This window comes from Nocardioides sp. NPDC006303 (assembly GCF_040613175.1).
Classification (GTDB): domain Bacteria; phylum Actinomycetota; class Actinomycetes; order Propionibacteriales; family Nocardioidaceae; genus Nocardioides.
Map to the genome: position 1 here is coordinate 1 of NZ_JBEXRR010000037.1, position 56655 is coordinate 56655.

General features: G+C 69.3%; 52 protein-coding genes (1 of these 52 only partly in view). 27 read left to right on the forward strand and 25 right to left on the reverse strand.

Features of this window, described 5'->3' with window-relative positions; genetic code table 11:
• Window positions 1-472 precede the first annotated feature (472 nt).
• The 3 genes from ABZY89_RS22715 to ABZY89_RS22725 all read right to left on the reverse strand — a co-directional run bounded on the left by ABZY89_RS22715 (window position 473) and on the right by ABZY89_RS22725 (window position 6803).
• On the reverse strand, window positions 473-760 hold the full coding sequence (locus tag ABZY89_RS22715) for a WXG100 family type VII secretion target (RefSeq protein ID WP_008356172.1): 288 nt from the start codon (window positions 758-760) through the stop codon (window positions 473-475).
• A 114-nt stretch (window positions 761-874) separates the two neighbouring features.
• Entirely contained in the window at window positions 875-5380 is a 4506-nt protein-coding gene (locus ABZY89_RS22720) for an FtsK/SpoIIIE domain-containing protein (RefSeq protein WP_355230858.1), read from the reverse strand.
• 61 nt (window positions 5381-5441) lie between these two features.
• Window positions 5442-6803, reverse strand: a complete 1362-nt coding sequence (locus ABZY89_RS22725; protein WP_355230860.1) for an RDD family protein — start codon at window positions 6801-6803, stop codon at window positions 5442-5444.
• Window positions 6804-6916: 113 nt separating this feature from the next.
• On the opposite strand from ABZY89_RS22725, the gene ABZY89_RS22730 reads away from it, so the two are divergent.
• Both ABZY89_RS22730 and ABZY89_RS22735 read left to right on the forward strand, forming a co-directional pair.
• A complete protein-coding gene (locus ABZY89_RS22730) occupies window positions 6917-7804 on the forward strand; it encodes a fused MFS/spermidine synthase (protein WP_355230862.1) in 888 nt (295 codons plus the stop codon).
• A 193-nt stretch (window positions 7805-7997) separates the two neighbouring features.
• On the forward strand, window positions 7998-8168 hold the full coding sequence (locus ABZY89_RS22735; protein ID WP_168381080.1) for a hypothetical protein: 171 nt from the start codon (window positions 7998-8000) through the stop codon (window positions 8166-8168).
• A gap of 68 nt (window positions 8169-8236) precedes the next feature.
• On the opposite strand, the gene ABZY89_RS22740 is transcribed toward ABZY89_RS22735, so the two are convergent.
• Window positions 8237-9727, reverse strand: coding sequence for an amidohydrolase (locus ABZY89_RS22740; protein ID WP_355230864.1), 1491 nt, complete (start codon window positions 9725-9727; stop codon window positions 8237-8239).
• 68 nt (window positions 9728-9795) lie between these two features.
• Complete coding sequence (locus tag ABZY89_RS22745) at window positions 9796-11346, reverse strand: helicase HerA-like domain-containing protein (RefSeq protein WP_355230866.1); 1551 nt, start codon at window positions 11344-11346, stop codon at window positions 9796-9798.
• 49 nt (window positions 11347-11395) lie between these two features.
• Between ABZY89_RS22745 and ABZY89_RS22750 the strand changes: the two genes are divergently transcribed.
• Together ABZY89_RS22750 and ABZY89_RS22755 are read left to right on the forward strand one after the other, a co-directional pair.
• Window positions 11396-11689, forward strand: a complete 294-nt coding sequence (locus tag ABZY89_RS22750) for a type II toxin-antitoxin system VapB family antitoxin (RefSeq protein WP_045551249.1) — start codon at window positions 11396-11398, stop codon at window positions 11687-11689.
• A gap of 26 nt (window positions 11690-11715) precedes the next feature.
• Window positions 11716-12231, forward strand: coding sequence for a LytR C-terminal domain-containing protein (locus ABZY89_RS22755; protein ID WP_355230868.1), 516 nt, complete (start codon window positions 11716-11718; stop codon window positions 12229-12231).
• Window positions 12232-12355: 124 nt separating this feature from the next.
• Here the strand turns inward: ABZY89_RS22755 and ABZY89_RS22760 are convergent, their stop codons facing one another.
• A complete protein-coding gene (locus tag ABZY89_RS22760) occupies window positions 12356-13846 on the reverse strand; it encodes a potassium/proton antiporter (RefSeq protein ID WP_355020572.1) in 1491 nt (496 codons plus the stop codon).
• Window positions 13847-13898: 52 nt separating this feature from the next.
• Between ABZY89_RS22760 and ABZY89_RS22765 the strand changes: the two genes are divergently transcribed.
• From ABZY89_RS22765 to ABZY89_RS22785, 5 genes are all read left to right on the forward strand, one after another.
• Window positions 13899-15074, forward strand: coding sequence for a pyridoxal phosphate-dependent aminotransferase (locus tag ABZY89_RS22765; RefSeq protein WP_355230869.1), 1176 nt, complete (start codon window positions 13899-13901; stop codon window positions 15072-15074).
• A 199-nt stretch (window positions 15075-15273) separates the two neighbouring features.
• Complete coding sequence (locus ABZY89_RS22770; RefSeq protein WP_355230871.1) at window positions 15274-15636, forward strand: hypothetical protein; 363 nt, start codon at window positions 15274-15276, stop codon at window positions 15634-15636.
• On the forward strand, window positions 15633-16514 hold the full coding sequence (locus ABZY89_RS22775) for a hypothetical protein (protein WP_355230872.1): 882 nt from the start codon (window positions 15633-15635) through the stop codon (window positions 16512-16514). Before ABZY89_RS22770 ends, ABZY89_RS22775 begins: the two co-directional genes overlap by 4 nt.
• Entirely contained in the window at window positions 16511-17839 is a 1329-nt protein-coding gene (locus ABZY89_RS22780; protein ID WP_355230874.1) for a hypothetical protein, read from the forward strand. Before ABZY89_RS22775 ends, ABZY89_RS22780 begins: the two co-directional genes overlap by 4 nt.
• Before the next feature lie 131 nt (window positions 17840-17970).
• Complete coding sequence (locus ABZY89_RS22785; RefSeq protein WP_355230876.1) at window positions 17971-19059, forward strand: hypothetical protein; 1089 nt, start codon at window positions 17971-17973, stop codon at window positions 19057-19059.
• Window positions 19060-19147: 88 nt separating this feature from the next.
• Here ABZY89_RS22785 and ABZY89_RS22790 read toward each other — a convergent pair whose 3' ends face one another.
• Complete coding sequence (locus ABZY89_RS22790) at window positions 19148-20143, reverse strand: MerR family transcriptional regulator (RefSeq protein ID WP_355230878.1); 996 nt, start codon at window positions 20141-20143, stop codon at window positions 19148-19150.
• A gap of 65 nt (window positions 20144-20208) precedes the next feature.
• Window positions 20209-20697 (reverse strand): MarR family transcriptional regulator, encoded by a 489-nt coding sequence (locus ABZY89_RS22795; RefSeq protein ID WP_355230880.1) that lies wholly within the window; start codon window positions 20695-20697, stop codon window positions 20209-20211.
• A gap of 41 nt (window positions 20698-20738) precedes the next feature.
• Here ABZY89_RS22795 and ABZY89_RS22800 point away from each other — a divergent pair, with 41 nt between their 5' ends.
• The 3 genes from ABZY89_RS22800 (at window position 20739) to ABZY89_RS22810 (ending at window position 24406) form a co-directional block, all read left to right on the forward strand.
• Window positions 20739-21650 carry an EamA family transporter gene (locus tag ABZY89_RS22800; RefSeq protein ID WP_355230881.1) on the forward strand — a complete coding sequence of 304 codons (912 nt, stop codon included), beginning with the start codon at window positions 20739-20741 and terminating at the stop codon, window positions 21648-21650.
• Window positions 21651-21659: 9 nt separating this feature from the next.
• Complete coding sequence (locus ABZY89_RS22805) at window positions 21660-23168, forward strand: fused MFS/spermidine synthase (protein ID WP_355230883.1); 1509 nt, start codon at window positions 21660-21662, stop codon at window positions 23166-23168.
• Between the two features lie 461 nt (window positions 23169-23629).
• Window positions 23630-24406, forward strand: a complete 777-nt coding sequence (locus tag ABZY89_RS22810) for a GntR family transcriptional regulator (RefSeq protein WP_355230885.1) — start codon at window positions 23630-23632, stop codon at window positions 24404-24406.
• Window positions 24407-24430: 24 nt separating this feature from the next.
• Here ABZY89_RS22810 and ABZY89_RS22815 read toward each other — a convergent pair whose 3' ends face one another.
• Window positions 24431-25792: a VWA domain-containing protein gene (locus ABZY89_RS22815; RefSeq protein WP_355230886.1), complete on the reverse strand. Its 1362-nt coding sequence runs from the start codon at window positions 25790-25792 to the stop codon at window positions 24431-24433.
• Entirely contained in the window at window positions 25789-26667 is an 879-nt protein-coding gene (locus ABZY89_RS22820) for a MoxR family ATPase (RefSeq protein WP_355230888.1), read from the reverse strand. The genes ABZY89_RS22815 and ABZY89_RS22820 overlap by 4 nt, the downstream gene beginning before the upstream one ends.
• A 112-nt stretch (window positions 26668-26779) precedes the next feature.
• Between ABZY89_RS22820 and ABZY89_RS22825 the strand changes: the two genes are divergently transcribed.
• The gene (locus ABZY89_RS22825) at window positions 26780-27112 is read left to right on the forward strand and encodes a hypothetical protein (protein ID WP_355230890.1); all 333 of its coding nucleotides are present in this window, start codon (window positions 26780-26782) and stop codon (window positions 27110-27112) included.
• Between the two features lie 22 nt (window positions 27113-27134).
• On the opposite strand, the gene ABZY89_RS22830 is transcribed toward ABZY89_RS22825, so the two are convergent.
• Together ABZY89_RS22830 and ABZY89_RS22835 are read right to left on the reverse strand one after the other, a co-directional pair.
• Entirely contained in the window at window positions 27135-27836 is a 702-nt protein-coding gene (locus tag ABZY89_RS22830; protein ID WP_160025836.1) for a transcriptional regulator, read from the reverse strand.
• 115 nt (window positions 27837-27951) lie between these two features.
• Complete coding sequence (locus tag ABZY89_RS22835; protein ID WP_355230891.1) at window positions 27952-28626, reverse strand: helix-turn-helix domain-containing protein; 675 nt, start codon at window positions 28624-28626, stop codon at window positions 27952-27954.
• Window positions 28627-28679: 53 nt separating this feature from the next.
• On the opposite strand from ABZY89_RS22835, the gene ABZY89_RS22840 reads away from it, so the two are divergent.
• The 8 genes from ABZY89_RS22840 to ABZY89_RS22875 all read left to right on the forward strand — a co-directional run bounded on the left by ABZY89_RS22840 (window position 28680) and on the right by ABZY89_RS22875 (window position 35339).
• Window positions 28680-29471, forward strand: a complete 792-nt coding sequence (locus ABZY89_RS22840) for a DUF899 family protein (RefSeq protein ID WP_355230893.1) — start codon at window positions 28680-28682, stop codon at window positions 29469-29471.
• A 10-nt stretch (window positions 29472-29481) separates the two neighbouring features.
• Window positions 29482-29898 carry a VOC family protein gene (locus ABZY89_RS22845; protein WP_355230895.1) on the forward strand — a complete coding sequence of 139 codons (417 nt, stop codon included), beginning with the start codon at window positions 29482-29484 and terminating at the stop codon, window positions 29896-29898.
• Between the two features lie 31 nt (window positions 29899-29929).
• On the forward strand, window positions 29930-30571 hold the full coding sequence (locus tag ABZY89_RS22850; RefSeq protein ID WP_355230897.1) for a PadR family transcriptional regulator: 642 nt from the start codon (window positions 29930-29932) through the stop codon (window positions 30569-30571).
• A gap of 148 nt (window positions 30572-30719) precedes the next feature.
• A complete protein-coding gene (locus ABZY89_RS22855; protein ID WP_355230899.1) occupies window positions 30720-31730 on the forward strand; it encodes an ATP-binding cassette domain-containing protein in 1011 nt (336 codons plus the stop codon).
• Window positions 31730-32512, forward strand: coding sequence for an ABC transporter permease (locus ABZY89_RS22860; RefSeq protein WP_355230901.1), 783 nt, complete (start codon window positions 31730-31732; stop codon window positions 32510-32512). The genes ABZY89_RS22855 and ABZY89_RS22860 overlap by 1 nt, the downstream gene beginning before the upstream one ends.
• A gap of 201 nt (window positions 32513-32713) precedes the next feature.
• Window positions 32714-33388 (forward strand): response regulator transcription factor, encoded by a 675-nt coding sequence (locus tag ABZY89_RS22865; RefSeq protein WP_355230943.1) that lies wholly within the window; start codon window positions 32714-32716, stop codon window positions 33386-33388.
• Window positions 33385-34806 carry a HAMP domain-containing sensor histidine kinase gene (locus ABZY89_RS22870; protein WP_355230902.1) on the forward strand — a complete coding sequence of 474 codons (1422 nt, stop codon included), beginning with the start codon at window positions 33385-33387 and terminating at the stop codon, window positions 34804-34806. Before ABZY89_RS22865 ends, ABZY89_RS22870 begins: the two co-directional genes overlap by 4 nt.
• Window positions 34803-35339 carry a hypothetical protein gene (locus ABZY89_RS22875; protein WP_355230904.1) on the forward strand — a complete coding sequence of 179 codons (537 nt, stop codon included), beginning with the start codon at window positions 34803-34805 and terminating at the stop codon, window positions 35337-35339. Before ABZY89_RS22870 ends, ABZY89_RS22875 begins: the two co-directional genes overlap by 4 nt.
• A gap of 4 nt (window positions 35340-35343) precedes the next feature.
• On the opposite strand, the gene zwf is transcribed toward ABZY89_RS22875, so the two are convergent.
• The 4 genes from zwf to ABZY89_RS22895 all read right to left on the reverse strand — a co-directional run bounded on the left by zwf (window position 35344) and on the right by ABZY89_RS22895 (window position 40664).
• Window positions 35344-36801 (reverse strand): glucose-6-phosphate dehydrogenase, encoded by a 1458-nt coding sequence (gene zwf, locus ABZY89_RS22880; protein ID WP_355230906.1) that lies wholly within the window; start codon window positions 36799-36801, stop codon window positions 35344-35346.
• 88 nt (window positions 36802-36889) lie between these two features.
• Entirely contained in the window at window positions 36890-38158 is a 1269-nt protein-coding gene (locus ABZY89_RS22885) for an anthranilate synthase component I family protein (protein ID WP_355230908.1), read from the reverse strand.
• Window positions 38155-38727, reverse strand: coding sequence for an aminodeoxychorismate/anthranilate synthase component II (locus ABZY89_RS22890; RefSeq protein WP_355230910.1), 573 nt, complete (start codon window positions 38725-38727; stop codon window positions 38155-38157). The genes ABZY89_RS22885 and ABZY89_RS22890 overlap by 4 nt, the downstream gene beginning before the upstream one ends.
• Window positions 38724-40664 (reverse strand): anthranilate synthase family protein, encoded by a 1941-nt coding sequence (locus ABZY89_RS22895; protein ID WP_355230912.1) that lies wholly within the window; start codon window positions 40662-40664, stop codon window positions 38724-38726. Before ABZY89_RS22895 ends, ABZY89_RS22890 begins: the two co-directional genes overlap by 4 nt.
• Window positions 40665-40758: 94 nt before the next feature.
• Between ABZY89_RS22895 and ABZY89_RS22900 the strand changes: the two genes are divergently transcribed.
• Genes ABZY89_RS22900 through ABZY89_RS22910 form a run of 3 tightly spaced genes read left to right on the forward strand, consistent with a single transcriptional unit; the run spans window position 40759 to window position 42561 of the window.
• Window positions 40759-41259: a SigE family RNA polymerase sigma factor gene (locus tag ABZY89_RS22900; RefSeq protein ID WP_355230913.1), complete on the forward strand. Its 501-nt coding sequence runs from the start codon at window positions 40759-40761 to the stop codon at window positions 41257-41259.
• Window positions 41256-41876 carry a hypothetical protein gene (locus ABZY89_RS22905; protein ID WP_355230915.1) on the forward strand — a complete coding sequence of 207 codons (621 nt, stop codon included), beginning with the start codon at window positions 41256-41258 and terminating at the stop codon, window positions 41874-41876. The genes ABZY89_RS22900 and ABZY89_RS22905 overlap by 4 nt, the downstream gene beginning before the upstream one ends.
• A 40-nt stretch (window positions 41877-41916) precedes the next feature.
• Window positions 41917-42561, forward strand: coding sequence for a hypothetical protein (locus ABZY89_RS22910; RefSeq protein ID WP_355230917.1), 645 nt, complete (start codon window positions 41917-41919; stop codon window positions 42559-42561).
• On the opposite strand, the gene ABZY89_RS22915 is transcribed toward ABZY89_RS22910, so the two are convergent.
• Together ABZY89_RS22915 and ABZY89_RS22920 are read right to left on the reverse strand one after the other, a co-directional pair.
• Window positions 42558-44747 (reverse strand): UvrD-helicase domain-containing protein, encoded by a 2190-nt coding sequence (locus ABZY89_RS22915; protein ID WP_355230918.1) that lies wholly within the window; start codon window positions 44745-44747, stop codon window positions 42558-42560. The genes ABZY89_RS22910 and ABZY89_RS22915 overlap by 4 nt on opposite strands.
• A 116-nt stretch (window positions 44748-44863) precedes the next feature.
• Window positions 44864-45631 carry an enoyl-CoA hydratase family protein gene (locus tag ABZY89_RS22920; RefSeq protein WP_355230920.1) on the reverse strand — a complete coding sequence of 256 codons (768 nt, stop codon included), beginning with the start codon at window positions 45629-45631 and terminating at the stop codon, window positions 44864-44866.
• Between the two features lie 19 nt (window positions 45632-45650).
• On the opposite strand from ABZY89_RS22920, the gene ABZY89_RS22925 reads away from it, so the two are divergent.
• The gene (locus ABZY89_RS22925; RefSeq protein ID WP_355230921.1) at window positions 45651-46232 is read left to right on the forward strand and encodes a protein-L-isoaspartate O-methyltransferase; all 582 of its coding nucleotides are present in this window, start codon (window positions 45651-45653) and stop codon (window positions 46230-46232) included.
• Here ABZY89_RS22925 and ABZY89_RS22930 read toward each other — a convergent pair.
• A complete protein-coding gene (locus tag ABZY89_RS22930) occupies window positions 46229-47386 on the reverse strand; it encodes a YihY/virulence factor BrkB family protein (protein ID WP_355230923.1) in 1158 nt (385 codons plus the stop codon). The genes ABZY89_RS22925 and ABZY89_RS22930 overlap by 4 nt on opposite strands.
• A gap of 75 nt (window positions 47387-47461) precedes the next feature.
• On the opposite strand from ABZY89_RS22930, the gene ABZY89_RS22935 reads away from it, so the two are divergent.
• On the forward strand, window positions 47462-48028 hold the full coding sequence (locus tag ABZY89_RS22935) for an RDD family protein (RefSeq protein ID WP_355230925.1): 567 nt from the start codon (window positions 47462-47464) through the stop codon (window positions 48026-48028).
• 54 nt (window positions 48029-48082) lie between these two features.
• On the forward strand, window positions 48083-48775 hold the full coding sequence (locus ABZY89_RS22940; protein ID WP_355230927.1) for an RDD family protein: 693 nt from the start codon (window positions 48083-48085) through the stop codon (window positions 48773-48775).
• 63 nt (window positions 48776-48838) lie between these two features.
• On the opposite strand, the gene ABZY89_RS22945 is transcribed toward ABZY89_RS22940, so the two are convergent.
• The 6 genes in view from ABZY89_RS22945 to ABZY89_RS22970 are tightly spaced (at most 10 nt apart) and all read right to left on the reverse strand, a layout consistent with a single transcriptional unit that may run on beyond the window.
• Window positions 48839-50017, reverse strand: a complete 1179-nt coding sequence (locus ABZY89_RS22945; RefSeq protein ID WP_355230929.1) for an acyl-CoA dehydrogenase — start codon at window positions 50015-50017, stop codon at window positions 48839-48841.
• Window positions 50014-51915, reverse strand: a complete 1902-nt coding sequence (locus ABZY89_RS22950) for a biotin carboxylase N-terminal domain-containing protein (RefSeq protein ID WP_355230930.1) — start codon at window positions 51913-51915, stop codon at window positions 50014-50016. The genes ABZY89_RS22945 and ABZY89_RS22950 overlap by 4 nt, the downstream gene beginning before the upstream one ends.
• A gap of 5 nt (window positions 51916-51920) precedes the next feature.
• Complete coding sequence (locus ABZY89_RS22955; protein ID WP_355230932.1) at window positions 51921-53507, reverse strand: acyl-CoA carboxylase subunit beta; 1587 nt, start codon at window positions 53505-53507, stop codon at window positions 51921-51923.
• Window positions 53508-53517: 10 nt separating this feature from the next.
• A complete protein-coding gene (locus ABZY89_RS22960; protein ID WP_355230934.1) occupies window positions 53518-54651 on the reverse strand; it encodes an acyl-CoA dehydrogenase family protein in 1134 nt (377 codons plus the stop codon).
• On the reverse strand, window positions 54648-56366 hold the full coding sequence (locus tag ABZY89_RS22965) for an acyclic terpene utilization AtuA family protein (protein ID WP_355230936.1): 1719 nt from the start codon (window positions 56364-56366) through the stop codon (window positions 54648-54650). The genes ABZY89_RS22960 and ABZY89_RS22965 overlap by 4 nt, the downstream gene beginning before the upstream one ends.
• On the reverse strand, window positions 56363-56655 hold the end of the coding sequence (locus ABZY89_RS22970; protein WP_355230938.1) for a TIGR03084 family metal-binding protein. The gene runs 514 nt beyond the window's last position; 293 of the gene's 807 nt are visible here — the last part of the coding sequence; its start codon lies off the right edge, out of view; its stop codon occupies window positions 56363-56365. Before ABZY89_RS22970 ends, ABZY89_RS22965 begins: the two co-directional genes overlap by 4 nt.

Sequence of the window (56655 nt, forward strand, 5' to 3'; positions counted from 1 at the left end):
GTCTTGAACCCGTCCTGAACCAGCTCGTCCACGTAGCCCTGGCACTCGTCCAGCGCCGACTCGATCGTGTCCTTGCCCTGGTCGAGCTTGTCGGCGGTGCCGGTCATCTCGTCGTAGGTTGCCCCGAAGTCACTCATCGATCATTGCCTTTCCGCAATTTTCATTACACGACACCGCGTTGCGGCGCCGTTCGTCACCATCACTCACGCATCACATGGTCGAGAAGCGTGAACCCGACGAGCCGACACCGTTATCCCGGGCGTGGTCCGAGATCCAGGCGATCAACGTCGTCGCGGTAGTTCTACCCGCTACGTCCGGTTCTAAACATCTCCGAAGGTAAAGGTTTCTGCTCACCTCGGTTAGGAGGTCGCAACAGCGCGCCAGCGGGAGTCGACACCGCGGCAGCATCTGGCCGAGACGGGTGATGGTGGGCCCGATGAAGCAAGCCCACCATCGTGACCAACGTTGTCGCTCAGCCGCCGGCGAGCTGCGAGTCCAGGTCCTGGATGGCGGTGGCCATGTCGCGCAGAGCCTGAGCCATGTCCTCGACACCAGCGATGGCGTCCTTGAGGCCGGTGGTCATCTCGGTGTAGCCGTCCTGGAACTTGCCGGACGCCTTCTCCGTCTTGAACCCGTCCTGAACGAGCTCATCGACGTAGCCCTGGCACTCGTCCAGCGCCGACTCGATCGTGTCCTTGCCCTGGTCGAGCTTGTCGGCAGTGCCGGTCATCTCGTCGTATGTTGCGCCGAAGTCACTCATCGATCATTGCCTTTCCCGGGATTTTCATGAGGTGACGCCTCTGAGAACGCCGCTGGCCACCGTAGGCCACCCGTCACAAGGATGTGAAGGGTAAAAACGACCTCGTTGTCAGATTCATGCAGAGTTCTCGGAGTCGCTCGCCAGTGGCATCTGCATGGTCACCGTGCGCCCGGCCTGGACGAAGATTCCGCGGCCTGTGGGGAAGTCGGTGCGCTTGAGCTTGCCGAACGGAACCTTGAACAGCGTGTCGCCGTCGTAGGTGTCCGGCTTGAGCACGATTCCCTGGCGGGCGGCCTTCCATTCACCCATGACGCCCGAGCCGCCGCCGGCTCGAGTGACGTCGGCGTCGCCGACGAAGAGGTGGTCGGAGTTGTTGATCGCCTGCAGCAGGGCGCGCATCGGGCGGTCGGCGGGACCGTCGGCCAGGTGGGTCATGTCCTCGGCCACGATCATGATGCGGCCGGGGAAGGACTCGTCGGCGACGATCTCGGCGAGCTCGGTGACGAGCGCCTTCTCGTCGTCGGGGCGGGTGGCGCTGCGTACCCAGGGCCGGAAGTCGCCGAGCATGGCGCGACGGCTGCCGAGGTGGAACAGCTTCACCTCGGGGTCGAAGCGTTCCATGGACTCGACGAGCGCCTTGAGGGCGTTCGTCTTACCGGACTGCGGCGGGCCGGTGATGATGAACGAGCCGATCGGGTCGAAGCCACGCGCGGACAGCGTGTCGTCGGCGATACCGAAGACGGGCTGCCCGTTCGCCTGCGCCGGCATGGCCCTGCTGGAGATCTTCGTCGGCAGGGCACCGATCTCGCCTACCTCGGGGACACCCAGGGCACGCAGCTGCGAGACCAGCTCGTCGAGCGCCTTGGTCTGCTCGGCCACGTTGGTCGTGCCGCCCAGAACGGCGAGCTGCACCTCGGCCTTGTCGACGACGGCGCGGCCGGGCACCGACTGCTCGTTGAGTACGTCCTTGGGTGCTCCGACCAGCACGTACTGGCTCGGGTCGGAGAGCCGCATGACGACGCGGCGCGGGATGTTCGCGAAGACCGCGGTCGGCACCGAGCCGCTGCGGTCGGCGGTGATCACCGCGTGGATGCCGAGCGGGCGGCCCTCACCGAGGACCCGCATGAAGGACTGGTAGAACGGCGCGCGACCGGCGGCGATCTCCCACTCCTTCTTGAACTCCGGGTAGTTGTCGATGAGGAGCAGGATGCGCGGCATCGACTGGTCGGCGATCTCACGGTATTCGGTGAGGTTCGCGGCCGCGGCCTTGGAGAACAGCTCGGAGCGGCGGTCCATCTCCCGCTCGAGGGTGCGCATCAGTCGCTGCAGACGCTCGGCGTCGTCGCCGTCGATGATCGAGCCGACGTGCGGGAGACGCTCGATCGCGCCCAGCGCACCGGAGGCGAAGTCGAGGCCGTAGACCTGGACCCGGCCGAGCTCCGGCCGCGCACCGGCGGCGGTCGCGATCGTCTTCAACAGGGTCGACTTGCCCGAACCGGAGGACCCGAAGATGAGCAGGGAGCCGTCGCGGTCGGGAGCGAAGTAGATCGCGTTCTGCTGCTGACGCTCCGGGATGTCGGCAAGACCCAGCAGGATCTGACCGTCACCCTCCAGCGGCAGGTCGCGCATGTCGACCACGGACGCCAGATCATCCAGCCACGGTCGCCGCGGGGTCATCAGACCAGCGGTCGCGGAGGCCTTGATCAGGTTGGACACGATCCGCTTCTGGTCGTTGGGGCCGAGGTCCTCGTCGTGCGAGTCGCTCTCCGGCGGACGCTCCGGCTCCCACTCCGTGATCGAACCGAACTTCAGCTCGGCCACCTTCACGTCAGCGGTGACGACCTCGTCATCACGCGTCCAGCCACCGGCGTACGCGGACTGGAACGGGGTCAGGCGACCCGGTCCGGTCTTCGCGATGCCGCGGCCAGGCAGGGACGGCGGGAAGGTCCCGGCGATCGGGTCGTCGACGACGTCCTTGGAGTCGGTCTCGTCGGCCATCCGCAGCGCGACGCGGAGGTTGGTGTTGGCGCGCAGGTTGTCCTTGATGACACCGGCCGGGCGCTGGGTCGCCATGATCAGGTGGATGCCGAGCGAACGACCTCGCTGGGCGATGTCGACGACGCCGTCGACGAACTCCGGCACCTCGCCGGCCAATGCCGCGAACTCGTCGATGACGAGCACCAGCGCGGGCGGACACTCCGGGTCCTGTCGCTTCTCCAGCTCGAGAAGGTCCTTGGCCTTCTTCCGGTTGAACAGGTGCTCGCGGTAGTGCAGCTCGGCCTTGAGGCTGGTCAGCGCACGGCGTACGAGGTGAGGGCTCAGGTCTGTCACCAGACCGACGCAGTGCGGCAGCTCGATGCAGTCGGCGAAGGCCGAGCCGCCCTTGTAGTCGACGAAGAGGAACGTCACCCGGTCGGGCGAGTGGGCCGAGGCGATGCCGAGCACCCACGCCTGCAGGAACTCGGACTTACCGGCACCGGTGGTGCCGCCGACGAGGGCGTGCGGGCCCTGCGTACGCAGGTCCAGCGTCATCGCGTCCGAGGCTCCCTGACCGATGATGGCGCGCAGGTTGCCCGCCTTCTTCAGTCGCGGCCGCGGCCGGTCGGAACGGTCGATGATCGAGTTGTTCTGCCGCCAGCGCTCCACGACGGAGTGCGGGTCCTCGGCCACCTCGTTGCCGACCAGCGACAGGAAGCCGACCGAGTTGGGGAGGTCGGAGGAGTCGTGGACGACGGTGCTGGCGTCCACCACCGGCGCGAGCCGCTTGGCGAACATGTCCATGTAGGCGTTGGAGACGCCCTCGACGATGACGCCCTCGTAGAGGTCGCCGTTGCGGACGAGCCCGACGGTGGCACGCTCCAGGCCGTCGCTCACGTCCAGGAAGCTGCGGCACACCGCCGGCAACGCCTCGACCGTGGAGGACATGAAGACCGCGTGTACGCCGACATCGGCGCCGCGCTCGAGGACCTGGACCAGCCGGGCGCGGTCCACCGGAGCGTCGTTGGTGACGAAGACGACGATCGAGACCTGCACTCGTGCGTTGGTCTCCTCCCCTGCCCGGGCGACGTCGGTCCCGTACTGCATCGGGTTCCACTTCTCGGCGAACGGGCCGCGGTGCTCAGCGGTCCGGCCGGCGCGCATGATGTATTCCTCCAGCGCGCTGAGCAGGGCGTTGGCCGTCGGTGCGGAGTCGGCCAGCGGCATGTCCTTGAACCGGTTGGTCTCCGAGGTGGTGTGCGGCAACCACTTGAGCCACTCGAACTCCTCGACCCAGTCCGGATCGGCGAAGGCGACGGTGACGACCTCGTTGGGCGCGTGCAGGCCGAAGAGCTGCACCGCGAGCCCACGCATCGCGTCGGCGGCGGGGCCGGCCGGGCCGGCGACACCCACGGAACCCACCGCAGGGAGCGACTCCAGCAGCGGTACGTCGTCGACGTACTTGTAGCGCTCCTTCAGGCGGTCGATCCGCTCGATGAACTCGGGCAGGCCGTTCTGGGTGTCACGCTCCGCGATCGAGTTGCGCGACAGTGCGCGGGTGGTGCCGAGGCGTACGGCCAGGAAGTTCCAGTGCTCGGGACGCCGGGTCCACAGCCGCGGACCGAGCTGCATCGCCTGCTCGAAGACCTCGGCGACCGCCGGGACCTCCTCGTTGCGAGCGAGCTCCTCCTCGGGCTTGCTGCGGTAGAAGACCTCTTCCAGCTTCTCGAACTGCCGCTCGAAGAGCTCGATCTCGTGGTCCTGCTTCGCGCCGGCCTGGCGGTGCTGGTTGATGTAGTTGCCGACCGCCATCATCGGGGTCATCACGACCAGCAGCAGCGCGCGGGCGCGGCCGGTCATCGCGTAGATCGAGAGCGCCATGATGATCGGCGCGATCAGCACGAACCACGGGAACAGCTTCTTCTGCATCTCCGTGGGCATCCACGGCGGCGGGTGCTCGGTGCCGGGATAGCGGACGTCGACCCGCGGGCTGCGGTTGAACAGCAGGCCGCCACCGCGCTCGAGCACCGGGTCCTCGACAGCGGAGAGGAAGTCGGCCGAGAGCTGCATGACCAGCGTGGTGCCGCCGATGACGACCGGCGTGTCCGGCGCCAGACGTACGCGGGAGACCTGGGTGCCGTCGACGACGACGCCGTTGGCCGAGTTGAGGTCGACCAGTTCGACCGAGCGGTCCACCTCGATGCGGGCGTGACGCTTGGAGACCATCGGGTCGGCGAGCACGATCTCGTTCTCGGGCCCGCGGCCGATCGAGGCGTGGCCGGTGGTCAGCGGGAACGCCTGTCCCCGCACCGGACCGTCGATCGCCCGCAGCACACCGACGCTCTTGCGCCGCGAGCCTGTCGTCTCGTTGTCCGGGCCCATGTTGACGACCGCGGTCGCGAAGCCGGACCCGATCGGCGCGTCGCCGATGGGTACGTCGGGTTCGAGCGGCTCCATCCGGTCGGCGGTCGGCGGGGCGACGGCCAGGGTCAGGATGTCGTGCTCATTGGCGATCACGGAGCGTGCCGGGTCGGCGTCGGCGATGTGCCGAGCGACGTCACCAGCGGTGGCCGTGGAGTCGGCGGTGACGATCACATCCGCAGGCGCGACACCCGGCCGGTGCAGAGTGAGCTTGACCTTCATCCTTCGTTCCCCTCGTCAACGTGCCAGTCGATGCAGCCAGATGCGGCGGATGGAGCGGCGGTCACCCGCGACGCACCAGGGCCGAGCGGTCACCGAAGCGGATCATCGCGCCGACCGGTGCCAGCACCGGCTCCCACGCGTTCAGCCGTCGGGTGGCACCCTCGTGGATCACCACGGTGCCGTTGGTCGAGCCGCGGTCGGTGACCTCGACGCCGTCACCGCTGGGGCGCAGCGACAGGTGGGTCTTCGAGACCGACACGTCGATGATCGAGACCGTACGCGCCCCCAGCGTGTTCTCCGTCAGAGCCGGGTCGCGGCCGACCAGCACCAGGCCGGTGACCGGGATCCGCTCGCCCGAGTCGACCTTGAGCATGATGCCCCGCTCGCGCGGCTGCGCCGGGGGCTGCTGGCCGCCGGACGTGGGCAGCGGCGTGGGAGCCGGCGTGGGAGCGGGGGTGGGAGCCGGCGTCGGCGTCGGCGTGGGGGCCGGGTGCGGGGTCGGTGTCGGGTAAGGCGTGGGCGTCGGGGTCGGAGGCGGCGGGGGAACCGACTGACCGTGGCTGGGAGTCACCGCGCGCGAGGGTGGGATCGCGGGGGTCACCGGCTTCGGGGCCACCGGGCCCGACGGCGGGGTCGCGAGCGCGCCACCAGGAGCGGCGCCCGGCTCGTCGTGCCTCGCCTTCGGACGGGAGACGCCGAGCACGCCGGCGCTGACCCGCCCCGAGGGCCGGTAGCTGCCGGCGTCGTGATCGTTGGGGGTGGTGAGAGAGGGCAGCGACTTCCGCTGCGCGACGGGCGCGGCCGCGACCGTCTTCCGGGCGATGCGCATCCGCTTCTCGTCGTAGGGATCGAGGCCCTCGCGGACGTCGACCATCCACATCTCGGCCACCTTGTCGTGCCAGCCACGGTTCCGCTGTTCCTTGTCGAACAACGGCGAGGCGAGGAACACGATCGGAGCGATCGGGATGATCCCGGAGCCCCAGAGCACCAGGGCGCGGAGGAAGGCGCGGCCGACGCCCGGTCGCTCGAGCGTCTTGACGTTGATCGAGCGGATTCCGGCGACGGACTTGCCCAGCGTGACTCCACGGCGGCCGTGGAAGACGATCTGGACGATGACGTAGATCAGGCTCAGCAGTACGGTCGCGCCGCCCGCGATCGCCGCCAGCATGAAGTCGGGGTGGCTCAGGAACCGGGCGAAGCCGAACTTGCCCTGGGCAAGCTTCAGCAGCAGCGGGAGCGTGAAGACCAGGTAGGGGACCTGCAGGAGCAGGTAGCAGACGATGTCGACGGCGGCCGCGGCGGCACGACGGCCCAGGGGCGCGTCCTTCAGACCGAGCGAGGCGGCGTAGGCCGGATCCGGCTTTCCGTCGGCGGTGAGACCCTCGATCCGGTCGTCATTTTCGGCGACCTCCCATATCTCCACCGCAAGAACTCCCTCACGCCCGATGTCCGAGTATTTTCGGCGCTGACCAACAACGCCAGAAGGCTACCGGAATGTCCCGGCTCGGGCGCGATGGTGTCTGGCAGGATCGACGTATGTCAACACCCTCCGGGCCATCAGGGAGCCTCGAGCGCATCGTCTTCTCGGACGACAGCACCGCCGATCTCGTACGCAAGGATGACGGCTGGGCGATCCAGATCGACGGCGTCGCGCAGTCCCACCTCGGAGAGGACCCGGCGCAGCCGCCGAAGCTCGCCTCGATCCGGTGGATGTTGGCTGCGCTCGGGGACCAGGCACCCCGCAGCGCCGCCCACCTGGGTGGCGCGCTGCTCGCCCTCCCCCGCGCGGTCGCCCACCGGTGGCCCGCGACCACGCAGACGGTCGTGGAGATCGAGCCCGCGCTGGTCGAGCTGACCAGGTCACGGTTCCCGCTCCCCCCGGGGATCACGATGGAGACCGCCGAGGCACGCTCCTGGCTCGAGGCTCACCCGGGTTCGGAGCACGATGCCATCGTCATCGACATCTTCGTCGGTAACCGGATCCCACCGGCGTTCACCTCGCTGGAGTGCATGACCGCGGCACGCAGCGCGTTGCGCGAGGAGGGCCGTCTCATCCTGAACTCCGTCGCCGGCCCCGAGCTGCTCTTCACCCGCCGTGAGCTCGCGACATTGCGTACGATCTTCGGGCATGTCGCGATGATCGTGCAGGGTTCGGCGCTCGCGGGAGCGAGGTTCGGCAACGCCACCCTGATCGCCTCGGCGTCCCCGATCGACGGCGACGTGATCCGCTCGTCGCTCGCCGGCGACCCCTCGAAGGGCGCGCTGGTGACCGACCTCGACCCGATCATCGACGGCGCCGATCCGATCAGCGATGCCGACCAGCTCTGGTCTCCGGAGCCGAACCTTCCCGACGCGAGCGCCGCGCTGCGGCTCCTCGAGCAGGCCCGCCAGGCCGTCGACACGCTCAGATCCGCCGCGGACTGAGGCTCCGTCGCCTTTGTCTAGCGAGATTCGGCCCTATCGCTCGGCAGATAACGCAACAGGCATCGACAGCCATTTCTTTTACCGAAACCGGCTTGTAACGTTCAAACAACCTGCTTGCGACTTGCGGGCGGGATGCTTGATGCGCAGGACAAACCACGATGCACACCATCTATCCGTTGTAGGGGGGACCTCGATGGAAACACTCACCGCCACCCAGCCTGAGGCCAACAGTGCCGCGAAGCAGCACAGCCTCAAGTTCCGTCACGCCAGTGCCCTGACGAAGCTCATGGACGAGCGCCAGGACCTGCGCGGTGTTCACGTGTTCGCCGACTTCGTCGACGACTCGGTGCGCTGGTCCGCCTGACCAGCAGCTACATGGGGGGATCCACGATCCCAGGGCGCAAGGCCCGGCCGGTGAAGGCCGGGCCTTCGCTACGCCCGGTGGACGATCCGGCCGCCGACGACGGTCAGCACGACCCCGCCATGGGCGATCGCGGCGAGATCCCCGACCGAGGCCCGGAGCGGATCGATGTCGAGCACGGCCAGGTCACCGCGAGACCCGGGAGCGACCGTCGGCTGACCGTCGACCGACGCCGCCAACGCCTCCTGGACGGTGAGTGCCTGCTCCGGATGCCACGGCTCCTTGCCGTCACGCGAGCGACCCACGGCGGCGGCGATGGCCAGCCACGGGTCGAGCGGCGCGACGGGAGCATCCGACCCGAGCGCAACCCGCACTCCCTCGTCGAGCATCCAGCGGGTCGCGAAGCAGCGGTCCTCCCGCCCCGGCCAGACGTCCTCGGTCATCTCGCGGTCGTCGAGGATGTGCGCCGGCTGCACGGATGCGGTGATCCCGAGCCGAGCCATCAGCGGCAGATCCTCGCGACGTACGAGCTGGGCGTGCTCGATGCTTCCGCGCGCCCCCGTCATCGCGTACGCCGCCAGTGCCTCCGACACCGCCCGGTCGCCGATCGCGTGTGTGGCCACCTGGAGGCCGGCCGAGTGCGCCTTCCCCAGGAGCCCGTGCAGCTCGTCGGGTGACTGGTTCGGCGCGCCGCAGCTGTCCGGATCGTCGGCGTACGGGTCGCAGCACCACGCCGTCCGCGTGCCCAGCGAGCCGTCGCTGATGATCTTGAGCGGTCCCATCGTCAGCCCGTCCTCGCCCGGGAGCAGCCGGTCCCCCGTACGCAGCCCCTCGGCAATCGCTTCGTCGAGCTGGTCGGCGTACGTCGCGACCCGGATGCGGACCAGGTCGCAGCCGGCCGCCCACCGCGAACGCCAGTCGTCGAGCCGGACGCCGACCTCGAAGTCGGTCACCCCGACCACCCCGAGCGCTGCGGTCCGGGCCAGCATCCGCCGGTAGGCCGCCGGAGTGCTCCCGTTGGACTCGAAGAGCTCCGCGACCCGCGGATAGGTCTCGTACCACTCGGTCTCCTGCACCATGTCCTCCCGGCGCGGCAGGTCCACGGCGTCGAGCGCGGCGGTGTTCAGCCAGGCGTGGTGGAAGTCGTGGTTGACCAGGATCGCGGGGATGCCACCGGTGACCGAGTCGAGCTCGGAGACCGTGCCCCAGCGGTCCCAGGTGCCGGCCGAGTGACCCATCCCCACGATCGCCTCACCCGGTCCGACCTCGCGTGCGGCCGCGGCGACCCGCGCCAGCGCCTCGGCAGGCGAACGCGTGCCGTGCAGGTCCAGCCTGCTGGCCCGCAGCGTCCACTGACCGAGGTGGGTGTGGGCATCCCACAGACCCGGCACGAGCCAGCGCCCACCGGCGTCGTACGCCTCGACACCATCCGGTCGGGACAGGCCTTCTCCGACCGCCGACACGACACCGTCGGCGACGAGCACGTCAACCACCCCGGCAGGCACGGTCGCCCGGGGTGAGAGCGGAACGATGCGTACGTTCCGGAGGAGAAGGTCGGGCATGAGCAGACGATAAGGATACTGCCCATGCCCGAGCCAATCAGGCTGATTTGATCAGAAGGGGAGGAGCCTCAGCGGCGCTTGAAGATTCCCCTGACGAGCTCCCTTGCGGCAGTGCGCGCGGCCTGCTTGAAGGCGGTCGACTTCACCACCGTCTCGATCATCGAGTCGTCGTCGTCACGCGACCGCGATCGCGACCCGGAGGACTTCTTCGGGACGGTCTTCTTGGCGGCCTTCTCCTCCGCCTCGGCCGCGCGGGCGGCCCCCGCGGCGTCCGTCTTCGCCTTGAGCTGGTCGACGGCGGACTCGACCTCGACGGACGCGGTGTACTTCGCCGCCAACGGCGATGCCGCCACGGCTGCTTCCATCGCGGCGGCGTCCGCAGGACCCATCATCGACTCGGGGGCGCGCAGGCGCGTCCAGGCGACCGGCGTCGGTGCGCCACGCTCGTTCATGACGGTCACGATCGCCTCGCCGATCCCGAGCGTCTGGATGACCGCACCGAGGTCGTCGTAGGAGGAGGTCGGGTAAGTGTTGACGCTGGCCTTGAGGGCCTTGGCGTCGTTGGGAGTGGCGACCCGCAGCTGGTGCTGGATGCGCGAGCCGAGCTGGCCGAGCACATCGTCGGGGACGTCGGTCGGCTTCTGGGTGACGAAGAAGACCCCGACGCCCTTGGAGCGGATCAGCCGGACCGTGTTGGTGATCTGGTCGAGGAACGCGTCGGAGGCGTCGTTGAAGAGCAGGTGCGCCTCGTCGAAGAAGAAGACCAGCTTGGGCTTGTCGACGTCACCGACCTCGGGCAGCGCCCGGAAGAGCTCGGCGAGCAGCCACATCAGGAAGGTGGAGAAGATCGCCGGCCGGTCCTGCAGGTTGGGCAGCTCGAGCAGCGAGATGATCCCGGCGTCCCCGTCGTTGCGTACGAAATCCGTGACGGCGAAGGCCGGCTCGCCGAAGAACTCATCTGCACCCTGGTCGGCGAAGGCGATGAGCGTACGCAGGATCACCCCCGTCGTCGCGGACGAGAGGCCGCCCAGGCCCTTCAGGTCGGCCTTGCCCTCGTCGGAGACCAGCCACTGCAGCACCGCCCGCAGGTCGTCGAGGCCGACCAGCTTCAGGCCGGCCTTCTCGGCGTAGTGGAAGACGAGACCGAGCGAGGACTCCTGGGTCTCGTTGAGACCGAGGACCTTGGAGAGGAGCGTCGGGCCGAAGGCGTCGACCGTGACCCGCACCGGGATGCCCGTGCCCTCGCCACCGAGCGCGAAGAACGCGACCGGGAACCCGCGCGCCTGCCAGGCCTGCCCGACGGAGGCGGCCCGTGCGGTCAGCTTCTCGCTGGACTCGCCCGGCGCGGACAGACCGGAGAGGTCGCCCTTGATGTCGGCTGCGAACACCGGGACCCCGGCTGCGGAGAGCTGCTCGGCGAGCAGCTGCAGGGTCTTCGTCTTTCCCGTGCCGGTCGCGCCGGCGACCAGCCCATGCCGGTTCAACATCCCCAAGGGAATGCGAATCGGCGTCTCCAACAACGTCTCAGCGTCCGCCATCAGGCCCCCGAGCTCGAGGGCGGAACCCTCGAATTGGTAGCCGGGCCCGACCGCTTCTGAGAGAGCAGCAGCATCCGTCATGGGCCGACTCTATGTTGGGTTTTGTCTTGAGGGCGATACAGTCACGAGGGTGATCTTCAAGCGTGTCGGCGATTCTCGCCCCTACCCTGACCATGGTCTGACGACCAAGGGGTGGGCCGCGCTGCCTCCTCGGACGGTCCGCCTCGACGAGCTGGTGACCACGAAGGACACTCTCCAGCTGGTGGCTCTGCTCAACGAGGACTCGACGTTCTTCGGCGACCTCTTCGCCCATGTCGTGGAGTGGAACGGCGAGCTCTATCTCGAGGACGGGCTCCACCGGGCGCTCCGTGCAGCGCTCCAGCAGCGCAACGTGCTGCACGCCCGCGTGCACAGCCTCGGCTGAGCGTTTCAGCGGTTAGGCTCGGCGTCATGCTCGACTCGGCCCTCACGGGACTTCGTACGTTCATCATCCTCGCCGTGCTCGCGGCCGCGGTCGCTCTGGCCGGTGCCTGGGGATGGAACGCGATGACCGCACCCTTCCCGCAGAAGGTCGAAGTCGGGCCGTGCGTGGACGCGCCGGTCAAGAAGGGCTCCGAGGTCTACCCGTCGCAGGTGGTCGTGACCGTGCTCAACGCGAGCACGCGCGCCGGGCTCGCCACCCGGGCGATGACGGACCTCGTCGACGCGGGCTTCGTCAAGGGGTCCACCGGCAACGCGCCCAGCGGCACCAAGCTGAAGACCGTCGAGGTGTGGACCCCCGACAAGAACGCTCCCTCAGCCGCGCTCGTCGCGAGCTGGCTCGGTGACGCGAAGATCGTGGAGACCAAGTCCGACATCCCAGGCATCGTGGTCGTCACCGGCGAGAACTTCCCCGAGGTCACCGGCGGCGACAAGACCGTCACCGCCAAGGCGGACGCCACGATCTGCAGCCCTCCGGTCGAGTAGGCGCGTTCGCACGGATCTGCGAGGTAGGAATACCCGGTTAACCGGGTATTCCTGCACTTCTCTGGCAATGCAACACCTGAGAAGTGCAGGTTTCACCGGTTAACCGGGTATTCCAACCCACCCCTCAGCGCAGCCAACCGGCCAGGCGTCCCTTCCGGCTGACCATCTCGAGGCGCCGTTCCGCGAGCTCACGCTGGTGGCGGGGTACGACGACCAGGACGACGTCGCGGGCGCGGAGGACCGTGGTGTCGTCCGGAACCATGGTCCGCCCGTCGCGGATCAGCAGCGACACCGACGACCCCATGGGCAGCCGGAGCTCGCTGACCTCGACGCCGTGCAGGCGCGACTCGGGCGGGATCCGGAGCTGGATCAGGTCTGCCGCGATCTGCTCCAACGGCGCGACGTCGAGGTCGAGCGAGCGCGGGTCGTTGGGGCGGGCGACGTCGAGCACCCGGGCGACCCACGGCAGCGTCGGGCCGGTCAGCAGCGTGTAGACGACGACCATCACGAAGACCAGGTCGAAGAGCTCCTCGGCGCCGTCGACGCCCGCGGCCAGGGGGATGGTGGTGAGCACGACCGGCACTGCGCCGCGCAATCCGGCCCAGGAGACGAACGCAGTCTCGCGCCACGTCATCCGGGATACCACGGTGCTGACCAGCACGGAGGCGGGCCGGGCGACAAAGGTCAGGATCAGCCCGGCGGCGAGCGCGAAACCGATCGTCTGAAGGTCGATACGCCCGGGGGACAACAGCAGCCCGAGCATCACGAAGAGCCCGATCTGGGCCAGCCAGGCGACGCCCTCGGCGAAGGACCTGGTGGCGCCGCGGTGGGGCAGCTCGGAGTTGCCGAGCACGAGCGCGGCCACATAGATCGCGGCGAAGCCGGACCCGTGCAGCCACGCCGCTCCGCCGTACGCCAGGAAGGCCAGCGTCATCACCGCCAGCGGATAGAGACCGGCGGAGGGCAGCGCGGCCCTCCGCATCAGCCACGCCCCACCGAACCCGACGAGCAGGCCGACCACGATGCCCAGCAGCAGCTCGCCGACCACGATCCCAGCCACGACGACCGGATGGTGCTCAGCGATCGCACCGCTGGCAATCAGCGTCACGATCACCACGGTCGGGGCGTCGTTGAGCCCCGACTCCGCCTCGAGGACACCGGTCAGTCTCTTGGGCAGCGGCACCACCCGCAGCACCGAGAACACCGCGGCCGCGTCGGTCGGCGAGGTCACCGCCCCCAGCAGGAACGCCAGCTGCCACGGAAGGCCCAGCAGGTAGTGCGCACCCACCGCGACGATCCCGATCGAGACGACGACCCCGACCGTGGCCAGCATCAGCCCGAGACCGAAGGCGGGACGTACGTCCTTCCACGACGTCGTCAGACCACCTTCGGCCAAGATCAGCGCCAGCGCCCCGAAACCGACCGCATGCGCGAGCGCGGCGTCGTCGAACCGGATCCCGAGCACCGACTCACCGAGCAGCACGCCCATCAGCAGGTAGATCAGCAGCGACGGGAGCCCGGCCTTCGTCGACATCCGCACCGCGAGGATCGCCAGGAGCGTGACCAGGGAGCCGATCAGCACGAACAGGTCGAACTGATGGACATCGAAGCTCATGTGCGCCGGGCCCCCCTCCGACCTATGGATCTGCATCCTAGTGTTTGCTCCCATGGACCGTCTGACTGTCGCCCAACGCGCGAACGTGCCTCCTTTTCACGTGATGGACATGCTCGAGCGGGCGGCGCAGCGGCAGCGGACGTACGGCGATCTCATCTCGCTCACCTCGGGGCAGCCGTCCACGGGGGCGCCGCAGGCGGTCAGCGCGGAGGCGGTGCGGCTGCTGCAGAGTGGCGACCCGCTGGGCTATACGCCGGCGACCGGGATCCTGGAGCTGCGCCAGGCGATCGCGGGGCACCATCGGGCGTGGCACGGAATCGATGTCTCCCCCGAGGACGTCGTCGTGACCACGGGTGCGAGCGGCGGCTTCCTGGCGACGTTCCTGGCGGCGTTCGACACCGGAGACCGGGTGGCGATGGCCCGGCCGTCCTATCCCTGTTACCGCAACGTGCTCGCGGCCCTCGGGTGCGAGGTCGTGGAGATCCCGACCGGTGCGGCCGAGCGCTTCCAGCCGACCGTGGAGCAGGTGCGGGAGCTGCACGAGCGCGTCGGCCTGAAGGGGCTCGTGGTAGCGAGTCCGGCCAACCCGACCGGCACGATGCTGCTGCCCGAGGAGCTGGCCGCGCTGGCTCGCTACTGCGAGGAGGCCGGGATCCAGCTGATCTCGGACGAGATCTACCACGGGCTGACCTACGGCGGGGATGGCAGCCGTGGCCGCAGCGCCTGGGAGACCTCGCGCGACGCGGTCGTGTTCGGCTCGTTCTCGAAGTACTTCTCGATGACCGGCTGGCGTATCGGCTGGCTGCTCGCGCCCGCCCACCTGCGGCGCGCGATCGACGTCCTGGTCGGCAACTTCACCATCTGCCCGCCGACCCTCGCCCAGCATGCCGCGGTGGCGGCGTTCACCCCCGATGCGTACGCCGAGCTCGACGGTCATGTGACCCGCTACGCGACCAACCGCGGGGTGCTCCTCGACGGCCTCCGCTCCCTCGGGGTCACAGAGATGGCCCCGGCCGACGGCGCCTTCTACGTCTATGCCGACGTCAGCCGCTGGACCGACGACACCATGGCCTGGTGCCACCAGATCCTCGACCGCACGGGCGTCGCGATGGCCCCCGGAGTCGACTTCGACCCGGTCGACGGACACCGCTTCGTACGTCTCTCCTTCGCCGGATCGTCGACCGAGATCGAGCAGGCCCTCGACCGCCTCTCGACGATCCTGACCTGACTCACGCCGCCGAGGCGTCGATTTCTGACCGCGAAGAGTCGATTCTTGACGTCGAGTGGGCCAACTCGACGTCAAAAATCGACTTCTCGGCGCCAGAAACTGACGCCTCGGCGGACGGAGTTTGAGAAAGTTCGGGATTTTACGTTTAGGAACTCGCCAGCGGGGTAGGACCATCACAGAGACCTGTCCGAGGAGGGATATGTACGGCGACAGCGACGTGATCCGTCGTCGGGTGAGCCGTCTGCGAGAGCAGGCTGGCGACATCCGCGCGAGTGCCGACAAGCTGGTGGTGCAGGCCGAGGCCGTGCCTTGGCGCGGTCGGGCTGCCGAGTCCCTCCGCGGGCGGATGAAGGAGCGTGCCACCGCGCTGCGGAGCTCGGCCGAGAAGCATGACCGGGCGGCCGACGCACTGGCCAAGCACCTCCATCAGGTCGACCTGTTCAAGGAGCAGATCGCCGAAGCCGAGGCACGCGCCGAGGCGCTGATCGCCGAGGACAAGCTCGACGGATTCGAGGCCCCTGAGCCGGGCCACAAGGACTGGCTGGAGGTCACCTTCCGATGACCACGATCGACCTGGGCCCCGCTCCGGCGGCGCCGACAGAGCCGTGGGCGGGTGTGCCTCGCCGCATCGGCCTGACCCTGCCCGAGCTGACCCATGCCTGCGAGACCATCGGGGCGCCGCTCCCGTTCGAGGTCGCGACACACCGTGATGACGGGCTCGACGCCCGGTTGGGGCAGACCCGCTCGGCAGCCGAGGCCGAGGCCCTGGCCCGCGCCGTCGCCGGGTTCGGCGACGGCAGCACCTCGCTGCAGCGCCGCGACCTCCTCGACGCCGACGGGAGCCTCGACGCCGGGATCGCCGGCGCGCTGGGGCTGCTGGCGACCCCGGAGGTGGTCATCGACCTCGATGTCGTCGTCGACGGCCTCCGTGGCCGCGCCTGGCACCGGCAGAAGGGTGAGGCGGCCGCCTCACTGGCCACCGTGGACGGGCTCGTCTTCGAGCTCTCCTGGTATCCCTCGGCGGCCTGGTCGACCGAGCTCGGCCGTACCGCGACGCTTCCGGGTGACACCGCCCGGCTGGCCTCGGCAGTGCCCGAGCAGCTCGAGGTCCCGTTCGCGACCGCTGACGCCGTCTTCGAGGCGCTGCGCACCGGGCGCGGCGATCTGGTGCCGGTGCTGACCGAGGGCGACGTGGTCGTCTCGCGGGCCCTCGAGGCGCTGTCGACCGAGACCCACGGTCGGCTGCGTGCCATCGTCGCGACCACCGCCGATCCGGAGAACTCGCTGATCGGCACGGTCTCCTGGACGCTGGTCAACGACGGCTGGCGTTCGATGCGTACGGTGTCGCTCGATGGAGAGCTGACACTGCTGATCACCAGCGTGGAGCCGTCCGAGCTCGCCGCAGACCTTGCCCCTGTTCTCGCGGAGGTGGCTCGATGAGCTCTTCGTCCAACGTTCCGATCAACCGCCTGGGACCGCTCCCGGGTGGCGCCCCCGACTCGGTGGCGCCGCCCGCAGGTCCGGAGGACAAGTACGAGCAGATCCTCGGCCTGGCCGGCTCCATCGGCGATGCCGGCGCGCAGCTGCGCGAGTGGGCCGAGCTCGGTGCCGAGATCCTGGCCGACGACGACGTCACCTCCTCCGCCGAGCTCTCCGCGAAGACCTGGGAGCCGGCCGAGGAGGAGATCCGGGCCGCGACCTCCGAGAAGGGTGGCGTCCTCGGGCTCGGCCAGGCGCTCGAGGCCGATGCGCTCTCGGTGCGGGCGACCGTGCAGACCTACCGCTGGATCGACGAGCTCCAGGCCGCTGCCCGCAGCACGCTGGGCACCATCGCGGCCAACGCGCTCGACTACCTCGCCCCCGAGGTCGAGCTCGGCGGGTCCCTGCTGTCCGCCGGCCTGATCGAGACCGACGCGCTCGACCGTGAGGGCGTCACCGCCTATCTCGGCGAGCTCGCCCAGGGTCATCCCGAGCTGATGGACCACATCGCCACCGGCGGCGGGCTGCTCGAGTCGCTCGAGCTGCGCTCGCTGCTCACCGCCGACTTCCCGCGTGGCGACGACGCCGGGGCAGCGACCGCGGGCGCGCTGCGCGCCGCTGGGATCGACGCGTTCGCGACCGACGCCGGGCACGCGCTGCGCGATATCGGCGGGGCGCTGGCCTCCACCGAGGAGGACACCGCGACCGGCGACGTCACCGCCGCCACCCCGGCCACCATCGAGGAGCTGATCCGCACCCTCGAGGCCACCGAGTCCGGTGTCGCGGTCCAGAAGACTGCGCCCGGCCGCTACATCGCCTATCTGCGTGGTCCGTACGCCGGCAGTCGGCGCCTGCGGCTCGTCTCCGGTGACCTCTCCGACTACATCGCCACCGCGTCGCGGACGATCGAGGAGGCGGTCGAGGCCGGCTCCCACGTGATGCTCGTCGGCGCCGCCGCCGGGGGCACCGCGGCGGCCGCGATTGCGGCTGCGGCCGGGGGTGCGTACGTCGTGGACCAGGTGGTCACCGTGGGTGCTCCTGGCGCGGCAGCGCCGCGGGTTCCGGAGACCACCCGGGTGCTGTCGCTGGAGGACCGCTCCGACCCGGTGGCGCTCCTCGGCGGGCTCCTCAACGCGGGTGTCGGACACCGGTTCACGGTCGTCTACGACGGCACCACGGCTGAGGAGAGCCACTACGTCGCCGGCGGGCGGGCTGCGGACAACGCCGCCCACGGCGAGCTCCGTGACGAGATCGGGCGGATCCGCAGTCTGGGATACCTCGGCTGAGTTGCGGGCTTGCCTCGATGACGTGAGTCGATACGGTGTAGGTCGCCCTCGGCACCATCCCGACCTCACCTGTGCTCGACACGGGCCAGTCGATCGCGGAGGGCACTCTGACGCCTACCTGATCGGTCCTTGTGAAGTCCATCGTCGTCCATGCCGGCCTCCCCAAGACGGGCACGTCCGCGGTCCAGGCGTTCTTCCACGCCAACGCGGAGAAGCTCGCGAAGGCCGGCATCTTCTACCCTCAGCACACCGTCGACAGGAACGGCATCAGCGCCGGCAACGCCGGCTCGCTCATGGAGCGCTCGGGCCACCTCTTCGTGGCCTCGCCCCACGAGGTCGCCAGGACGCTCGAGGAGTTCGAGGCCAGCGGATGCCACACCTTGCTGCTCTCCTCCGAGGCGTTCCTCCCCGAGCTGCCCGGGATCGCCGAGCTGCTGCCGCCGCAGACCCGGTTCGTCCTGTACGTCCGCGATCCCCTCGCCTTCCTGGAATCCGACTACAACCAGCGGGTCAAGCGGCTCGGGCATGTCGAGCCGTTCGTGGCGGCGCCTGATGCGTACGGCGGTTGGCTGGGTCACCAGCACCTCTACAACGCACTCGACTCCGAGGCGGTGCGCACCCGGCTGCTCCTCCGGCCCTACCTTCCCGAGCTCTTCGTCGGCGGCAGCCTGCTCACCGACCTGCTCGACACCGCCGCCATCGACACCACCGAGCTCGGCGACCTGTCCTTGAGGCGGGTCAACCTCTCCTACTCGCTGCACGCGCTCGAGATCAAGCGCGCGCTCAACGCCCTCCCGCTCGGGCCGCAGCTGCAGGAGCGCCTCGACGTCCACCTGCAGTCCTGCCCCCTCGGGCCGACGGCCTACACCCTGATGCCTCCCGCCGACCACGAGCGGCTCCGGAAGATCGCCGACGACGAGCTGCACGCTCTGGCGCTGAGGTACGACATCGACTCCCTCGAGCCCATGCGGGAGCTGCTTCGGGAGAAGCCGCAGAAGCCCTTCCACCCGCAACAGCTCACCGACGACGAGGTCGACGCCGTCGTACGCCACATCGCCACCGTCGGCAAGCGGCTCACCCGTCGGGTCGCCCAGACGCTCGTCGAGCACCCCGAGGTCGAGCTCGTCTACCCCTCCCTGCGCGACTCGTTCGCCGCCGCTGCCGCCGAGCTCGACGAGGCGCCGGCCGCGCGGCGGCGCTGGTGGTCCCGCTGGTTCTGAGGTGGCGGTCGGGATACCCGGTTAACCGGGTATTCCTGCACTTCTCTGGCGTTGCATTGCCAGAGAAGTGCAGGAAAAGCCTGAGAAGTCAGGCCAGGTCGGCGACGACGATGGTGTGGTTGTCCGGTTCTCCGGCGGCGGTGACAGCGGCGGCCACTGCGTCGGCGACCGCCTGCGGACCGGCTTCGGCGGTGATCAGCGGATTCAGGTCGTCCACGTAGGAGTGGACGCCGTCGGTGGTCAGCACGAGCCGGTCACCGGGCAGCAGCTCGAGCGACATCTCGTCGGCGACGACCCCGGGCACCAGGGCGCGGTTGAGCAGCGCCCGGTGCTCGTGGGAGCGAGCCTCGTCGGCGGTCAGCTGGCCGGCCTCGACCATGGCAGCGACGACCGTGTGGTCGTGGGTGACTTGGCGTACGTCTCCGTCCCGCACCAGGAAGACCCTGGCGTCGCCGATGTGGGTGATCCGCGCGGTCGAGCCGTGCAGATCCACGGCGGTCAGGGTGGTGCCCGACTTCGGAACCTCCGCGAACACCTCCTGGATGGCCGACCGCAGCCCGCCGCCGGCGTACGCCGTCAGGGCCGCCCCGGCAACATCGTCGCGCTCACCAAATCCGTCGGCGACGGCGATCAGCTCCGGGGTGACCAGGACGGCGTCCTGCTGGCTGGATCGGCCACCTGTCTCGTGGCTGAAACCGAACTCGACGTTCAGGGTCTCGGTTGAAGTAGTCATCTGACGTGCCTCGCTCCTCAATCGGTGGACGAGGACGGAGACCATTCTGCGACGCGTGGACGTGTCGGCCTCGACCTGGCGCCAATAGGTCTCGACCTCGACCGCCGCGAGCGCGGCGGGCATGTCGACGACCTCCCGGATCCGGGCCAGCGGCATCCCGACCAGGCGCAGCGCAGCCACCAGACGTGCGCGTTCCACCTGGTCAGGCCCATAGCGGCGATAGCCGGAGACCGCGTCCACCTCGGCAGGAAGCAGCAGACCGAGGTCGTCGTACAACCTCAGTGCCTTCGGCGTCAGCCCGGTCTCCCGGGCGAAGTCGCCGATGTTCACAAGCCCTTCCAGCCCGCTCATGTTCACCATCCTCCCCGGTGAAGGTCACCGGTGGAAGCAGATTGGTGCTTCCCCTTGGGGCAACCTCAAGCCCCGGTCTGCTCGGCCCACTTCTCGAGCAGCCGTGCGAGCGACCGCCGCTCGGGCGCGGTGAAGACGGCGAGCAGGCGGTGCTCGTTGGCGATGTGGTCGGTGAAAGCCGCGTCGATCAGCTCGCGCCCGCGCTCGGTCAGCGCGACCCGGCGCCCGCGACCGTCCTCGTCCCGGCGGTCCCGGCTGACCCAGCCCCGGGCCAGGCAGCGGTCGACCCGCTTGGTGACCGCCCCCGAGGAGACCATCGTCTGCTCGCCGAGCTCCTTCGGAGTCAGGGCGTACGGAGCGCCTTGCCGTCGCAGCGTCGCCAGCACGTCGAACTCGCCCTCGCCCAGTCCGTGCTCGGCATAGACGCTGACGAGCTCGTCGGTGAGACGTAGCGCGAGGCGGTGCAGCCGGGCGATGACGGCCTGCGGAGTGACGTCGAGGTCGGGGCGCTCCCGCTCCCATTGCGCCATCACGGTCGAGACGTGGTCTGCCATGACCATGGAATATATCTCACGCGGAAGCTATTATATCTTCCATGGAAAGTAGATTCGTGACCCTCGCGCTGACCGCGATCGCCCCGGTGGCATGGGGGTCGGGCTACTTCGTCACCGCCACGTTCCTGCCGCCGGACCGGCCTCTGTTCGGCGCCGTGGTCCGGGCACTGCCCTTCGGCCTGCTGCTTCTGGCGCTCCGGCCGGGCCTGCTCCACGGCTCCTGGTGGTGGCGCACAGCAGCGCTCGGACTGCTCAACTTCGGAGCGTTCTTCGCCCTCGTCTTCGTCGCCGCCTACCGGCTTCCCGGCGGCCTCGCCGCCACCCTGACCGCGGTCTCTCCGATCGTCGTGATGCTGCTGGCCTGGGCCTTCGCCGGCGAGCGGCCACGGGCCGGATCGCTCGCGGCCGGCGTCGCCGGCGCCGTCGGCGTCGCCCTGCTGGTGCTCCGTGGCGGCGCGAGCCTCGACCTGCTCGGCGTCCTGGCCGCGTTCGCCTCGGTCGCTGTCTTCTCCACCGGCTTCATCCTCGTCAAGGTCTGGCAGCCGCCCGTCGGGCTGCTCACCTTCACCGCCTGGCAGCTCGTCCTGGGCGGCCTCATCCTCGCCCCGGTGGCCCTCCTCGTCGAGGGCCCACCGCCCACTCTCGACCTGCCGGCGATCGGGGGCTACGCGTACATCGGCATCGCCGGCACCGTCATCGCCTACGCGGTCTGGTTCCGTGGCGCCCGCCGCCTTCCCGCCGCCGCGGTGTCGCTGGTCGGCCTGCTCAACCCGGTCGCCGGGATCCTCATCGGCCTCGCCTTCGCGGGAGAACATCTCACCCCGATCAGCGGGCTCGGTATGGCGCTGGTGCTCGGTGGCGTACTCCTCGGACAGCCCGCGGTGCTCGACCGGATCAAGGCCAGACGTGGGCCGGAACCGGCCTCGTGTGCAGACGTTGGAGCAGCCGGATAGGTTCACCCCATGAAACTGCGTGCGCGTGCGCTTGAGCTTCTCGTCTTCACCGTCGGTGCCGGCACCTTGGGGTCGGAGATGGCCGCGGCTCGGCTGCTCGCTCCGTGGTTCGGCGACTCGACGATCGTGTGGGCCAACACGATCGCGACGGTGCTGGTGGCACTCGCGATCGGCTACGCCGTCGGCGGCAGGATCGCCGACCGGAACCCCCACCCCTCCGGCCTGGCCAAGATCGTGCTCGCCGCCGCCGCCCTCCTGGCCGCGGTGCCGTTCATCGCCGACCCGTTCCTCCCGCTCGCGGTCAGGGCTGTCGACCAGCTCAGCATCGCCACCTTCGCCGGCTCGCTGGTCGGAGTCGGCGTGCTGCTCGCGATCCCGCTCTTCCTGCTCGGCATCGTCAGCCCCTACGCCGTCCGGCTGACCGTCGAAGCCGTCGAGGACGCCGGCCACGCGGCCGGGCGCCTCTACGCGATCTCGACGGTCGGCTCCCTCGTCGGCACCTTCGCCGCCTCGCTGTTCCTCATCCCGGTCGTCGGGACGCGGCGTACGTTCCTGATCTTCGCCCTCCTGATGGCGGTCTGCGCGATCCCACATCTGGTCAAGCGCCGGCTGCCGGCTGCGGTCGTGCCGGCGGTGATCCTTGCCCTGATCGCCCTGCCGACCGGCTCGATCAAGACGCTGACCAGCAACGGCGGCGAGGTGATCTGGGAGAAGGAGACGGAATACCAGTACGCCCGCGTGGTCGAGTACGACGACGGCAGCCGCTACCTCGAGCTCAACGAGGGCCACGCCGTGCACTCCGTCTACACCGAGGGCGAGTACCTCACCGGCGCCTACTGGGACGAGATGCTCTCGCTGTCGTACGCCGGCGCGGAGGCCCCGAAGTCGGTGGCGATCCTGGGCTCGGCCGCCGGGACGACCGCGCGCCAGTTCGGCCACTTCGCCCCCGAGACCCGGGTGGACGCCGTCGAGATCGACGAGGACGTCACCGAGGTCGGCCAGAAGCTCTTCGACCTCAAGGACCAGCCGAACCTCCACCTCCACACCGCCGACGCCCGCCCGTGGCTGCAGAAGCAGACCCGGAAGTACGACGCGATCATGGTCGACGCCTACCACCAGCCCTACATCCCGTTCTACCTGACCACGAAGGAGTTCTTCGCGCTCGCGAAGTCCCACCTGAACCCGGGCGGGGTGCTCGTCGTGAACTCAGCCCACCCGGAGGGCTCCACAGCGCTGGAGAAGGTCCTCACCGCAACGCTGCGGACCTCGTTCGGCGAGGCCGTGTGGCGGTCGGACTCCGGCCCGACCAACACCCACCTGATCGCGACCGTCGACCCGGATGCGGATCCCGAGGCCGACCTCATCGCCACCGCGAAGTCGCAGCCCGCCGACCTCGCCGGCACCCTCACCGACTCCGCCGCCCGGCTCGAGCCGGGCATCCGGGGCGGGACGGTCTACACCGACGACGTCGCGCCGGTCGAGTGGCTCACGGACCTCAGCCTGCTCGAGGTTGCCTGACCCGCTCGGGCGCTTCACCTCGCCGATCGGCGTCTTGCGCAGGCACCCGACGCAGACCTGATCGGGCGCGACCTTGCTGAGCCTGCGCGGCGGCAGCACGTGCCACGTCCCCAGCCGCCGGCCGCACACGGTCATGACGTACCCGTTGCTCCTCTTGCCTGAGCGAAGGTGCCAGAAGCTCCCTCGGTCGGTGCGGTAGACCAGCGGGTCCTTGGCCAGGACCGGCGGCCTCTCGCTTGACCCCATGCTGAGTCTGTCGTCTACGAACACGAATTCCCCCCAAGGAATGTCGATGGCTCTCGTCGTTGAGTGCCTCGAGACGCCGGGGTCACAGTCGGGCCGAACACCCAACGTCCCGAGACACGTTCGACCATAAGTCCACTCATTGCAACGGGTCAAGGCGGAAAGGGTGGGGCTATGCGGCTATTCGGGATCTGTACGCCTCAGTAACGTGTTCTCCCATGAGTAACCCCCGTCCGCGCGGCCTGCCGAAATACCTCCACGTGGCCGACTATCTGCGGGCCCAGATCGACGACGGCACCTACCAGCCCGGCGAGCGTCTACCGACCGAGCCCGAGCTGATGGACACCTTCCCCTACGACCGCGCCACGATCCGGCGAGGTCTGGCGGTGCTGCGCAACGAAGGCCTGATCACCAGCGAGCAGGGCCGTGGCGTCTTCGTACGCGACGCCACCAAGACCCGCTATGACCTGATGAGCATGCTGATCACGGACCCGAGCCACCCGGCGAAGCCGGACGCGGCCTACCATCAGCCGCCGCGCGGCCCGGACGACGGCATCTCGGTCGAGCACTCCTACGAGGTCATCGCGGCCGGCGAGAAGCTCGGGGAGGCCTTCGACCTCGACCCGCGCAGCGAGCTGCTCAGCACCACCTACACGTTCTTCATCAGCGGTGACACGGCCGAATACCGCACCACGGCCTACATCCCCTATCCGCTGGTCATCGACACCCCGCTGGCCACCCCGTCCGACGACTGGCCGCAGCCGCCGATCAAGGACCTGCTGGCCACGGTCGGCGTGAAAGTCACCACGGTCGCGATGGACATCGAGTCGCGGATGCCGACGCCGCAGGAGAGCTACGACCTGCAGATTCCCGACGGCACCCCGGTCCTCTCCGACCGGCGCCGGTTCCTCGCCGACGACAGGGTCGTGTGCGTGACCGACTCCGTCGGGGTCGCCGACCGGATCGTCTACGGGCTGGACCTGAAGCTGCAGTGAGCCCCGCCCCGAAACGGCCCGGCCTCAGGCGAGGTCGTGGACGAACTCGGAGAGCTGGGTGAGGTTGCGGCACTCCCGCATCTCGATGATCGAGCCGTAGCGCGTCGCCTCGGAGTCGCCGGTGTCCCACTGCGTACGGACCTCGGGGTTGAGCCAGTGGGAGTGCCTGCTCGCCTCGGCCATCGCGCGCAGGGAGTCGACGGCGAGGTCGGAGTAGTTGGACCGGGCGTCGCCGAGGATCAGCAGCGACGACTTGGGACCGAGGGCGTCGGCGTGCCGCTCCTGGAAGAGTGAGAAGGCCCGGCCGTAGTTGGTGCGCCCCATCCGGGCCGCGTGCTCGGTCGCCTTCGTCAGCTCGGTCATCGTGTCGACCAGGTCGGCGCCGGGCTTGAAGTAGGACGTGACCTCGTGGATCTCGTCGACGAAGGTGAACGCGCGCACCTTGCCGAACTGCTCACGCAGCGCGAAGACGAGCATCAGCGTGAACGTCGCGAAGTTGGACACCGAACCCGACACGTCGCACAGGATCACCAGCTCGGTCCGATGCGGCCGCTTCGGCCTGAAGCGCAGGTCGACGGGGACGCCGCCGGTGGACATCGAGGACCGGAGCGTACGCCGCAGATCCACCGCTCCTCGCCGGCGGGCGTGATGCTCCTGGGTGAGCCGCGTCGCCAGCCGGCGCGCCAACGGGTAGATCTCGCGCCGCAGCGCCTCGAGGTCGGCCCGCCGCGCGTGCAGGAAGTCGAGCTTCTCGATGGTGGGGCGTACGGCGATCTTGGCGATCTGCTCGGGGCCCTTCTCCTCCGCGATCCGGCGACGAGCGTCGGCCTCCACCAGGCCCGCGAAACGGTCCACCCGACGGGTGCCGACCCGGGCAGCCTCCTCGTCGGTCCAGCCGCCCTGCTGGAGCCCCTCGATGAGTCGCGAGGTGAGCTCGTCGGTCGAGAGCCGGCGCAGCGCGGTGTAGGACGACCACGAGCTCAGCCCGGGGCCGCGACCGGGCATCGCGCCGAAGCGCGCCACCGCCTCGGCGGCCAGCTGACGGAGCATCTCGACGTCGTCGGCCTCCAGCGCCTCGCTCAGGCGCGAGGTGAACTCGGAGAGCGCCTCGGGCCCGTCCTTCGCCACCCCGGCGGCCTCGGCCTCAGCGTCCATCCCCGAGCCGACCATCCGCGGGAAGTAGAGCTCGAAGAGCCCGTCGAAGGTGGCCCGCTGGTTGGCGCGCTTGACCAGGGTCGCGGCGTACGCCTCCTTGACCTGGGTGCGGTCGTTCCAGCCGATCAGGCCGAGGGCGGTGACCGCGTCGAGGCCCTCGGAGAGCGACACCGGCAGCCCGGCTCCCCGAAGCGCTTCGAGGAACTCGATGTGCCGGTCGAGGAGAGTCACCTCTTCAACCGCAGCTCTCGGACCGCGCGGTCGACGTCGGAGGAGTGCTTGAGGACGACGCCGAGGGTGTCGGCGACGGCCTTGTCGGAGAGGTCGGTGATCTCCAGCGCTATCAGGGTGCGCGCCCAGTCGACCGACTCGGCGATGGAGGGCGACTTCTTGAGCTCCAGCTCGCGCAGCCGGCCGACCACGGAGACGAGCTGACGCGCCACCTTGCCGTCGAGCCCGGGCACCTGGGAGAGCACGATCTCGCGCTCCCGGTCGGCGTCGGGGTAGTCGAGGTGGAGGTAGAGGCAGCGTCGCTTGAGCGCCTCGGAGAGCTCGCGGGTGGCGTTGGAGGTGAGCACGACCAGCGGACGGCGGGTCGAGGTCATCGTGCCGAGCTCGGGGATGGTCACCTGGAAGTCGGAGAGCACCTCGAGCAGCAGCCCCTCGACCTCGACGTCGGTCTTGTCGACCTCGTCGATGAGCAGCACCGTCGGCTCCTCACGACGGATCGCGGTCAGCAGCGGCCTGGTCAGCAGGAACTCTTCGGAGAAGATGTCGTCGTGGGTCTCCTCCCACGCCTGCCCGTCGTTGGCGGCCTGGATGCGGAGCAGCTGCTTCTTGTAGTTCCACTCGTACAGCGCCCGGGCCTCGTCCAGACCCTCGTAGCACTGCAGTCTGACCAGCTCGGCCCCGGTCGCCCGGGTGATCGCCTTGGCCAGCTCGGTCTTGCCCACACCGGCCGGTCCTTCGACGAGCACCGGCTTCTCCAGCGCCCCCGCGAGGTAGGTCGTCAGCGCGGTCGAGTCGTCCGCGAGGTAGCCGACGTCTCCCATGCGGGTGACGGCCTCGGCGGGCGAGGAGAACCAGGAAGACGTACGCGAAGGCATGACGCGACACTAGCGACTCTGCTCCTGGTCTGCCCCCGGTGTCCGGGTAGGACCTTCGTCATAGTGCCCGATGCAGCCGTCACCGTCGGGCCCATCCGTCGTTGTGAAGGACGTGCACTCGGACACTCCGCGACTTCTGACGCTGGTCGTCGTCGCCATGAAGGTATGCGCGCTGACCGCGCTGGCGGCCTTCTGTCTGGTTGCCGTCACCACGCCGTCCGAGCCTCGGTCGCTGGCGAAGAGGGAGCAGCCCGAGCTCGCCGCGATGCTCGAGCAGCACCACTGCGTGGCTCCGCCGACGATCGCGCCCTGGCGCCGTCAGAGCGCGATCATCCGCTCCCCGCTCGGCGAGCTGAAGCATGTCCCGCTCGACGTCGGCCAGCTGATCGAGCAGGGCAAGGCCCGAGGCGAGCTGATCGCCTTCTGCGCCGACCCCGCCCCTTAGGGCGGAGCCGGCCGAAGAGACGTCAGCTGGCCTCGGCGAGCGTGCTCGCGAACAGCCCGAGCACGCGGTCCAGCGCGGCACGGTCACCCTCGACCTTGAGCCCGGCCTCGGCGATCGCGGCGTCCACGGGGAAGCCCATGAACACGACGCCGGTCCAGGCCGTCGAGTCGCCCGCGATGGTCACGTCGGCGTCCTCGAGCGTGCCCTCGGCGAGGTCGAACTGGTTGCCCTTCCACACGAGCCGGAACTGCTGCGGGTCGGCGTCGGGACGGCGGGCGTCGGTCAGCTCCCAGGCGACGCTGATCGGCTCGGGGGTCGTCGCGCTGCCGGCGGGCACCATCGTGCGCATCGCCACCATCACGCCGCTGGGCGTCATCCCGGCGGACATGATCGGGAAGCGGGTCGAGCCGTGGGCCCAGCGACCGAGCGCCCCGAGGATCGTCTCGAGCTCGCGGCCCCACGGGGTGAGGGCGTAGGCGGTCGTCTTGGTGATGTAGCCGAGCTCGGTCTCGACCACGACGCCCGCGTGCTCGAGGAACTGCAGACGGTCCTTGAGCTCGTCGGTGCTGACACCGATCACGGAGGATTCCAGGTCACGTGCCGTACGCGGCCCGAACATCAGCTCGCGCACCACGATCAGGCTCCACCGGTCGCCGATCAGGTCCAGTGCGTGCGCGGCCGCGCACGCGTCTCCCAGGTCCCCGTATGTCAGGTTCAGGGTCACGTCGATCCTCTCCGAGTCATTCGATCCCATCGAGCGTAGTGAGCCCGAACTACGGGTCGTCAGAGCCAGAGGTCCCGGCGTGCCGGTGAAATACTGTGTCTCCTCGAAGGCGGCGTCACGCGATCGCTGCGTACGCAGCAGCCACCCGCTCCACGGCTTGCCGGTCGCCCTCGACGGCCATCGAGCCGACCGGACTCCCGGCGAAGACAACGTCCGCCCAGGCCGACGAGTCCCCGGAGACGGTCGCCGCAGGCGCTTCCTCCGCACCCTCGCTCAGCTCGAAACCGTCCTCGTCCCAGTGCAGCCGGTAGCGGCGTACGCCTGCGGCGGGACGCCGCTCGTCGTGCAGCTCGATCGCGATCCGGACGGGACCGTCGCCCCAGTCGGCCATCGTCGCGTAAGGGGCCATGGTGCGCATCGCCACGATCACCCCGTCGGGAGTCATGCCCCCCTCCACAGGGAAGCCGGGCGAGCGCTGCGCCCAGTGGCCGAGCGACCGCATCACGTCCTCCAGCCCCTGCCCCCACTCGGTGAGCCGGTAGACGCGGGTCCGTCCGAGGTCGTCGAGCTGGGCCTGCTCGACGACGCCGCTGTCGCGCAGCGCCTTGAGCCTGGAGGTGAGCACGGCGGGCGTGATCCCGACGACGGCCGAGGCCAGGTCGGCGAACCGGCGCGGACCGAGCAGCAGCTCGCGCGCGATCACCATGCTCCACCGGTCGCCGATCACGTCCATGGCGTGCGCGGTGGCGCAGGCATCACCCAGGTCGGCGTACGTCTGCTTCTTCGGCATCGATCCTCCAAACTCTCTTCACAAGAGTATCAACTATGTTTAACGTAGTTAGTATGACCACGATCTCACTTCCACCCGTCGTCGACCGGACGACCTATCTGCACGAGCGCGACGCGCTCCTCGACCGCGAGAAGGAGCACACCCGAGCGGGCGACGCTCTCGCCGCGGCCCGCCGAAGGCTCCCGATGACCGAGGTCGACGCGGCCGCACCGCTCGTCGGCGGCGCCGGGCGGGTCAGCCTGCTGGATGCCTTCGAGGGGCGTACGCAGCTCTTCGCGAGCTACCACATGTGGCACACCGGCCATGCCGCCGCCGACCAGTGCGAGGGGTGCACGTTCTTCAGCGGCGGCGTGAGCGAGCTCGGCTACCTGCACTCGCGCGGGGTGACGTACGCGGTCTTCTGCCAGGGGCCCTACCCGGAGAGCTCCCGCTACCGGGACTTCATGGGATGGGAGATGCCGTGGTACTCGGTTCCCGAGGAGTCGTGGGACGTCCTCGACGCCCGCGGGTTCTTCGGCGGCAAGGTCTGCTACCTGCGCGACGGCGACCGGGTCTTCGAGACGTACCGCACCACCGGACGTGGCGTGGAGCCGATGTCGGCGTCGTACGGGATCCTGGACATGACCGTCTACGGACGGCAGGAGACCTGGGAGGACTCACCTGACGGCTGGCCACGGCGCACGGGCATCGACGGCAGCCAGTTCCGTAGCGAGGAGGCGTCGACGACCAACCACCGCGCCGGTGTGAGCGGCCGTCCGACAGCGCAGTGGTCGCGACTCGCCGCCGGGCGCGACGACGATCTCGGATCCCACACCGCCCCCACCGCCGACCACTGCTGTCACTGAGGAGATCCGGATGCGTACGACTATCGCCCTGCCCACCCGGGACCGCGCCCGGTCCCACACCTTCCTCCGCGACGGCCTCGGCCTCGAGACTCCCGGCGAGCTCGCCGACGACGGGGTCCCCGAACCGCTGCGCGCGACCCTGTCGGACTCCTGCGAGGTGATGATGATTCCGACCGGCGGGTTCAAGTGGGTCACCGGCCAACTCGATGACGAGCCGATGGACGCGGCTACCCTGCCTCCGCCGGAAGGCCCGAAGCAGTGCCTGGTCACCATCGAGCTCGGCTCGCAGGACGATGTCGACGCACGGTATGCGGCTGCCATGACTCTCGGCCGCGGCATGATCGAGCCGGAGTCGGCACCGTGGGGTGAATACCGCGCGGTCGTCGCGGACCCCGACGGACACCTGTGGCAGCTGACGTCCCGCTGAGGCCCGGTCTTGCCGCCCCTAGAATCTCCCTATGGCCGGAGACGACACACGGATGCTGCTGCTGGGAGCAGTGGCGCTGTTCGAGCCCGTCAACGGCTACCAGATCCGGCGCGAGCTGATGTCGTGGCAGGTCGACCAGTGGGCCAACATCAACCCGGGCTCGATCTACCACGCGCTGACCTCGCTGACCGAGAAGGGCCATCTGACCAGGCACGATCTGGTCGACAACGGGCGAACGGTTGCGGTCTACGAGATCAGCGCCAGTGGCCGGGCAGAGCTGGAGCGCCTGGTCACCCGCTCGCTGCAGGCCGTCGACGTCTACAACGGCGTCTCCTTCTACGCCGCGTTCTCGCTGGCGCCGCTGCTGGAGCGTCCCGCCGTCATCCAGCAGCTGAGTGTCCGACTGCAGGCCCTGGAGCGCACCGACAAGGAGCTCGACGCCGCGATCCGGGCCAACACCCACGTGGCGCCGCCCCACACCGGTGCCGCGCTGCGCCTCCAGCTCGACAAGCTCCGATCGGAGCGGGCGTGGCTGGTGGAGGTCCTGGACGACGTACGCAGCGGCAAGCTCTTCTTCGCCGGCGACGCTCCCGGCTGGGCGCCTGCCGAGGACGACCCGGGATGGCAGATGGACGCCGACCGGAAGCGCTACCGGGAGATGCTGCGCGGCTGAGCCGACGCGGGTCTCCTTCGAATTGGTTTGACATCTCGAGATCAAACTTGAACACTCACGGTATTCAAGTTTGAATATCCAGGTAAAACCGGGTGATTGTTGTCGGTGGTCCGTGCTTGTCTGGGACTTGCACACAAGGGAGTGACACATGATTCACGCACGCGGCCTGAGGCACACCTTCGCCTCCGGCCATGGCAAGCAGAAGAAAGAAGTCGTCGCGGTCGACGGAGTCGACCTGGACGTCGAAGAGGGCGAGGTGGTCGGCTTCCTGGGCCCGAACGGCGCCGGCAAGACCACCACCCTGCGCATCCTCACCACCCTCCTCAAGCCCACGGCAGGCACCGCCACGGTGGCGGGCTTCGACGTGGCCAAGCAGTCCGTCGAGGTCCGGCGGAGCATCGGCTACTGCTCCCAGGTCGGATCGACCTTCTCGGGCGCCTACGCCGGCGACGAGGTCGTCGACCACGGAATGCTCTACGGGATGTCCAAGAAGGACGCGGTCGCCCACGGTCAGGCGCTCTTCGAGAGGCTTCAGCTCGAGGGGCTGTGGCGACGCAAGCCCCGCAACATGTCCGGCGGACAGAAGCGCCGCCTCGACATCGCGATGGCGCTGATCCACGCCCCCAAGCTGGTCTTCCTCGACGAGCCGACCACCGGCCTAGACCCGCAGGCGCGGGCCAACCTGTGGGACCACATCGCCTCGCTGCGTACGGACCACGGGGCGACGGTCTTCCTGACCACCCACTACCTCGACGAGGCCGACACCCTCGCCGACCGGGTGATGGTCATCGACCAGGGCCGCATCGTCGCCAACGACACCCCGGAGAACCTCAAGGCTGCCGTCTCCGGCGACCTGGTCTCCCTGGAGGTCGCCACCGACGAGCAGGTCGCGATCGCCCGCGACAAGCTCAGCTCGATCTCGGAGACCATCGAGGTCGACGAGCGGCTGGTCAGCGGCCGGGTGCCGCGGGCCGGGAAGGCCGTCCCCGGCCTGCTGCGCGACCTGGAGTCGAACGGCGTCTCGCTGGAGTCGATCGAGGTCGCCCGCCCCACCCTGGACGACGTCTTCCTGACGTTGACCGGACGATCGCTGCGCGATGCCGACTCAGGCACTCCTGAGGCCGAAGAGACCGCCGAGCAGACCCAGGAGGGCAAATGATGACCGAGTTCCAGCAGCCCGTCCTCAAGTCCGGCTTCTTCCGGGAGTCGATGGTGGTCTTCAACCGGCAGCTGCGGATGAACCTCCGCAACCCGGCCTGGGTGCTGATCGGCGTGATGCAGCCGATCCTCTACCTGCTGCTCTTCGGCCCGCTGCTCGAGCCTCTCATCGAGGAGCTCGGTGGGAACGCGTACAACTGGTTCGTCCCCGGCATGCTCGTCCAGCTCGGCATCTTCGGTGCCATGTTCGCCGGCTTCTCGCTGATCGGCGAGTGGCGCGAGGGCGTCATCGAGGCGGAACGGGTCACCCCGGCCTCGCGTGGCGCGCTGCTGTTCGGCCGTCTCTACCGCGACCTGCTGCAGATCCTGGTGCAGGCGATCATCCTGGTCGCTCTCGGCCTGGTGATGGGCATGGACTTCAAGCCGGTCGGGATCCTCGTCGGGATCGCGATCACCGTGATGATCGGTGGCGCCGGTGCCGCCGCCTCCAACGCGTTCGCGCTGCTCGTGAAGAGCGAGGACGTGATGGCGCCGGTGACCAACATGCTGCTGATGCCGATCCTGCTGCTGTCGGGCATCTTCCTGCCGATGAGCTTCGGCGCCGGGTGGCTCGAGGCGCTGGCCGATGTCATCCCGACCAAGCACATCGTCGACGCGGTGCGAGCCTCGTTCTTCGGTGACCTCGGGGTGGCCGACATCGGCTGGGGCGTCGGCTGGACCCTCGGCCTGTTCGCACTCGCGGTCTGGTGGGGCATCTCCACGTTCCGCAAGGAGAACGCCTGACTTCTCCGGTGTTTCCTGCACTTCTCGGGTGTTGCATTGCCTGAGAAGTGCAGGAATACCCGGTTAACCGGGTATTCCTGCACCCCGGCCGATCTAGCGGAAACACCAGCGTGCTCTCAGCGGTGACTCAGCGAGGAGTGGCAAGGTAGGAGTGTGAACAGCCCTGCCACCCCGAGCGACAGCCCCGGCGACAAGCCGCATGTGCTGGTCGTCGACGACGACAAGGCCGTGCGTGAGTCGCTGCGCCGGTCGTTGGAGTTCAACGGCTACGTGGTCGCCTTGGCCGGCGACGGCGCCGAGGCGCTTGCCGGCATCGCCAACCACGACCCCGACGTGGTCGTGATGGACGTGATGATGCCCCGCCTCGACGGCATCGAGGCCACCAAGGCGCTCCGCGCGGCCGGCAACGACGTCCCGATCCTGGTGCTGACCGCGCGCGACGCCGTCGGTGACCGGGTCGATGGCCTGGACGCCGGGGCCGACGACTACCTCACCAAGCCGTTCGCGCTCGAGGAGCTGCTGGCCCGCCTGCGCGCGCTGCTGCGCCGGGCGGCCCCGGTCGGCGAGGACGACGAGGAGACGCTGCACTTCGCGGACCTGTCCATGAACACCACCACCCGCGAGGTGACCCGGGGCGAGCGAGCCATCGAGCTCACCCGCACCGAGTTCACGCTCCTGGAGATGTTCCTGCGCCGGCCCCGCCGCGTACTCGATCGGTCCTTCATCCTCGAAGAGGTGTGGGGCTACGACTTCCCGACGACCGCCAACTCCCTGGAGGTCTACGTCGGCTATCTGCGCCGCAAGACCGAGGCCGAGGGCGAGGCCCGGCTGATCCACACCGTACGCGGCATCGGCTATGTCCTGAAGGAGCCGTGAGCAGCGCCGTGACCACGCCGGCAACCAGCTCGCGCTACCGCGGCTCTCTGGCGGGCCGGGTCACCCTGCTGACGACCCTCGCGGTCGCCGGCTCGATCGCGCTGATCGCGATCGGGCTCTACTTCGTCGTACGCATCCAGCTGCAGGCCAACATGGACGAGTCGCTGCTCAAGCGGGCCACCTCGGCCGCAGCCAACACCGCGTCGATCCAGGACGCACGAACAGGCGCGGCCTTCCCGACCTGGGTGCTCAACGCCGGCGACATCCAGGTCGCCGAAGTCGACGACTCGCACAACTACTGGTCGCCGACGCTCGGCACGTTCCCTCGGCCCGGCGTGCCGGAGGAGGCGGTGGCCAAGCGCGAGGCCAAGCAGTCGGTCCGTACGGTCTCCACCAAGGTCGGCGTCTTCCGCGTCGTCACCGTCCCGATCCCCGACAGCAACTCCGCGCTGATGCTGGCGCAGTCGCTGGGGCCGCAGCAGGAGATGTACAAGCGACTCGGGCTCGTCGTGCTCTTCTTCGGCGCAGCCGGCGTCGTCGCCGCGGCGTTCGCCGGTTGGGTGGTGGCGGCGGGCGGGCTGCGGCCGGTGAGGCGGTTGACCGCATCGGTCGACCGGATCGCGACGACCGAGGATCTCACCCCGCTCCCCGTCGAGGGGGATGACGAGATCGCCCGGCTGGCCACGTCGTTCAACCGGATGCTGTCCGCCGTCTCCGCCTCCCGGGACCGGCAGCGACAGCTGGTGGCGGACGCCTCGCACGAGCTGCGTACGCCGCTGACCTCGCTCCGCACCAACGTCGAGCTCCTCACCCAGGCCGACGCCTCGATCTCGGGCGAGCAGCGGGCGGAGCTGCTCGGAGACATCCGCGCCCAGATCGAGGAGCTCACCAACCTGATCGGCGACCTCGTCGAACTGGCCCGCGATGCACCGGCCGAGCCGACACTGGAGAAGGTGGACCTCTCCGAGGTGGTGGACCGGGCGCTCTCCCGGGTCCGACTGCGCGCACCGTCGGTGACCTTCACCGAGGAGATGGCGCCGTGGTGGGTCATGGGCGACGCCAGCTCGCTGGAGCGGGCGGTCACCAACCTGCTCGACAACGCCGCCAAGTGGTCGCCCGAATCGGGCACGGTGCACGTCTCCCTCCACGGCGGCGTGCTCAACGTCGACGACGAGGGGCCGGGCATCGCCGAGGACGACATCCCGTACGTCTTCGACCGGTTCTACCGCTCCACCGAGGCCCGCTCGATGCCCGGGTCGGGGCTCGGCCTCGCTATCGTCCGGCAGGTCGCCGAGCGCACCGGCGGGTCGGTCTCCGCGGCCCGTTCCCCGCACGGTGGCGCACGGATGACCATGCGCCTGCCCGGCTCCGCGTCACCCCGGCCGACCGAACCGCCCACTGAAAAGTTGAAGCATTGAGATACGCCGTTCTGGCGCCCGCTCTGGTGGCGCTGCTCTCCCTCGCTGCCTGCGGAGCCGAGGAGCCCGCCGATCCGTCGGCCTCCGCCTCCGCGTCATCCCCGGAGCATGCCTCCAAGGAGACGTTCAACCCGTGCGACGGGCTCGACATCTCCCCCGTGGAGAAGGCCCTCGGCACCCAGCTCCGCGTCGAGAAGGGAACCTCGGCGGCACCCCGCTGCGCGTTGCTTCCCGAGGAGTCGGGCGGGACTGCGTACGAGCTGAACTACCTGCCCTTCAAGGGCACCCTTGCGGAAGCGTGGAAGACCATGGACGTGAAGTCCGAGGACGTCAGCGAGCCCGAGATCGATGGTGCCGAGGACGCCCGGCTGGTGAAGCAGCAGGGCGTGAACTCGTACGCCGTCACCGGCTTCGTCCAGAACGGAACCCTGATCCAGAGCTTCAACTCCGTCGACCTGGAGCCCTACGACGGCGACGCCATGGACCGCGCTGCCCAAGCCCTCCTCAAGCAGCTGAGCGCCAACGCGCCGTAGCCGGCTAGTGCTTCTTCGTCTCGCGCCAGGAGCGCTCGAAGGGGAGGCGCCAGGCGTGGGGGGCGATCAGCTGGTGGATCGAGTTGGGACCCCAGGAGCCGGGGGCGTAGAGGCGCACGGGCGGAGGGTTGTCGAGGAGCGGCTGGGAGATCTCCCAGAGCGTCTCGATGCCCTCGGCGGTGGTGAAGAGCGTGTGGTCGCCACGCATGGCGTCGTGGATGAGGCGTTCGTACGCCTCGAGCACGCCGGTCGAGGAGCTCGTCTCCTGGGTGGCGAACTGCATGGAGAGCTTCTCCAGCTTCATGCCGGGCCCGGGGCGCTTGCCGTAGAACGACAGTGACATCTTCGACTGGTCGGCGAGGTCGAAGGTGAGGTGGTCGGGACCCTGGGTGCCGGCGCCGGAGTTGGCCGGGAACATCGTCAGCGGCGGCTCCTTGAACGCGATCGAGATGATCCGCGCGCCCTCGGCCAGCTTCTTGCCGGTGCGCAGGAAGAACGGCACGCCTGCCCAGCGCCAGTTGTCGATGATCACCTTCATCGCGATGAAGGTCTCGGTGTCGGAGTCGTCGGCGACCTCGTTCTTGCCGCGGTAGCCGGAGTATTGACCACGCACCACGTTGCGCGGGTCCAGCGGCTGGATCGACCGGAAGACCTTGTTCTTCTCCTCCCCGATCGGGTCGGGAGCAAGCGACGTCGGCGGCTCCATCGCCATGAACGCCAGCACCTGCATCAGGTGGGTCACGACCATGTCGCGGTAGGCGCCGGTGCTCTCGTAGAACGCGGTGCGTCCCTCCAGGCCCAGGGTCTCGGGGATGTCGATCTGGACGTGGTCGATGAAGTTGCGGTTCCAGATCGGCTCGAAGAGTCCGTTGGCGAAACGGAAGGCCAGGATGTTCTGCGCGGCCTCCTTGCCGAGGAAGTGGTCGATCCGGAAGATCTGCTCCTCGGAGAAGACCTCGTGGATCTTCGCGTTGAGCTCCTTGGCCGACTCGAGGTCGGTGCCGAAGGGCTTCTCCATGATGATCCGGGCACGCTCGACGAGGTCGGCCTCCTCGAGCTGGCGGATCACGTCCTGCGCAGCCTTGGGCGGGACGCTGAGGTAGTGGAGGCGGCGCACGTCGCTGCCGAGCCCCTGGAGCTTCTTCTCGGCGAGCTTCACCGCGTCGGCGAGCGCGTGCGGGCCCTCCTTGGTCGAGACGTAGGAGAGCATTCCCCCGAACGCCGCCCAGCGCTCGTCGGTGATGTCGCCCTTCCCGAACTCCTCGCACGCCTCGCGAGCGAACTCGACGAACTGCTCGTCGGACATGTCCTCCAGTGACGTGCCGACGATCTGAGCATCCGTCATCAGCCCGGCCTCGTTGAGTCTGAGCAGGCCAGGCAGGAGTTTGCGGCGCGCCAAATCACCGGTCGCACCGAAGAGCACGATCACATGTGGCAGGGCTTTGTCGTCGATGGTCGCCATGATGAGTCCACGGTAGTACCCGTTTTATGAACGTTCCAATAGACAACGGCCGCCATCTCAACGTGTCGCCGTCTTTTCACCTGTTTGATCATCTGCCGAGGGAAGCGCGCACCCGATCGGCTTTCAACCGAGCCTCGGCGGCCTCCTCGGCGACGTCGGATCTGACCGTGATCCCGCCGCCCGTGCCGATCTGCCAGGTGTGGGTGTCGTGGGTCGTCAGCGTGCGGATGATGACGCCCAGATCGGCCGGTCCGTCGCCGGAGATCCAGCCGAAGGCACCGGCGTACGCCGCCCTCGGCCCACCCAGATCACGCTCGGCCCGCTCGATGACCTCCATCGTGCGCAGCTTGGGCGCACCGGTCATCGACCCGGCGGGGAAGAGCCTGCGCAGCGCCTCGATCGTGGTGATCTCGTCCCGCAGGCGGCCTCTGACCGTGCTGACCAGCTGGTGCACGCTCGGGTAGGACTCGACCCGCATCAGACCGGGCACCTCCACCGTCCCCGGCTCGCAGACCATCGCCAGGTCGTTGCGGAGCAGGTCGGTGATCATCAGGTTCTCGCTGCGGAGCTTGGGATCGGTCCGCAGCAGGTCCGCGTTGGCCGCGTCCTCTGCGTCGTTCGCTCCCCTCGGGGTCGTGCCCTTGATCGGCCTCGTCTCGATCACTCGGTCGGCGTCGATCAGGGCGTACCGCTCGGGGCTCGAGCTCAGCAGCCACGCCGCGTGGTCGGCCACGTCGTGCTGGAGGAACCCTGCGTACGGCGCGGGGTTGATGCTCCTGAGCCGCAGGTAGGTCTCCACCGGGTCCGCCTCGGCGTGGACCGTGGTCCGGTAGGTCAGGTTCGCCTCGTAGGTGTCGCCGGCTCGGAGGGCCTCCTGGACCTGGTCGAAGGCGGCGCGGTAGGCGGGGGACGGCGGGGAGGAATACCCGGTTAACCGGGTATTCCTGCACTTCTCTGGCATTGCAACACCCGAGAAGTGCAGGGATTGCCAGAGAAGTTCGTGCTCGAAGAGCCGAAGATGCGACGGCCTCATCCAGACGGCATCCGGGACGTCGTCCGACGGGGCAGCGGGGAGATCGGGTCGGCAGGCATAGCCGAGGTAGCCGAACCACTGCTCCCCCGGGCCGACCTCGCTTTCCAGGACCTGCCAGATGTCGTCGCCGACGACCTCGGAGCGGCCGTCGGCATGGCGTAGCACCTCGCGACGAGCGGCGGAGTAGGTCAGCGAGACGTCGTCGTCCTCCAGCCAGCCGATCAGCGACCGTGTGCCGGACCACTCGCGCGCGCCGCCACCATCGAGCCAGACGCAGCGAGGATGTGCGGCGGCGACCTCGGCGAAGAGGTCCTCGACGCTCATCGTCCCCCCGGCCTGCCCAAGAAGTTCGCGACCATCGCCGCACCGTGCTGGGAGAGCACCGACTCGGGGTGGAACTGGACGCCCTCCAGCGGCAGCAGCCGATGACGTACGCCCATCACGACTCCGTCCTCGGAACGGGCCGTCACCTCCAGGACATCGGGGATCGAGACGGCCGCCAGGGAGTGGTAGCGGACCGCCTCGAGCGGCGACGGGACGCCCGCGAAGACCCCGCGCCCGTCGTGCGTCACCCGAGCCACCTCACCGTGGGCGGGCTCGATCCGGTCGACGACGCCGCCGTAGGCGGTCACCAGCCCCTGCATCCCCAGGCAGACCCCGAGGACGGGCCGCCCGGCAGCCAGGAGTACGTCCCGCCCGATCGCGAAGTCCGCCGGATCGGCCGGGTGCCCGGGCCCGGGCGAGAGCACCACATGGCTGTAGCCGGAGAGGTCCCCGAGCTTCACCTCGTCGTGCTCCACGACATCCGGAAGGGCCCCGGTGACCTGCGCGATCATGTGGACGAGACTCCACACGTAGGAGTCGTGGTGGTCCACCACGACGACGTCGCTCATTGCGCGAGCAGATCGCTGACGACGTCGTGGATGAGGTCGTAGCCGCGCTCGGTGAGGACCGACTCCGCGTGGAACTGGATGCCGGCGTAGTGCGGGCCGGAGATGGCATGGATGTCACCCGTCTCCGGATCGGCATCGACCGACACCCCCGCAGGCAGCTCCGTGGACTCCACCCGTCCGACGAAGGTGTTGTAGAAGCCGACCCGCTCGCGACGCGGCCGCCCGCCGAACCCAAGACCCACGCGGGTCTGGGTGCCCTGGAAGACGATGTCCTTGTAGTGCAGCCCGATCCCGAGCTGGTGGCACAGCGCCTGGTGGCCGAGGCAGACGGCGAGGAACGGCTGGCCGCTCTCCAGCAAAGAAGCCACAGCGGCACGCAGCTTGGCCATCTTCGGATCGGTTCCATCGCGCGGGTCACCCGGGCCGGGCCCGACGATGACGAGATCAGCCCCCGCGAAGGCGCCGTCCTCGTAGTCCTCGTGACGGACGACCGACGAGGTCATGCCGAGCACCCGGAGGACGTGGCGCAGCATGCGTACGAAATCGTCCTCGCCATCGAGGATCACCGCGTGCTTCCCGGCGAGGTGGGCCGAGGGCTCCTCGTCGCCCTGGTCGGTGAGCCAGAACGACGACAGCCGGCGGTTGCGGGCGGCCAGGGTCAGCAGCAGGTCCTCGTCGTTGACCAGCTCGGAGACGTCCTGGGCGAGCGCGGGCGCGGCTGGCACCAGCCCGAAGGCCGACAGGATCCCGCCGGCCTTGGCGTGCGTCTCGGCGACCTCGTACGTCGGGTCGGAGTCGCGCACCAGCGTCGCGCCGGCGCTCACCTTCAGCCGGCCGTCGACAGACACGTCCGCGGTGCGGATCACGATCGGCGAATCGACCGTCGGGGCACCGGACTCGTCACGGCCGAGCAGCGCGAGGGCGGCGCCGTAGTAGCCACGGCCCTCCGGCTCGTACTTCTTGATCAGCCGGCACGCGTTCTCCACCGGCGAGCCGGTGACGGTGGCGGCATACATCGTGTCGCGCAGGATCTCGCGCGGGTCGCGCGCCGAGCGGCCGGCCAACAGGTACTCGGTGTGGATCAGCCGCGACATCGGCTTCAGGAACGGCCCGAGCACCTGGCCGCCCTGGTCGCAGATGTCGCACATCATCTTGAGCTCCTCGTCGACCACCATGAAGAGCTCGTAGACCTCCTTCTGATCCGTCAGGAAGTCGGTCAGCTGCCCCTTGAGATCGTGCGCGATCTTCTCGGGCGAACCCTCGAGGTCGCGCGGCAGCCGGAAGGTGCCGGAGATCGGGTTCATCCGGACGTCGCCGCCGTGGACGCTCACGTGCCGCTCCGGCGAAGCGCCGATGAGGTAGCGGTCGCCGGTGAAGAAGCAGTAGGTCCAGTACGCCCCGCGCTCACGCTCCAGAAGACGACGCAGCACGGTGAGCGCGCGCTCGTGGTTCCAGTCGTCGAGCTGGGCCCGGTAGTGGCGGCCGATCACGAAGTTCGCGCCCTCGCCCTGGCCGATCTCGTCCTCGATGACGGTCTTGACCAGGTCGGCATAGGTGTCGTCGTCAACGTCGAACCCACCGCGGTCCACGAACTCCACCGGGACGTCGGGAAGGGCCTCGATCACCTCGGCGACGGAGAACTCCCACTCGCGCTCCACGTCGACGACCACCAGCGGGGTGCCGTCGTCGTGGGCCTCGAAGCCACGCTCGCTCACCTGCCGGAACGGCACCGCGAGCAGTCGATCGGCCACCTTCCCCGGCTCCGGGGTGCCCTCCTCGAGAGGTACGTCGAGCAGCGACTCGACCACGGACCGCGTGCCCGCCAGCATGCCGACCGTGTCGCGGTCACCCGCCCGCGAGGAGCGCCGGATGATCGCCCACGCCTCGTGCCCCGTGATCTCCTCGATCGCGGTCCGGGCGGGGCTGTTGGTCGTCATGGGATGAGCCTAATCCGCGCGCTGACGCGTGACCCATTCGATTCGGATGGTGGGCCCGTGCAACCCCACGGTGCCCCGAATCCGTTGACAGTGCGTGAGACGTTCCCAAGACGCCGAGTTCGAGGCCTTCGTACGCCGCCACCGAGCACCGCTCGTCGGGACTGCCCGGCTGCTGACCGCCGGCGACGCCCATCTGGCCGAGGATCTGGTCCAGTCGACCCTGGTCAAGGTCTATCTGGCCTGGGGGCGAGCGTCCCAGCACCCCGCTGCGTACGCCCGACGGACCCTGGTCAACTGCCTGACCGACCACCGCCGGCGCCCGTTCTTCCGCCGCGAGCAGGGCGCGGTCACGCTGCCCGAGGCACCGGTCGAGGATCCGGCGATGGTCGATCCCGAGCTGGTAGCCGCGCTGGCCGAGCTCCCGCCCCGGCAGCGCGCTGCCGTCGTGCTCCGTCATGTCCACGACCTCTCGGTCGAGGAGGTCGCCGACGCGCTCAGCTGCTCGACCGGAACCGTGAAGTCCCAGACCGCACGCGGCCTGGACAAGCTCCGGGCGCTGCTCACCCCCACCCAACTGACAGGAGACTCCCGATGAACGACGTGATCGACCGCCTCGCCCGCCTGACGCCCTCGCCGACCACCTCGACAGCTGACGATGCCGATGCCGACCTTCGCCGTGGCCACCGGGCGCTCTCCCGGCGCCGGATCAAGCGCGCCGCGCTCGGCGGCGCCGCGCTGACCCTCGCGGTCGGTGGTGCCTTCAGCGGGATCGCGCTGACCTCCGGCAACGACGGCGCACCGACGGTCCAGGCCGCCGACAACGTACGCCTGGTCGACTACGACGGCACCCAGATGCCCGGCTTCACCGTGGCGAAGGTGCCCGAGGGGTTCGTGCTGCAGGGATCCGACCAGTACGTCCTCGCCGTCGCCCGCCCCGACGACGACACCACGGTCAGCGACTTCCGGGACAAGATCGTGGTGACCCTGGAGACGACGGCATCGGGGGCCCAGGACCCGGCCAACACCACCGTCGGCGGCCAGCCCGCCACCCTCGTCACCACCCCGGATGGCGCGACGATGCTCAAGTACGCCTACAACGACTTCACCGTCGTCATCCAGATGTGGAGCACCATCCACCTCACCGACGAGCAACTCGTCGAGTTCGCCGAGGGTGTCGAGGTCACCGCGGACGCCAAGCCGTCCGTCGGCTGACCCTCCTCCCGACGCTCACCCGCACAGCTAGGCTTCGCGGGTGGGCGTCAACGATCTGAACAACGACGAGTTCGAGCGGCTCTACGGGCCTTGGGCGCCGCGCACGCCGGCCGACGTGGCCGCCCTCTTCGAGGGCTATCCCGGCACCTGGTGGGTCGCGGGCGGTTGGGCGATCGAGGCGTTCACCGGCGTACGTCGTGAGCACGAGGACACCGACACCTGTGTGCTCCGCAGCGATCTCGCCGTGCTGCGCAAGCATCTGGCGGGGCGCTTCGACGTATGGGCGGCCGGCACCACGGCGCTGCGTCCGCTACTCCCGGGCGACGTTCCCGACGGCGCCGCCGACGATGTCCTCTGGGAGACCGAGGGTCAGATCTGGACGCGGCGGAGCGCTCAGGACCCGTGGGAGTACGACCTGCTGCTCAACCCCGGCACCGCCGGTGAGTGGGTCTATCGGCGTGAGGAGTCGATCCGGATGCCGATGTCCGAGGCGGTCTGGGAGCGCGACGGGATCCGCTACCTCCAGCCCGAGATCCAGCTCCTCTACAAGGCCCCAGGGCTCCGCTCGAAGGATCGTCTCGACTTCGACAACACCGTGCCGCTGCTCGACGACCGTCGGCGTCGCTGGCTGCGGCGCGCGCTCGAGCAGACCCTTCCAGACCACCCCTGGATCGCCGCCCTTTAGGAGACGGTGGTCAGCAGCTGGGTCGCGCGGGTGAGGACGACGTAGAGCGTGGCGCGGCCGGTGGCCGACTCGCGTTCGATCTCGTCGGGGCTGACCACGACGATGCCGTCGAACTCCAGGCCCTTGGTGTCCAGGCCGGTGAGGACGACGATGCGGTCCTCGCCGGAGGGCACCGAGGTCGGGTCGGCGGCAGACGCCGCAGCCGAAGGAGCGTCGGCCGCGAACTCCGACCAGGACGCGAGCCACGCGTTGACCTCGGAGCGGCGCGCGACCGGGACCACGACGCCGACGGTGCCGCTGACCTGCGACGCGATCTCGCCGACCGCCTCCCGGGTGGCCTTCTCCAGGTCGACCGTGTGCTCGATGACCCGCGGCTCGACGCCGGTGGATCGGACCGCGGTCGGTAGGTCGGCGTTGAGCCCGACCCGCTCGGCGTAGGCCGCGGCGAAGTCGTAGATCTCGGCCGAGTTGCGGTAGTTCGTGGACAGGTGGAACGCGTGGACCGGCTTGCCCTCGAGCGCCTTGGACCGGGCAGCCTCGGCCTCCTCCGCCACCGGCCACGAGGACTGGGCGGGGTCGCCGACGATGGTCCACGAAGCCGTACGTCCCCGGCGACCGACCATCCGCCACTGCATCGGCGTCAGGTCCTGGGCCTCGTCGATGAGGATGTGGGCGAACGGGTCGTCGTCGATCCGGTACGTCGGCGGGCGCCAGCCCCGACCCGAGGAGAACTCGCGGTCGGAGGCGGTCATCAGCTCGGCGATGTCGATGCCGCTCTGGTCGGCGTCCCGCTCGTCGGCGACCTGCTCGGGGATGTCGCCGATCGCGTAGCGGAGCTCGTCGAGCAGCGGAATGTCCTCGATGGCCAGGTCGGCGTCGGTCAGGCCGCGGCCGGCCCACGACTTGAGGAGCAGCTGCTGCTCGTCGTGAGTCAGGATCCCTTCGGAGACGCGAGCGAGGAACTCCGGCTCGCGGAGCCAGCCGAGCACCTCACGCGCCTCCAGCGCCGGCCACCAGGCAGCGGCGAACTCGAGGAAGGCGGGGTTGTCGAGCATCTCGTCGTTGAAGACCTCGCGACCGCGCTCGCGGCCGCGCTCACCGCGTACCTGCCGCCAGAGGATGTCGAGAAGCATCTGAGGTACGCGACGCAGCTGCTGGTTGCGCCGGCCCTGGCTCATCAGCTGGCGCCGCAGCTCACCGAGGCGCTTGCCGTCCAGCCGCAGGGAGTCGTCGCGGTAGAAGACCTTGAACTCGCGCGGGGAGCCCGGCGCCTGCTGACGCGAGGCGCGACGCAGCACCTCGGCCATCCGGACCGAGCCCTTCACGTCGGCGACGGCGGGGTCGTTGTGCCAGGTCGCGCGTACGCCGTCCACGACCTCACCCAGCGAACGCAGCGCCACCGCGGTCTCACCGAGGCTCGGCAGGACGCGTTCGATGTAGCGCATGAAGACGCCCGACGGCCCGACGATCAGCACGCCGCCGGACTCGTAGCGGCGACGCTCGGTGTAGAGCAGGTAGGCAGCCCGGTGGAGGGCCACCACGGTCTTGCCCACGCCCGGACCACCGGAGATCGTCGTGACGCCCTTGCCCGGCGCACGGATGGCCTTGTCCTGCTCGGCCTGGATGGTCGCGACGATGGAGTGCATCGTGCGGTCGCGGGCACGGCTGAGCTGGGCGATCAGCGCGCCCTCGCCGACGATCGGCAGGTCGGCACCGGAGCGATCCAGCGCCTCGGCGTCGAGCAGCTCGTCCTCGACACCGATGACGCTCTGCCCCTCGGAGCGGAGCACCCGACGCCGGATCACCGACCGCGGCTCGACCGCCGTGGCCTGGTAGAACACCGCGGCCGCCGGCGCTCGCCAGTCGATCAGCAGCGAGTCACGCTCTGCGTCGCGCAGACCGATGCGGCCGACGTAGCGCGGCTCGGTGTCGACCGACGGGTCGAGGTCGAGGCGGCCGAAGACCAACCCCTCGTGGGCGGCATCGAGCTGCGCGATGCGCCGCGCGGCCTGGAAGGCGAACGCGTCGCGCTCGACCAGACCGCCCTCATGCCCGAGGGCCCCACGTTCGCGGCCCTCGTTGGCCAGCTCGTGCGCAGCGCGCGCCGACTCTCCCAGCTGGAGGTAGACACGATCTACGAACCCCTGCTCCTGAGCGATCTCGCGCTCAGCCAGCTTGTCGTTCAACTGGATGTTCCCCCGTCACAAAGATCCACACCCGCCGTGCGCCCCCCATGGCGCACGGCAAGGAGATAACTCTACCCCCGACGTGGTGTTACGCGAGCACGGGTGCCACCAGTCGGCTACCGCTTGCGGGACAGGAACGCGGTCATCGCCTCGCGGGCCTCGTCGGAGCCGAAGAGGCGGGCGGAGAGGGCGGCCATCTCCTCGCCGCCGGCGTCGATGTGCTCGACCAGGCCGCGGACCATGAGGCGCTTGGTCTCGCGCAGCCCCTGAGGGGAGCCCTCGAGGAGGGAGGAGGTGATGGCGACGACCTCGTCGTCGAGCGAGGCGGCGGGGACGGCGGCGGTCAGGATGCCGATGCGGGCCGCCTCGGCGGCGTCGAACTTGTCGCCGGTGAGGAAGTAGCGGGAGGCGGCGCGGGAGTCGATCCGGGGCAGGATCGAGAGGGAGATCGCGGCGGGGGCCAGGCCGAGCCGGACCTCGGTGAGCGCGAACGAGACGGTGTCGGCGGCGATCGCGATGTCGGCGGCGGCGACGAGGCCGAGACCACCGGCGCGCACCGGACCCTGGACCTTCGCCACGACGGGCTTGGTCAGGGCGACGATGGTGCGCTGGAGACGTACGATCCCGCGGGTGCCCTCCTCCATCGGCACCGTCGCGGCCTCGGAGAGGTCGGCGCCGGAGCAGAAGACGGTGCCCGTGGCCTGGAGCACGACGGCCTTGACGGAGGTGTCCTTGTCGGCGGCGTGCAGCGCCTCGAACAGCTCGGTGACCAGCTGGCGGGAGAGCGCGTTGCGGTTGGCCGGCGAGTCCAGGGTGATGGTGGCGACACCATCGGCGACGTCGAGGTGGACGAGCTCTGCGTTGGTTTCAGGCGACTCAGTCATGGGGCAGACGATACGGTGCTTGACTGGAGGTGTGGACCGGGTCCTCGATGCGTTCTCCGCCATCCCGCGGGAAGGCTTCCTTCCTCGCGAGGAGCGGGGCTTCGCGGGCTTCGACGAGCCGCTTCCGATCGGTCACGGACAGACCAACTCGCAGCCGCGGACGGTGGCCGACATGCTCCATCTTCTCGAGGTCGCACCGGGCGACAAGGTGCTCGACGTCGGTTCCGGGTCGGGCTGGACCACCGCGCTGCTCGCCCACCTGACCGGCCCGGAGGGCAGCGTCATCGGAGTCGAGCTGGAACCGTCCCTGGTCAGGTTCGGCCGCCGCAACCTGGCAGCGACCGACCAGCCGTGGGCCCGCATCGAGAAGGCGAAGCCCGGGGTCCTCGGGTGGCCCGGGCAGGCTGCGTACGATCGCATCCTCGTCTCCGCCGAGGCCGAGGCCCTGCCGCGCGAGCTGATGGACCAGCTCGCCTCGCCCGGGCGGATGGTGGTCCCGGTCGCCGGGCTGATGATGCTGGTGGAGCGGAACGAGACGGGCAGGGCGCGACTCAGCAGCCACGGCTGGTATCGCTTCGTGCCGTTGCGGACGAAGCCCTAAGAGCTCGTACGCCGCTCCGTCTGATCCTCGTCGGGGTGCGGCACGGCGCGCAGCTGGCCGGGCGGCACCGGGGGCGGCGGCTTGGTCGGCGGCAGCGGCCGGCTGAACTCGTCGCGGCGACGGATCTGGCGAGCGGTCTTGCGGAGCCAGGAGGGGTCCATGACGATCTCGTGACTGTCGCCGTCCCGGCCGTCAAAGGTGACCGCGACCGTCTCGAACCCCTTGTGTCGCTGCATCAGGGCGTAGCTCGCGTAGGCGCGGCGGTCAGCCTCGGTCAGGTCCACGTCGTCGGTGAACAGGGTGAGCAGCGCGCGCGGCCACAGGTGACGGGAGTAGACGACGTTGACCTCGATCGAGATCACCACCATCAGCGCGGCGATGTAGAGGAAGGCGACGAGACCGAGAACCAGCGCGAAGGTCTGGTTCATGCCGCGGGTGGCGGCGAGCACGTGCTGGACGAACTCCGCGCCGAAGTACTGCAGCACCTGCCACAGCAACGCGAACGTGAACGCTCCCGGAAGGGCGTGGCCGAGGGCGTGGTCGCGGGTGGTGGCCATCCGGAAGACGACGCAGAGCATGCCGGTGACGATCACGACGGTGCCGAGGATCACCAGCCAGTAGCCGACATCGACCGCCTTGAACCCGAGGAAGTCGGTGCGGCTCAGCACCAGCGACAGCGCGGTGACCGAGAGGATGGCCAGACCGCCGGCGGCGAGCATGAGCATGGACCGCACTCGCAACAGGATGGGGTTGGGGCGGCTGTTGCGCGGGACCGACCACGCGGTGTTGACCGCGTTCTGCAACGAGAGGCCCAGACCGAGCGCACCGTAGAGGGCGGTGATACCACCGATGACGATCGCGCCGGTGGAGCCGGTGAGCTCCTTGCGGCCGAGCTGGTCGCCGATGATCGGGAACTGCGCCAGCGCCGTGTCGAGCACCGCCTCCTGCAGGTCAGGGTTGCCCTCCAGCACGAAACCCAGGATCGAGGAGGCGAGCAGCAGGATCGGGAAGACCGAGATGAAGGCGTAGTAGGTGATGATCGCGGCGAGGTTGTTGCCCTGATCGTCGTAGAACTTGTAGAGGACAGCCAGCGGGAACGCGACCGGCGGGAACCGGCGCTGAGCCCGATCCAATGCCGCCGCCGCTCCAGCCATAACAGTCAGGCTAACCCCTGTGCGACCCGATAGATTGAACGTCGGTCAGGTCAGCAGGCCAGCACACTCGAGGAGATGACCCACCAGATGTCGAACTTCGGCCCGCCGCCCGGGCCGCCGCCAGGCGCACCGCAGGACCCCACTCGTGGACCGGGCGAGCAGCCCCAGGCCCCGCCTTGGGCACAGCAGTCGTACGTCCCCACCGGTCCTCCGCTGGCGACCTGGGGTCGCCGAGCCGGGGGTGCGCTGATCGACGCGGCGCTGCTGGTGCCGTTCTATCTGGTCGCCGGCGTGGGCGGCGGGTTGTCGCAGGAGTCCGGCTTCTTCGTCACCATCTTCGGCCTCCTGGTCACCCTGGTCGGCTGGCTGGGGTTCATCGGCTTCGCCGTCTGGAACCACGTCCTCAAGCAGGGCCGCACCGGCTACACCATCGGCAAGGGCGTCGTCGGGATCAAGCTGGTCCGCAAAGAGTCACAGGAGACGACCGGCGTCCCGATGGCGCTGGGACGGCAACTGCTCCACGTCCTCGACGCGTTCTGCTTCATCGGCTACCTGTGGCCGCTGTGGGACGACAAGCGGCAGACCTTCGCCGACAAGATCGTCGCGACGCTGGTCCTGGTGGAGCCTCGGCCTCAGACGTGACGGGCTCAGGCGTGTGCGCTGACATTTACGTTGAGATGTGGCCATACTCGGCGCATGTCTAACTACGGCCCGCCTCCTGGCGCCCCGCAGGACCCCTCCGGCCAGCCCCTGCCGCCGACTCCGCCGCCCGCGCCGGCCTACGGTCAGCCCAGCGCTCCGCCGCCTCCGCCCGCGCAGGGATACGGCGCTCCCGCCGCTCCCACCGGCTACGGCGCCGCCCCGGCCGGTTACGGCTATGGCGCCCCGACCCCGCCGTACGCCTCCTGGGGCGCACGCGCGGGCGCCTTCATCATCGACGGACTCGTCGGCGCGGTGGCCATGATCCCGTTCTGGATCGGCTATGGCCTGCTCATCGGCGGCGCCGCCGCGGGCGGTGTCTCGGAGTACGACCCGAACACCGGCCTGTACACGGACGGCGGCGAGCCCAACGGGGCGCTCATGGCCATCGGCGGGCTCCTCATGTTCATCGGCTTCCTCGTGTCGCTTGCCTTCCTGTTCTGGAACTACGGCCTGAAGCAGGGCAAGACGGGCTACTCGATCGGCAAGGGCGTCCTCGGCATCAAGGTCGTCAAGGAGGCCGACGGCCAGGTCCTCGGCACCTGGTTCTCGATCGGGCGCTTCTTCGTCCACTACCTCGACCAGCTCGCCTGCTACATCGGCTACCTGTGGCCGCTGTGGGACGACAAGCGTCAGACCTTCGCCGACAAGATCCTCAGCACGATCGTGATCATCGAGCCGAAGAAGTAGAGCCAGACGTACGCAGCAGGGCCGGCCGCTCACGCGACCGGCCCTGTACTCATTTCGCCGTGATCAGTAGGACTTCGGGAGTCCCAGGGTGTGCATGGCGATGTAGTTGAGGATCATCTCCCGGCTGACCGGGGCGATCCGGCCCAGGCGGGCGGCCACGAGCTGGTTGGCCAGGCCGTACTCGACCGTCAGGCCGTTGCCGCCGTGGGTGTGGACCGCGGCATCGGTGGCGTTGCAGGCGACCTCGCCGGCGGCGTACTTGGCCATGTTGGCGTACTCCCCGGCACCGGCGTCGTCGCCGGCATCGTAGAGCGCGGCGGCCTTCTGCCACAGCAGGCGAGCCTGCTCCAGCTCGATCTTGACCTTCGCGAGCGGGTGCGCGATGCCCTGGTGGGAGCCGATCGGGGCGTCCTTCCAGACCGACCGGGACCCGGCGTACTCGACCGCCTTTGCCAGCGCGTAGCGCGCCATCCCGCAGGAGAGGGCGGCGCCCATGATGCGCTCGGGGTTGAGGCCGGCGAAGAGCTGCCAGATGCCGCCGTCCTCGTCGCCGACGAGGGCATCGGCGGGGAGACGTACGTCGTCGATGAAGAGGGTGAACTGCTTCTCCGGCGCCTCCCAGGCCATCGGGATGACCTGCTTGGCGAAGCCCTCGGAGTCGGTCGGGACCACGAAGAGCGCTGGCTTGAGCTTGCCGGTCTTGGCATCTTCAGTCCGGGCGACGATGAGGACCGAGTCGGCCTCGTCGACACCGGAGATGAAGGTCTTCTGGCCGTTCAGCACCCAGCTGTCGCCGTCGCGCTTGGCGGTGGTGGTGATCTTGTGGGAGTTGGAGCCGGCGTCGGCCTCGGTGATCCCGAAGGCCATCAGGTGCGAGCCGTCGGCGATGGCAGGAAGCCAGCGCTTCTTCTGCTCGTCGGTGCCGCAGCGGCCGATGATGCTGCCGCAGATCGCCGGGCTGACGACCATCATCAGCAGCGGAGCGCCGGCGGTCGCGGCCTCCTCGAGGACGGCGGCCAGGTCGCTCATGCCACCGCCACCACCGCCGTACTCCTCGGCGATGTTGACGCCGAGGAACCCGTTGCGGCCCATCTCGAGCCACATCTCGGTCATCTTGCCGCCCTCGCGGGCCTGCTTGGCGACGAAGTCGTGGCCGTACTTTCCGGCCAGCTTCGCCACGGCCTCCCGCAGCGCGGTCCGCTCCTCGGGCTCGCCGAACGGGTTGGGCACAGTTGCGGTCATGATGTCTCCTCCTCTACGACGGCGAGGACCTCGCCGGCAGCGACCTGGGTCCCTGGTTTGACGTTGATCTGAGCGAGTACGCCGTCGGTGGGCGCGGTCACCGTGTGCTGCATCTTCATCGCCTCCAGGACCAGGAGCGGCTGGCCCTCGGTGACGCTGCTGCCGGACTCGGCGAGCACGCTGATGACCGATCCCGGCATCGGCGCCAGCAGGCTTCCGGGCTGGGTCTGGCTCGCGGGGTCGGTGAACCTCGGACGTTTCCGCAGCGCGGTGTGGCCGAACGAGGAGTCGACATCGATCCGGTCGCCATCGACCGCGATCTCGTATGTCGTCCGCAGGCCGTCCCGCTCCAGCACAACCCGGCCCTGACCTGCATCGATGACCTCGAAGCCGTCGATGCGGTAGCCGTCTCGCGTGCCGTACCACTCCACGACGAGACCATCCTCGGAGTCATCCTCGAAGACCGTCCGCTGCGGCTGACTGGTGACGTTGCGCCAGGCGACCGGGAGCCCCGGGCGACGGGTCGCCTCGGCCAGCGCGACCGCTGCCGCCACGGGTGCGCCGGGGTCCTCCGTGCGCGGAAGGAATTTTTCTTCCGCGAGAAGAGACGTGCTGACCTCACCGGACCGGAACGCCTCCGACCCGAGGATCCCGATGAGCTGCTCCCGGTTGGTCACCAGACCATGGATCTTGGCCGTACGCAGCACCCCGACGAGCCGCCGGATCGCCGCGTCACGCGTGGGGGCATGCACGATCACCTTCGCCAGCATCGCGTCGTAGAAGGTGCTGACCTCCGAGCCGGACGTGTAGCCGGCGTCGATCCGGGCATCGCCCGGAAACTCGAGCGTCGTCAACGTCCCCGACTGCGGCTGATAGTCCGCGGAAGGATCCTCGGCGTACAGCCGCACCTCCACCGCATGCCCGCTGGTTGAGCCGCCGGAGCCGCTAGGCGAAGGCGTGTCGAAACCAACACCTTCAGCCACCGCGATCTGCAACTCCACCAGATCCACCCCGTGCACCAGCTCGGTCACCGGGTGCTCGACCTGCAGGCGCGTGTTCATCTCCAGGAACCAGAACCGTTCCGAGGCAGCGTCGTAGAGGAACTCGACGGTCCCCGCGCCGCGGTAGTCGATCGCCGCGGCAGCGTTCCGGGCGGCCTCGTGGAGCGCCGACCGCACCGCATCGGGCAGCAGCGGAGCCGGGGACTCCTCGACGACCTTCTGGTGGCGACGCTGCACCGAGCAGTCGCGCTCGCCGAAGACGGCGACGGTCCCGGCGCCGTCGCCGACGACCTGGACCTCGACGTGGCGGCCGGCCTCGACGTACGGCTCGACGAAGACGGTTCCGTCCCCGAAGGCGGACGCGGCCTCGGCCTCGGCCTTGGCGATCTCGGCGCCGAGAGCGTCGAGTGAGCGGACGATCCGCATCCCGCGCCCGCCCCCGCCCGCGGAGGCCTTGACCAGCAGCGGAAGGTCGGACTCGACTGGTGAAGCCGGCGCCTCCAGGACCGGGACCCCGGCGGCAGCCATGATCTTCTTGGCCTCGATCTTGGAGCCCATCTGCTCGATCGACTCGGGCGCGGGCCCGATCCAGACCAGACCGGCCGCCTCGACGGCGCGGGCGAAGTCGGCGTTCTCCGACAGGAACCCGTAGCCCGGGTGGATCGCGTCCGCACCGGCCACCTTGGCCGCCTCGATGACGAGGTCGGCGCGGAGGTACGTCTCGGCAGGGGCGTTGCCGGGGAGGCGTACGGCATGGTCCGCCTCCGCCACGAACGGCAGGTCCGCGTCGGCGTCGGAGTGCACCGCGACGGTCTCGATGCCGAGCTTGCGCGCGGTGCGGAAGACGCGCGAGGCGATCTCGGCGCGGTTGGCGACCAGGATTCGACTGATGGTCATGGCACTCACATCCTGAAGACGCCGAAGTTCATGGCGCCTTCGATCGGTCGGGTGGCGATGGCGGAGAGGCAGAGGCCGAGGACGGTGCGGGTGTCGCGCGGGTCGATGACCCCGTCGTCATAGCCGAGCCCGGAGAGGAACATCGGCAGCGACTGCTCCTCGACCATCCCCTCGACCATCTCCTTGACGCCCTTGAACCCGTCGGCGTCGAAGACCTCGCCCTTCTTCTCCGCAGACTCGCGGGCGACGATCTCCATCACGCCGGCGAGCTGGGCCGGCCCCATGACCGCGGACTTGGCAGAGGGCCAGGTGAACAGGAAGCGGGGGTCGTACGCGCGCCCGTTCATGCCGTAGTTGCCGGCGCCGTAGCTCGCGCCCATGATCACGGTCAGGTGCGGGACGGTGGAGTTGGAGACCGCGTTGATCATCAGGGCGCCGTGCTTGATGATGCCGCCCTGCTCGTACTCCGTGCCGACCATGTAGCCGGTCGTGTTGTGCAGGAACAGCAGCGGGGTGTCCTTCTGGTTGGCGAGCTGGATGAACTGCGCCGCCTTCTGGGCCTCCTCGCTCATCAGTACGCCGCGGGCGTTGGCGAGGATGCCGATCTCGTAGCCGTGCAGCCGCGCCCAGCCGACGCAGAGGCTCGGTCCATAGAGGGGCTTGAACTCGTCGAACGCGCTGTCCTGACGGTCTTTGGCGTTGTCGGGTCCCGTCCCGTCGACGATCCGCAGGATCGCCTCGCGCGGGTCGAAGGGCTCCTTGAGGTCGGTCGGAATCAGGTCGAGCAGGCCGTCGGGATCGAGCTCGGGCTCGTAGCTCGCCTTCGGCTCGGGACCGTGCTTGCGCCAGTTGAGCCTGGCCACCACGCGTCGCGCCTGCCGGATGGCATCGTGCTCGTCGACGGCGAGGAAGTCGGAGGAGCCGGAGATGCGCGAGTGCATCTCGGCGCCGCCCAGCGACTCGTCGTCGGTGTCCTCGCCGGTGGCCATCTTCACCAGCGGCGGGCCGGCCAGGAAGACCTTCGCGCCCTCCTTGACCATGATCACGTAGTCGCTCATGCCCGGGACGTACGCACCACCGGCCGTGGAGTTGCCGAAGACCACCGAGATGGTCGGCTGCTTGCGGGCGGAGGCTCTGGTGAGGTCGCGGAATCCCTTGCCGCCGGGGATGAAGATGTCCTTCTGGGTCGGCAGGTCGGCGCCGCCGGACTCGGTCAGGTTGATCGTCGGGAGACCGTTCTTCTCCGCGATCTCCGCGGCCCGGAAGGAGCGCTTGAGGGAGTAGGGGTTGAGCGCGCCACCCTTCACCGTCGGGTCGTTGGCGACGATCATGCACTCGACGCCCTCGACCACACCGATGCCGGTGATGATCGAGCCACCGACCGGGAAGTCGCTGCCCCAGCCGATCAGCGGCTGGGTCTCGAGGAACGGGCTGCCCTCGTCCAGGAGCAGCTCGATCCGCTCGCGGGCGAGGAGCTTGCCGCGGGCCTTGTGGCGGGCGACGTACTTCTCGCCGCCGCCGGCCGCCGCTTTCGCGTGCTCGGCGTCGAGCGCCTCGATCTTCTCGAGGAGGGCTTCTCTGTTGTCGCTCATCGGGCCCGCCTCATCGGTCCAGTCCCAGCAACTTGGCCGCCAGATCCGTCATCACTTCGGTGGCTCCTCCTCCGATCGGCAGGATCCGGGCGTCGCGGTAGTGCCGCTCGACCTCGGTCCCGTGCATGTATCCCGTCCCGCCGTGGAGCTGGACGGCCTGGTCGACGACCCAGGTGCAGGCCTCGACCGCTGTCTGCTTGGCCAGCGCCGCCTCGGCGATCGTGGCCTGGGTCGACCCCTCACGGTCGTAGCGTGCGACCACGGCGTGGGTGTAGGCCTTGGCCACCTCGACCTGCCGGTGCATCTCGACCAGCTTGTGGCGTACGACCTGGCGCTTGATCAGGGGCTCACCGAAGGTCTCGCGCTGACGGCAGAAGTCGGCGGTGAGCGCCAGGCATCGGGCGGCGGTGCCGTAGCCCTGCACGGCCAGCGCGATCCGCTCGGTCACGAACGCCTCGGCGATGTAGATGAACCCGGCGTTCTCGTCGCCGACGAGGTTGGCGGCGGGGACACGTACGTCCTCGAAGGCGAGCTCCGCGGTGTCGGAGCAGTGCCAGCCCATCTTGGCCAGCTTGCGCGTGACCGTGAATCCGGGGGTGTCCTTGTCGATCACCAGCAGGCTGATGCCGCCGGCGCCGGGACCGCCGGTGCGGACCGCGGTGGTGACGAAGTCGGCGCGTACGCCGCTGGTGATGAACGTCTTGGCGCCGTTGACCACGAACTCGTCGCCGTCGCGGACCGCGGTGGTGCGCAGGTGGGAGACGTCGGAGCCGCCGTCGGGCTCGGTGATGGCGAGGCTGCCGATCTTCTCGCCGGCCAGCGTGGGCTTCACGTAGGTGTCGATGAGGTGCGGCGAGCCGTGCTTGGCGATGTGCGGCAGCGCGATCCCGTGGGTGAACAGGCCCGCGAGCAGGCCGGAGGAGGCGCCCTCGGACATCATTCCCTCGGTCACCGCGACCGTGTCGGCCAGTCCGCCGCCCTCGCCGCCGGCCTCCTCGGGGAACCCGATCCCGAGCAGGCCCTGCTTGGCGGCGGCCTTGTGGACCTCCCGAGGAATCTCCTGGTTGTCCTCCCAAACCTGTAGGTCAGGGAAGACCTCACGGCGGACGAACTCGGCGCCCAGCTGGAACAGATCCTCGCTCACAGAAGCCCCTCCGGAATGTCTACAAATCGGCTTCGGGCCCACTCGCCCAGGCCCTTCGCCTGCGGGTCGAAGCGGGTGGACGCCGCCACCCCTTCGCCCAGCAGGTCGTGGATGACGATGTTCACCCCGCGCAGGTGTGGCAGCGGCGTGATGTCGATGGCGAGGTCCTCGGCCTCGGGCAGCAGCTCCCGTACCCACTCCGGGGTGACGGTGTCCAGCAGCCACTCGACGGCCGCGTCCGGCTTCCCCTGCGGAACCCAGAGCCCGAGGTTGGCGTCGCCACCCTTGTCGCCGGATCGCGCATAGACCAGCTCCCCCAGTTCTCGCCGAGACGTCGCCCCGGTCGGCCGAGGCGTCGCTCCCGTCGGTCGAGAGGTCACCTTGTCCGACGCACGTGACGTCTCGGCCGACGCGCGTGACGCCTCGGCATACGCCAAGGGAGCCGGAACCTCGTAGGTCGAGCCGTCGGGGAGGTGGACGGTCTCCGGAGCGCGGTCGCGCCGGACGTACGCAGCCTTGTAGATCCCGAACGGAGACGGCCGCCCCGGGGGCGCGGTGACGTGGAAGCCCGGGTAGGTGGCGAGCGCCAGCTCGATGGCCGGGGCCGTCAGCGCACGGCCGACCGCGTCGGCGTCCGCCGCCCGCGCGGAGAGCCGCAGGATGCAGGCGGCTCCCTCCTCGGTAGGCGAGTCGGGTGCGGGGATGCGGTAGGTGGACCAGGTGTAGTCCGGTCCGATCGGGAGCTCGGCGTCGAGCTGGTCGCGCAGCCAGGCGGCCTTGGCCTCGATGTCGGGACCGGTGAGCACGAACTCGACGGAGTTGCGGTAGCCCCCCAGCGAGTTGACCGCGACCTTGAGGGTCGCCGGCGGCGGGGTGCCCGCCACGCCCGTGATCGCGACCCGGTCGATCCCGACCTCCTCCAGACGGATCGAGGTCAGGTCGGTCGTCACGTCGGGACCGAGGTAGAGCGGACCCTGGATCTCGTAGAGCAGCTGCGCGGTGACCGTGTCGACCGTGACCGTGCCGCCGGTCTCGTCCTGCTTGGTGATGATCGAGGAGCCGTCGACGGCGATCTCGGCGACCGGGAAGCCCAGCGGGCGCGCCCGAGCCTGCGGTGACATGGTCAGGAACCCGGAGAAGTTGCCGCCGGTGGCCTGGGTGCCGCACTCGATGACGTGCCCGGCGACCACGGCGCCGGCGAGCTCGTCGTAGGAGTCGCGCTTCCAGCCGTGGTGGGCGATCGCCGGCCCGACGACGACCGACGCATCGGTCACCCGGCCGGTGACGACGATGTCGGCGCCGGCGTCGAGCGCGTGCGCGATCCCGAAGGCACCGAGATAGGCGTTGGCGGTCATGGCGTCGGGGTGGGAGTCGAGCCGACCCCGGAGGTCGTCACCGTCGACATAGGCCACCTTGGCGCTCGTCCCCAGCGCCTCGATAGCGGCAGCGAGACCGGCGGGATTGAGACCGCCGGCGTTGGAGACGATCTTGACGTCTCGCTGCAGCGCGAGGTCGATGCTGTCGGCGACCTGGCGCAGGAAGGTCTTGGCGTAGCCCGTCGTCGGGTCCTTGAGGGTGTCCTTGCCCAGGATGAGCATGGTGAGCTCGGCGAGGTAGTCGCCGGTGAGCACGTCGAGCCGACCGCCCTCGAGCATGTCGCGCATCGCCGAGAACCGGTCACCGTAGAAGCCGGAGCAGTTGCCGATCGTGATCATCGCGCGTCCCCTTCCGGGCCACGTCCGGAGCCGGCGGGGCCGGCGAACGCCTGGGCGATGCTCAGCCACTTCTCGGCGTCGTCCCCGGTCGCCTCCAGCGCGGTGTCATCGCGGTGGATGCGCTGGGTGACGAGACGCGCGAAGTCGTACGCCGGGCCTCGGACGCTCTGCGCCGCATCCTCAGGTCCCCACTCCCAGACCTCACCGGACGGCGCAGTCAGCTCGATCCGGAACGGGGAGCTCGGCGGGGTCAGACCGTGGACGCCGTAGGAGAAGTCGCGGGTGCGGG

Coding starts and splice junctions, on each gene's coding strand:
- ABZY89_RS22715 (WP_008356172.1), bottom strand. CDS start 760: ATGAGTGACTTCGGCGCAACATACGACGAGATGACCGGCACTGCCGAC.
- ABZY89_RS22720 (WP_355230858.1), bottom strand. CDS start 5,380: ATGAAGGTCAAGCTCACTCTGCACCGGCCGGGTGTCGCGCCTGCGGAT.
- ABZY89_RS22730 (WP_355230862.1), top strand. CDS start 6,917: ATGTCAACACCCTCCGGGCCATCAGGGAGCCTCGAGCGCATCGTCTTC.
- ABZY89_RS22735 (WP_168381080.1), top strand. CDS start 7,998: ATGGAAACACTCACCGCCACCCAGCCTGAGGCCAACAGTGCCGCGAAG.
- ABZY89_RS22740 (WP_355230864.1), bottom strand. CDS start 9,727: ATGCCCGACCTTCTCCTCCGGAACGTACGCATCGTTCCGCTCTCACCC.
- ABZY89_RS22745 (WP_355230866.1), bottom strand. CDS start 11,346: ATGACGGATGCTGCTGCTCTCTCAGAAGCGGTCGGGCCCGGCTACCAA.
- ABZY89_RS22755 (WP_355230868.1), top strand. CDS start 11,716: ATGCTCGACTCGGCCCTCACGGGACTTCGTACGTTCATCATCCTCGCC.
- ABZY89_RS22760 (WP_355020572.1), bottom strand. CDS start 13,846: ATGAGCTTCGATGTCCATCAGTTCGACCTGTTCGTGCTGATCGGCTCC.
- ABZY89_RS22765 (WP_355230869.1), top strand. CDS start 13,899: ATGGACCGTCTGACTGTCGCCCAACGCGCGAACGTGCCTCCTTTTCAC.
- ABZY89_RS22770 (WP_355230871.1), top strand. CDS start 15,274: ATGTACGGCGACAGCGACGTGATCCGTCGTCGGGTGAGCCGTCTGCGA.
- ABZY89_RS22775 (WP_355230872.1), top strand. CDS start 15,633: ATGACCACGATCGACCTGGGCCCCGCTCCGGCGGCGCCGACAGAGCCG.
- ABZY89_RS22780 (WP_355230874.1), top strand. CDS start 16,511: ATGAGCTCTTCGTCCAACGTTCCGATCAACCGCCTGGGACCGCTCCCG.
- ABZY89_RS22790 (WP_355230878.1), bottom strand. CDS start 20,143: ATGAGCGGGCTGGAAGGGCTTGTGAACATCGGCGACTTCGCCCGGGAG.
- ABZY89_RS22795 (WP_355230880.1), bottom strand. CDS start 20,697: ATGGCAGACCACGTCTCGACCGTGATGGCGCAATGGGAGCGGGAGCGC.
- ABZY89_RS22800 (WP_355230881.1), top strand. CDS start 20,739: ATGGAAAGTAGATTCGTGACCCTCGCGCTGACCGCGATCGCCCCGGTG.
- ABZY89_RS22805 (WP_355230883.1), top strand. CDS start 21,660: ATGAAACTGCGTGCGCGTGCGCTTGAGCTTCTCGTCTTCACCGTCGGT.
- ABZY89_RS22810 (WP_355230885.1), top strand. CDS start 23,630: ATGAGTAACCCCCGTCCGCGCGGCCTGCCGAAATACCTCCACGTGGCC.
- ABZY89_RS22820 (WP_355230888.1), bottom strand. CDS start 26,667: ATGCCTTCGCGTACGTCTTCCTGGTTCTCCTCGCCCGCCGAGGCCGTC.
- ABZY89_RS22835 (WP_355230891.1), bottom strand. CDS start 28,626: ATGCCGAAGAAGCAGACGTACGCCGACCTGGGTGATGCCTGCGCCACC.
- ABZY89_RS22840 (WP_355230893.1), top strand. CDS start 28,680: ATGACCACGATCTCACTTCCACCCGTCGTCGACCGGACGACCTATCTG.
- ABZY89_RS22845 (WP_355230895.1), top strand. CDS start 29,482: ATGCGTACGACTATCGCCCTGCCCACCCGGGACCGCGCCCGGTCCCAC.
- ABZY89_RS22850 (WP_355230897.1), top strand. CDS start 29,930: ATGGCCGGAGACGACACACGGATGCTGCTGCTGGGAGCAGTGGCGCTG.
- ABZY89_RS22855 (WP_355230899.1), top strand. CDS start 30,720: ATGATTCACGCACGCGGCCTGAGGCACACCTTCGCCTCCGGCCATGGC.
- ABZY89_RS22860 (WP_355230901.1), top strand. CDS start 31,730: ATGACCGAGTTCCAGCAGCCCGTCCTCAAGTCCGGCTTCTTCCGGGAG.
- zwf (WP_355230906.1), bottom strand. CDS start 36,801: ATGGCGACCATCGACGACAAAGCCCTGCCACATGTGATCGTGCTCTTC.
- ABZY89_RS22885 (WP_355230908.1), bottom strand. CDS start 38,158: ATGAGCGTCGAGGACCTCTTCGCCGAGGTCGCCGCCGCACATCCTCGC.
- ABZY89_RS22890 (WP_355230910.1), bottom strand. CDS start 38,727: ATGAGCGACGTCGTCGTGGTGGACCACCACGACTCCTACGTGTGGAGT.
- ABZY89_RS22895 (WP_355230912.1), bottom strand. CDS start 40,664: ATGACGACCAACAGCCCCGCCCGGACCGCGATCGAGGAGATCACGGGG.
- ABZY89_RS22905 (WP_355230915.1), top strand. CDS start 41,256: ATGAACGACGTGATCGACCGCCTCGCCCGCCTGACGCCCTCGCCGACC.
- ABZY89_RS22920 (WP_355230920.1), bottom strand. CDS start 45,631: ATGACTGAGTCGCCTGAAACCAACGCAGAGCTCGTCCACCTCGACGTC.
- ABZY89_RS22930 (WP_355230923.1), bottom strand. CDS start 47,386: ATGGCTGGAGCGGCGGCGGCATTGGATCGGGCTCAGCGCCGGTTCCCG.
- ABZY89_RS22935 (WP_355230925.1), top strand. CDS start 47,462: ATGACCCACCAGATGTCGAACTTCGGCCCGCCGCCCGGGCCGCCGCCA.
- ABZY89_RS22940 (WP_355230927.1), top strand. CDS start 48,083: ATGTCTAACTACGGCCCGCCTCCTGGCGCCCCGCAGGACCCCTCCGGC.
- ABZY89_RS22945 (WP_355230929.1), bottom strand. CDS start 50,017: ATGACCGCAACTGTGCCCAACCCGTTCGGCGAGCCCGAGGAGCGGACC.
- ABZY89_RS22950 (WP_355230930.1), bottom strand. CDS start 51,915: ATGACCATCAGTCGAATCCTGGTCGCCAACCGCGCCGAGATCGCCTCG.
- ABZY89_RS22955 (WP_355230932.1), bottom strand. CDS start 53,507: ATGAGCGACAACAGAGAAGCCCTCCTCGAGAAGATCGAGGCGCTCGAC.
- ABZY89_RS22965 (WP_355230936.1), bottom strand. CDS start 56,366: ATGATCACGATCGGCAACTGCTCCGGCTTCTACGGTGACCGGTTCTCG.